The organism is Streptomyces albireticuli (assembly GCF_002192455.1).
GTDB lineage: Bacteria > Actinomycetota > Actinomycetes > Streptomycetales > Streptomycetaceae > Streptomyces > Streptomyces albireticuli_B.
Genome location: NZ_CP021744.1, coordinates 5,320,079 through 5,374,950, shown reverse-complemented (window position 1 = coordinate 5,374,950; position 54,872 = coordinate 5,320,079). Strand labels below are relative to the sequence as shown.

The 54,872-nt window shown below is 73.4% G+C and carries 55 protein-coding genes, 3 tRNA genes and 1 pseudogene (2 of these 59 running past the window's edge); 27 read left to right on the top strand and 32 right to left on the bottom strand.

Features of this window, described 5'->3' with window-relative positions; genetic code table 11:
• On the top strand, positions 1-361 hold the 3' portion of the coding sequence (locus SMD11_RS23230; protein ID WP_087928271.1) for a response regulator. Its footprint begins 317 nt before the window's first position; the window shows 361 of its 678 coding nt (coding positions 318-678); its start codon lies off the left edge, out of view; its stop codon occupies positions 359-361.
• 100 nt (positions 362-461) lie between these two features.
• Here SMD11_RS23230 and SMD11_RS23225 read toward each other — a convergent pair whose 3' ends face one another.
• Positions 462-1,478 (bottom strand): aldo/keto reductase, encoded by a 1,017-nt coding sequence (locus SMD11_RS23225; RefSeq protein WP_087930689.1) that lies wholly within the window; start codon positions 1,476-1,478, stop codon positions 462-464.
• 4 nt (positions 1,479-1,482) lie between these two features.
• Positions 1,483-1,911, bottom strand: coding sequence for a MerR family transcriptional regulator (locus SMD11_RS23220; RefSeq protein WP_234366447.1), 429 nt, complete (start codon positions 1,909-1,911; stop codon positions 1,483-1,485).
• A 131-nt stretch (positions 1,912-2,042) separates the two neighbouring features.
• Between SMD11_RS23220 and SMD11_RS23215 the strand changes: the two genes are divergently transcribed.
• Positions 2,043-2,861, top strand: coding sequence for a serine hydrolase domain-containing protein (locus SMD11_RS23215; RefSeq protein WP_087928269.1), 819 nt, complete (start codon positions 2,043-2,045; stop codon positions 2,859-2,861).
• A 109-nt stretch (positions 2,862-2,970) separates the two neighbouring features.
• Here the strand turns inward: SMD11_RS23215 and SMD11_RS23210 are convergent, their stop codons facing one another.
• Positions 2,971-3,666 carry a pirin family protein gene (locus SMD11_RS23210; RefSeq protein WP_087928268.1) on the bottom strand — a complete coding sequence of 232 codons (696 nt, stop codon included), beginning with the start codon at positions 3,664-3,666 and terminating at the stop codon, positions 2,971-2,973.
• Between the two features lie 56 nt (positions 3,667-3,722).
• On the opposite strand from SMD11_RS23210, the gene SMD11_RS23205 reads away from it, so the two are divergent.
• The 7 genes from SMD11_RS23205 to SMD11_RS23175 all read left to right on the top strand — a co-directional run bounded on the left by SMD11_RS23205 (position 3,723) and on the right by SMD11_RS23175 (position 10,596).
• A complete protein-coding gene (locus tag SMD11_RS23205; RefSeq protein WP_087928267.1) occupies positions 3,723-4,907 on the top strand; it encodes a PucR family transcriptional regulator in 1,185 nt (394 codons plus the stop codon).
• An 89-nt stretch (positions 4,908-4,996) separates the two neighbouring features.
• Positions 4,997-5,962, top strand: coding sequence for an ACP S-malonyltransferase (locus tag SMD11_RS23200; RefSeq protein WP_087928266.1), 966 nt, complete (start codon positions 4,997-4,999; stop codon positions 5,960-5,962).
• Positions 5,963-5,976: 14 nt separating this feature from the next.
• A complete protein-coding gene (locus SMD11_RS23195) occupies positions 5,977-7,023 on the top strand; it encodes a ketoacyl-ACP synthase III (RefSeq protein ID WP_087928265.1) in 1,047 nt (348 codons plus the stop codon).
• Positions 7,024-7,116: 93 nt separating this feature from the next.
• A complete protein-coding gene (locus SMD11_RS23190; protein ID WP_087928264.1) occupies positions 7,117-7,362 on the top strand; it encodes an acyl carrier protein in 246 nt (81 codons plus the stop codon).
• A 67-nt stretch (positions 7,363-7,429) separates the two neighbouring features.
• Positions 7,430-8,692 (top strand): beta-ketoacyl-ACP synthase II, encoded by a 1,263-nt coding sequence (gene fabF / locus SMD11_RS23185; protein WP_087928263.1) that lies wholly within the window; start codon positions 7,430-7,432, stop codon positions 8,690-8,692.
• Positions 8,693-8,827: 135 nt separating this feature from the next.
• A complete protein-coding gene (locus SMD11_RS23180) occupies positions 8,828-9,511 on the top strand; it encodes an RNA polymerase sigma factor (RefSeq protein WP_087928262.1) in 684 nt (227 codons plus the stop codon).
• Positions 9,508-10,596: a CU044_5270 family protein gene (locus SMD11_RS23175; RefSeq protein WP_087928261.1), complete on the top strand. Its 1,089-nt coding sequence runs from the start codon at positions 9,508-9,510 to the stop codon at positions 10,594-10,596. The genes SMD11_RS23180 and SMD11_RS23175 overlap by 4 nt, the downstream gene beginning before the upstream one ends.
• 43 nt (positions 10,597-10,639) lie before the next feature.
• Here SMD11_RS23175 and SMD11_RS23170 read toward each other — a convergent pair whose 3' ends face one another.
• Positions 10,640-11,134, bottom strand: coding sequence for a DUF3145 domain-containing protein (locus tag SMD11_RS23170; RefSeq protein WP_087928260.1), 495 nt, complete (start codon positions 11,132-11,134; stop codon positions 10,640-10,642).
• 325 nt (positions 11,135-11,459) lie between these two features.
• Here SMD11_RS23170 and SMD11_RS23165 point away from each other — a divergent pair, with 325 nt between their 5' ends.
• Positions 11,460-12,368, top strand: coding sequence for an SGNH/GDSL hydrolase family protein (locus SMD11_RS23165; RefSeq protein ID WP_087928259.1), 909 nt, complete (start codon positions 11,460-11,462; stop codon positions 12,366-12,368).
• Positions 12,369-13,011: 643 nt separating this feature from the next.
• Here the strand turns inward: SMD11_RS23165 and SMD11_RS23160 are convergent.
• On the bottom strand, positions 13,012-13,203 hold the full coding sequence (locus SMD11_RS23160; RefSeq protein ID WP_087928258.1) for a hypothetical protein: 192 nt from the start codon (positions 13,201-13,203) through the stop codon (positions 13,012-13,014).
• 11 nt (positions 13,204-13,214) lie between these two features.
• Positions 13,215-13,859, bottom strand: coding sequence for a DUF5753 domain-containing protein (locus SMD11_RS23155; protein WP_324614766.1), 645 nt, complete (start codon positions 13,857-13,859; stop codon positions 13,215-13,217).
• Positions 13,860-13,864: 5 nt separating this feature from the next.
• Here SMD11_RS23155 and SMD11_RS23150 point away from each other — a divergent pair, with 5 nt between their 5' ends.
• A complete protein-coding gene (locus SMD11_RS23150; RefSeq protein WP_087928256.1) occupies positions 13,865-14,173 on the top strand; it encodes a hypothetical protein in 309 nt (102 codons plus the stop codon).
• A gap of 55 nt (positions 14,174-14,228) precedes the next feature.
• On the opposite strand, the gene SMD11_RS23145 is transcribed toward SMD11_RS23150, so the two are convergent.
• The 3 genes from SMD11_RS23145 to SMD11_RS23135 form a co-directional block, all read right to left on the bottom strand.
• Positions 14,229-15,926: a choice-of-anchor A family protein gene (locus SMD11_RS23145; protein ID WP_234366141.1), complete on the bottom strand. Its 1,698-nt coding sequence runs from the start codon at positions 15,924-15,926 to the stop codon at positions 14,229-14,231.
• Positions 15,927-16,156: 230 nt separating this feature from the next.
• Positions 16,157-16,807: a L,D-transpeptidase gene (locus SMD11_RS23140; RefSeq protein ID WP_087930687.1), complete on the bottom strand. Its 651-nt coding sequence runs from the start codon at positions 16,805-16,807 to the stop codon at positions 16,157-16,159.
• A 478-nt stretch (positions 16,808-17,285) separates the two neighbouring features.
• Positions 17,286-18,077: an MgtC/SapB family protein gene (locus SMD11_RS23135; protein ID WP_087928255.1), complete on the bottom strand. Its 792-nt coding sequence runs from the start codon at positions 18,075-18,077 to the stop codon at positions 17,286-17,288.
• Between the two features lie 89 nt (positions 18,078-18,166).
• Here SMD11_RS23135 and SMD11_RS23130 point away from each other — a divergent pair, with 89 nt between their 5' ends.
• Together SMD11_RS23130 and SMD11_RS23125 are read left to right on the top strand one after the other, a co-directional pair.
• Positions 18,167-19,453, top strand: a complete 1,287-nt coding sequence (locus SMD11_RS23130) for a pyroglutamyl peptidase (RefSeq protein WP_087928254.1) — start codon at positions 18,167-18,169, stop codon at positions 19,451-19,453.
• A gap of 7 nt (positions 19,454-19,460) precedes the next feature.
• Positions 19,461-20,186 (top strand): carbon-nitrogen hydrolase family protein, encoded by a 726-nt coding sequence (locus SMD11_RS23125; protein WP_087928253.1) that lies wholly within the window; start codon positions 19,461-19,463, stop codon positions 20,184-20,186.
• A 29-nt stretch (positions 20,187-20,215) separates the two neighbouring features.
• On the opposite strand, the gene SMD11_RS23120 is transcribed toward SMD11_RS23125, so the two are convergent.
• The 3 genes from SMD11_RS23120 to SMD11_RS23110 all read right to left on the bottom strand — a co-directional run bounded on the left by SMD11_RS23120 (position 20,216) and on the right by SMD11_RS23110 (position 22,623).
• Positions 20,216-21,016, bottom strand: coding sequence for an EI24 domain-containing protein (locus tag SMD11_RS23120; RefSeq protein WP_087928252.1), 801 nt, complete (start codon positions 21,014-21,016; stop codon positions 20,216-20,218).
• Positions 21,017-21,123: 107 nt separating this feature from the next.
• Positions 21,124-21,552 (bottom strand): organic hydroperoxide resistance protein, encoded by a 429-nt coding sequence (locus SMD11_RS23115; protein ID WP_087928251.1) that lies wholly within the window; start codon positions 21,550-21,552, stop codon positions 21,124-21,126.
• Positions 21,553-21,603: 51 nt separating this feature from the next.
• The gene (locus SMD11_RS23110) at positions 21,604-22,623 is read right to left on the bottom strand and encodes an NADP-dependent oxidoreductase (RefSeq protein ID WP_087928250.1); all 1,020 of its coding nucleotides are present in this window, start codon (positions 22,621-22,623) and stop codon (positions 21,604-21,606) included.
• Positions 22,624-22,711: 88 nt separating this feature from the next.
• Between SMD11_RS23110 and SMD11_RS23105 the strand changes: the two genes are divergently transcribed.
• The gene (locus tag SMD11_RS23105) at positions 22,712-23,140 is read left to right on the top strand and encodes a MarR family winged helix-turn-helix transcriptional regulator (protein ID WP_087928249.1); all 429 of its coding nucleotides are present in this window, start codon (positions 22,712-22,714) and stop codon (positions 23,138-23,140) included.
• Positions 23,141-23,402: 262 nt separating this feature from the next.
• Here SMD11_RS23105 and SMD11_RS23100 read toward each other — a convergent pair.
• From SMD11_RS23100 to SMD11_RS23090, 3 genes and pseudogenes are all read right to left on the bottom strand, one after another.
• Positions 23,403-23,914, bottom strand: a pseudogene (locus tag SMD11_RS23100) (isochorismatase family protein).
• Between the two features lie 134 nt (positions 23,915-24,048).
• On the bottom strand, positions 24,049-25,986 hold the full coding sequence (locus SMD11_RS23095) for a DUF6297 family protein (RefSeq protein WP_159395348.1): 1,938 nt from the start codon (positions 25,984-25,986) through the stop codon (positions 24,049-24,051).
• A complete protein-coding gene (locus SMD11_RS23090) occupies positions 25,983-26,705 on the bottom strand; it encodes an ABC transporter ATP-binding protein (protein ID WP_087928247.1) in 723 nt (240 codons plus the stop codon). The genes SMD11_RS23095 and SMD11_RS23090 overlap by 4 nt, the downstream gene beginning before the upstream one ends.
• A 165-nt stretch (positions 26,706-26,870) precedes the next feature.
• On the opposite strand from SMD11_RS23090, the gene SMD11_RS23085 reads away from it, so the two are divergent.
• Both SMD11_RS23085 and SMD11_RS23080 read left to right on the top strand, forming a co-directional pair.
• Entirely contained in the window at positions 26,871-27,470 is a 600-nt protein-coding gene (locus tag SMD11_RS23085; RefSeq protein WP_087928246.1) for a hypothetical protein, read from the top strand.
• Between the two features lie 405 nt (positions 27,471-27,875).
• Complete coding sequence (locus tag SMD11_RS23080) at positions 27,876-28,445, top strand: class F sortase (protein WP_087928245.1); 570 nt, start codon at positions 27,876-27,878, stop codon at positions 28,443-28,445.
• Positions 28,446-28,536: 91 nt separating this feature from the next.
• Here SMD11_RS23080 and SMD11_RS23075 read toward each other — a convergent pair whose 3' ends face one another.
• The 6 genes from SMD11_RS23075 to SMD11_RS23050 form a co-directional block, all read right to left on the bottom strand.
• Positions 28,537-28,962 carry an OsmC family protein gene (locus tag SMD11_RS23075; protein ID WP_087928244.1) on the bottom strand — a complete coding sequence of 142 codons (426 nt, stop codon included), beginning with the start codon at positions 28,960-28,962 and terminating at the stop codon, positions 28,537-28,539.
• A gap of 155 nt (positions 28,963-29,117) precedes the next feature.
• Complete coding sequence (locus SMD11_RS23070) at positions 29,118-29,714, bottom strand: histidine phosphatase family protein (RefSeq protein ID WP_087928243.1); 597 nt, start codon at positions 29,712-29,714, stop codon at positions 29,118-29,120.
• A complete protein-coding gene (trxA, locus tag SMD11_RS23065) occupies positions 29,707-30,096 on the bottom strand; it encodes a thioredoxin (RefSeq protein ID WP_087928242.1) in 390 nt (129 codons plus the stop codon). Before trxA ends, SMD11_RS23070 begins: the two co-directional genes overlap by 8 nt.
• Positions 30,097-30,374: 278 nt before the next feature.
• Positions 30,375-30,448 (bottom strand) — tRNA-Ile (locus SMD11_RS23060).
• Positions 30,449-30,628: 180 nt separating this feature from the next.
• Positions 30,629-30,701: transfer RNA gene (locus SMD11_RS23055), tRNA-Asn, on the bottom strand.
• A gap of 5 nt (positions 30,702-30,706) precedes the next feature.
• Positions 30,707-30,779 (bottom strand) — tRNA-Asn (locus SMD11_RS23050).
• Between the two features lie 210 nt (positions 30,780-30,989).
• Between SMD11_RS23050 and SMD11_RS23045 the strand changes: the two genes are divergently transcribed.
• The gene (locus tag SMD11_RS23045) at positions 30,990-31,277 is read left to right on the top strand and encodes a hypothetical protein (RefSeq protein ID WP_087928241.1); all 288 of its coding nucleotides are present in this window, start codon (positions 30,990-30,992) and stop codon (positions 31,275-31,277) included.
• A gap of 41 nt (positions 31,278-31,318) precedes the next feature.
• A complete protein-coding gene (locus tag SMD11_RS23040) occupies positions 31,319-32,743 on the top strand; it encodes an FGGY family carbohydrate kinase (RefSeq protein WP_087928240.1) in 1,425 nt (474 codons plus the stop codon).
• Between the two features lie 46 nt (positions 32,744-32,789).
• Here SMD11_RS23040 and SMD11_RS23035 read toward each other — a convergent pair whose 3' ends face one another.
• The 5 genes from SMD11_RS23035 to SMD11_RS23015 all read right to left on the bottom strand — a co-directional run bounded on the left by SMD11_RS23035 (position 32,790) and on the right by SMD11_RS23015 (position 39,594).
• A complete protein-coding gene (locus SMD11_RS23035) occupies positions 32,790-33,968 on the bottom strand; it encodes an RNA polymerase sigma factor (protein WP_418952532.1) in 1,179 nt (392 codons plus the stop codon).
• Positions 33,969-34,397: 429 nt separating this feature from the next.
• Entirely contained in the window at positions 34,398-36,326 is a 1,929-nt protein-coding gene (gene dnaG / locus SMD11_RS23030) for a DNA primase (protein ID WP_087928238.1), read from the bottom strand.
• A gap of 30 nt (positions 36,327-36,356) precedes the next feature.
• Entirely contained in the window at positions 36,357-36,842 is a 486-nt protein-coding gene (locus tag SMD11_RS23025) for a GNAT family N-acetyltransferase (RefSeq protein ID WP_087928237.1), read from the bottom strand.
• On the bottom strand, positions 36,839-38,104 hold the full coding sequence (locus tag SMD11_RS23020; protein ID WP_087928236.1) for an NAD(P)/FAD-dependent oxidoreductase: 1,266 nt from the start codon (positions 38,102-38,104) through the stop codon (positions 36,839-36,841). The genes SMD11_RS23025 and SMD11_RS23020 overlap by 4 nt, the downstream gene beginning before the upstream one ends.
• A gap of 164 nt (positions 38,105-38,268) precedes the next feature.
• Positions 38,269-39,594, bottom strand: a complete 1,326-nt coding sequence (locus tag SMD11_RS23015; RefSeq protein ID WP_087928235.1) for a deoxyguanosinetriphosphate triphosphohydrolase — start codon at positions 39,592-39,594, stop codon at positions 38,269-38,271.
• Positions 39,595-39,735: 141 nt separating this feature from the next.
• On the opposite strand from SMD11_RS23015, the gene SMD11_RS23010 reads away from it, so the two are divergent.
• The gene (locus SMD11_RS23010) at positions 39,736-40,449 is read left to right on the top strand and encodes a SanA/YdcF family protein (RefSeq protein WP_087928234.1); all 714 of its coding nucleotides are present in this window, start codon (positions 39,736-39,738) and stop codon (positions 40,447-40,449) included.
• A 255-nt stretch (positions 40,450-40,704) separates the two neighbouring features.
• On the opposite strand, the gene SMD11_RS23005 is transcribed toward SMD11_RS23010, so the two are convergent.
• Positions 40,705-41,454, bottom strand: coding sequence for a transposase family protein (locus SMD11_RS23005; protein WP_087928233.1), 750 nt, complete (start codon positions 41,452-41,454; stop codon positions 40,705-40,707).
• 266 nt (positions 41,455-41,720) lie between these two features.
• On the opposite strand from SMD11_RS23005, the gene SMD11_RS23000 reads away from it, so the two are divergent.
• From SMD11_RS23000 to SMD11_RS22990, 3 genes are read left to right on the top strand one after another with little or no spacing between them, the layout of a single operon-like run.
• Positions 41,721-42,584: an isocitrate lyase/PEP mutase family protein gene (locus tag SMD11_RS23000; RefSeq protein WP_087928232.1), complete on the top strand. Its 864-nt coding sequence runs from the start codon at positions 41,721-41,723 to the stop codon at positions 42,582-42,584.
• Positions 42,581-42,946, top strand: a complete 366-nt coding sequence (locus tag SMD11_RS22995) for a hypothetical protein (RefSeq protein ID WP_087928231.1) — start codon at positions 42,581-42,583, stop codon at positions 42,944-42,946. The genes SMD11_RS23000 and SMD11_RS22995 overlap by 4 nt, the downstream gene beginning before the upstream one ends.
• 53 nt (positions 42,947-42,999) lie before the next feature.
• Positions 43,000-44,037 carry a bile acid:sodium symporter family protein gene (locus SMD11_RS22990; protein ID WP_234366446.1) on the top strand — a complete coding sequence of 346 codons (1,038 nt, stop codon included), beginning with the start codon at positions 43,000-43,002 and terminating at the stop codon, positions 44,035-44,037.
• Here the strand turns inward: SMD11_RS22990 and SMD11_RS22985 are convergent.
• Complete coding sequence (locus SMD11_RS22985) at positions 43,948-44,892, bottom strand: trypsin-like serine peptidase (protein ID WP_234366140.1); 945 nt, start codon at positions 44,890-44,892, stop codon at positions 43,948-43,950. The two genes, SMD11_RS22990 and SMD11_RS22985, sit on opposite strands and share 90 nt — an antisense overlap.
• Before the next feature lie 88 nt (positions 44,893-44,980).
• On the bottom strand, positions 44,981-45,766 hold the full coding sequence (locus SMD11_RS22980; protein ID WP_087928230.1) for a sulfite exporter TauE/SafE family protein: 786 nt from the start codon (positions 45,764-45,766) through the stop codon (positions 44,981-44,983).
• Between the two features lie 231 nt (positions 45,767-45,997).
• Between SMD11_RS22980 and SMD11_RS22975 the strand changes: the two genes are divergently transcribed.
• The gene (locus SMD11_RS22975; RefSeq protein ID WP_087928229.1) at positions 45,998-46,915 is read left to right on the top strand and encodes an oxidoreductase; all 918 of its coding nucleotides are present in this window, start codon (positions 45,998-46,000) and stop codon (positions 46,913-46,915) included.
• A 69-nt stretch (positions 46,916-46,984) separates the two neighbouring features.
• Here SMD11_RS22975 and SMD11_RS22970 read toward each other — a convergent pair whose 3' ends face one another.
• Positions 46,985-47,566 carry a hypothetical protein gene (locus SMD11_RS22970; protein WP_234366139.1) on the bottom strand — a complete coding sequence of 194 codons (582 nt, stop codon included), beginning with the start codon at positions 47,564-47,566 and terminating at the stop codon, positions 46,985-46,987.
• A gap of 245 nt (positions 47,567-47,811) precedes the next feature.
• Here SMD11_RS22970 and SMD11_RS22965 point away from each other — a divergent pair, with 245 nt between their 5' ends.
• From SMD11_RS22965 to SMD11_RS22950, 4 genes are all read left to right on the top strand, one after another.
• On the top strand, positions 47,812-49,683 hold the full coding sequence (locus SMD11_RS22965; RefSeq protein ID WP_107421973.1) for an APC family permease: 1,872 nt from the start codon (positions 47,812-47,814) through the stop codon (positions 49,681-49,683).
• Between the two features lie 125 nt (positions 49,684-49,808).
• Entirely contained in the window at positions 49,809-51,074 is a 1,266-nt protein-coding gene (locus SMD11_RS22960) for an ABC transporter substrate-binding protein (RefSeq protein ID WP_087928228.1), read from the top strand.
• The gene (locus SMD11_RS22955) at positions 51,071-52,006 is read left to right on the top strand and encodes a carbohydrate ABC transporter permease (protein WP_087928227.1); all 936 of its coding nucleotides are present in this window, start codon (positions 51,071-51,073) and stop codon (positions 52,004-52,006) included. Before SMD11_RS22960 ends, SMD11_RS22955 begins: the two co-directional genes overlap by 4 nt.
• Positions 52,007-52,008: 2 nt before the next feature.
• A complete protein-coding gene (locus SMD11_RS22950; protein WP_087928226.1) occupies positions 52,009-52,884 on the top strand; it encodes a carbohydrate ABC transporter permease in 876 nt (291 codons plus the stop codon).
• Here the strand turns inward: SMD11_RS22950 and SMD11_RS22945 are convergent.
• Positions 52,842-53,885 carry an ArsR/SmtB family transcription factor gene (locus tag SMD11_RS22945; RefSeq protein WP_087930683.1) on the bottom strand — a complete coding sequence of 348 codons (1,044 nt, stop codon included), beginning with the start codon at positions 53,883-53,885 and terminating at the stop codon, positions 52,842-52,844. The genes SMD11_RS22950 and SMD11_RS22945 overlap by 43 nt on opposite strands.
• A 927-nt stretch (positions 53,886-54,812) precedes the next feature.
• Positions 54,813-54,872, bottom strand: partial view of a pyruvate, phosphate dikinase gene (gene ppdK, locus SMD11_RS22940; protein ID WP_087928225.1) — the end only. Its footprint extends 2,655 nt past the window's final position; the window shows 60 of its 2,715 coding nt (coding positions 2,656-2,715); the start codon falls outside the window, past its right edge — the gene reads right to left on this strand; it ends in the stop codon at positions 54,813-54,815.

Sequence of the window (54,872 nt, the reverse complement as noted above, 5' to 3'; positions counted from 1 at the left end):
CCTCCTCAAGGACGCGCCCCCGGCCGATCTGATCTCGGCCGTCCGGGTCGTCGCCGCAGGCGAGGCGCTGCTCGCGCCGTCCGTCACGCGCCGCCTCATCGCCGACTTCGCCCGGCAGCGCCCCGCCACCCGCCGGGACCCGTCCCTCCGCCTCAACGGCCTGACGCCGAGGGAGACGGAGGTCCTCGAACTCATCGCGCGGGGGCTCTCGAACCAGGAGATCGCGGGGTCGCTGGTGCTGGCGGAGCAGACGGTGAAGACGCACATCGGGCGGGTGCTGGCGAAGCTGGATCTCCGTGACCGGGCCCAGGCGGTGATCTTCGCGTACGAGTCGGGGCTGGTGTCCCCGGGAGGGCGGTGAGGGGGCGCCGGTCTCCCGGCGCGCGGCGCCTGACGGTGAGAAGGCCGACGGCCCTCTCACCGCGGGGCCCCAAGGTCCCTCCCAGGGCCCGCCGCCCCCGCTACTCCCGGCCCACCGCCGTGAACGACATGTCCGCGTAGCGCCCGCCGGCGACCTTGTCCGCGATCGGCTCCAGCTCCGCCAGTTCCGCCGCCGTCAGCTCCATGCTGATCGCCGCCAGGTTCTCCTCGATGCGCGAGCGGCGCCGCGTCCCCGGGATCGGGATCACGGCCAGGCCGTGCACCCGGGCCCGCTGCTGGACCCACGCCAGCGCGATCTGAGCGGGCGTCGCCCCGCGCTCCCCGGCGATCCGCCGCACCGGCTCCAGCAGGGCCGCGTTGGCCGCCGCGTTCTCACCGATGAAGCGCGGCTGCCGGCGGCGCCAGTCGTCGCTCGTCAGCTCGGTGTCCGCCTGGACGAAACTGCCCGTCAGGAAGCCGCGGCCGAGCGGCGAGTAGGGCACGAAGGCGATGCCCAGCTCCGCGGCCGTGCCGACGACGCCCTGCTCCACGTCACGGCTGAAAAGCGACCACTCCGACTGCACGGCGGCGATGGGATGCACCGCGTGCGCCGTACGCAGCTCGCCCGGCGAGACCTCGCTGAGCCCGAGGTGGCCGACCTTGCCCTCCGCGACCAGCTCCGCCATGGCGCCGACGGTGTCCTCCATCGGCACCTCCACGTCGCGGCGGTGCATGTAGTAGAGGTCGATGTGGTCGACGCCGAGGCGGCGCAGGCTGCCCTCGACGGAGGCGCGGATGTACGCGCGGTCGTTGCGGATCCGCTGGAACGAGGGGTCCTCCTCGCGCCGTTCGATGGCGAACTTCGTGGCCAGCGTGATCTCGTCCCGGTGCGCCCGGACGAACGGCGAGATGAACTCCTCGTTGCGGCCGTGGCCGTAGACGTCGGCGGTGTCGAAGAGGGTGACGCCGCGCTCCAGGGCCCGGTCCAGCGTGGCCCGCGCCTCGGTCTCGTCGGTGGGTCCGTAGGCGTAGGTCATGCCCATGCAGCCGAGGCCCTGCACGCCGACCTGCGGGCCGCCGTTCCCCAGGGCGACGGTGGATATCTTGTCGTTGCTCATGTGCTCAGACCCCTTCGGACGCCCGGCGGCGGGCGGCATAGATGTCGATCTTGTAGTCGAGGACGTCGAGCGTGCTGTGCAGCTCGGCGATGCGCCGTCGTACGTCCTCGCGGTGCGCGCTCAGCAGGCGCTCCCGCTCGGCGAAGGTGTGGTCGCCCTCCCGGACGAGCTGGGCGTAGCGGACCATGTCGGCGACCGGCATCCCGGTCAGCCGCAGCTTGCCCACCAGGTCCAGCCAGTCCAGGTCCTTGTCGGTGTAGCGGCGCTGGCCGGTGTGCGAGCGGTCCACGTGCGGCATCAGTCCGATGCGCTCGTACCAGCGCAGGGTGTGGGCGCTGAGCCCGGTGTAGTCGACGACCTCGCTGATCGTGTAGCGGTCGCGCCCTTGCGGGCGCCGCTGCCGGTCGAGCTGGCTGCAAGCGCGCACCGACATCGGTACACGGTCCGTCACGGTCATGCGATTTCCCCCTCGTGCCTTCGCGATGCCCCCACGCTAGAGACTTGGAGTGCACTCCAGGCAAGCGAGATCCGGAGGTGATTCCCGGCCGGGTTAGGCTCCTTGCCATGGAGAGCCTGCGCATGATCGAAAACTGGCCGGTCCCCACCGCCGCCGCGGCGGTCGTCCGGTCCGACGGCAGTACGGCGGGGTCCTACGGGCCGACCGGCCACCGATTCCCGCTCGCCTCCGTCACCAAACCGCTCGCCGCGTACGCCGCGCTGCTGGCGGTCGAGGAGGGCGCGGTCGAGCTGGACGAGCCGGCCGGTCCCGAGGGTTCCACGGTCCGGCACCTGCTCGCGCACACCTCGGGCCTGGCGTTCGACGAGCACCGGCCGATGGCCGAGCCGGGGACCCGGCGGCTGTACTCCAACGCCGGCTTCGAGGTGCTCGGCGACCATATCGCCAAGGCGACGGACATCCCGTTCCCGGAGTACCTGCGGGAGGCCGTGCTGGAGCCGCTCGGCATGGCGGCGACGGACCTTCCGGGCTCTCCGGCCAAGGACGGCGTCTCGACCGTCGACGATCTGGCCCGCTTCGCGGCCGAGCTCCAGGCGCCGCGGCTGCTGTCGCGCACGACGCTGGACGAGGCGACGTCGGTGGCCTTCCCGGGCCTGACCGGCGTCCTGCCGGGGTACGGGCACCAGCGCCCCAACGACTGGGGCCTCGGCTTCGAGATCCGCGACGGCAAGTCGCCGCACTGGACGGGCGCGTCGTCGTCGCCCCGGACGTTCGGGCACTTCGGCCAGTCGGGCACGTTCCTGTGGGTGGACCCGGAGGCGGGCGCGGCGTGCGTCGCCCTGGCGGACCGCCCGTTCGGCCCGTGGGCGGTGGAGGCATGGCCGCCCCTGACGGACGCGGTCCTGGCGGAGCTCGGCGCGGCTTGATCCGGAGCGTCTCGACCGCCGGGCGGCTGATTTTCAGCCCGTCCGGCGTTTGAGGACGTTCGGGAAGGGGCGGGTAGGGGAAAGCCCCTCTCCCCCGCCCGAAGCCCGCTCACCCGAACCGCGGCTCCGCGTGCATCTCCCACACCAGCAGCTCCGCCGCCACCTCGACCCCCACCACCACACCCTCGGCATCGAGCACCCGCACCGCGTCCCCCGCGGACAGCGCCTCCGAAGACCCGCCGGCCTCCACCCGCACCACCCCCCGCACCACATGCACGTACACCCACGGCGCGTCCGGCAGCGCGATCGTCCCCCCGTCGCCCGCCCGCCGTACGTGCAGCACCGCGTCCGCCCGCGCCAGGGCGTACGGCGTGCTCTCGGAGACGCCCCGCACCACCTCGTACGACGGTTCGCCGCCGTAATCCGAAGGGGTGAGCCACATCTGTACGAAGCGGAGCGGGCCCGCCGACTCGTTGCGTTCCGAGTGCCGCACGCCCGATCCCGCGCTGAGGCGCTGGAGGTCCCCCGGCCGTACGACCGTGGCGTGGCCCGCCGAGTCCTCGTGGGTGAGCTCGCCCTCGACGACCCAGGTGACGATCTCGACGTCGCGGTGCGGGTGCATCGCGAAGCCCGCACCGGCCGCGAGGTGCTCCTCGTTGCAGGCGGCGAGGGGCCCGAACCGGACGTTGTCGGGGTCGTAGAAGCCCGAGAAGGAGAAGGCGTGCCAGGTCTCGATGCCGGCCTCGGGGTCCCCGCCGGGGAAGCGCTCCCCGGCGCGCTGTACGGCGCGTCGCACGTGCGTCATCGGGCTACGGTAGCCCGGCGACCCCGCTCGGGACGCGAATAAGGCAGGCTTGTCCCGTGCCTGAACCCGCCGCTAACACCCCGCATCCGCACAGCGCCACCCTGCGCCGCCTGGAGAAGTCCGCCGGAACGCTGGCCGCCGCCGCCATCGCCCGGATGGACGCCCAGCTGCCGTGGTACCGGGCGATGCCCCCGGAGAACCGCTCCTGGATCGGCCTGGTCGCCCAGGCGGGCATCGCGGCCTTCACCGAGTGGTTCCGGCATCCGGAGACCCCCCAGGCGATCAGCACGGATGTCTTCGGCACGGCCCCGCGCGAGCTGACGCGGGCGATCACTTTGCGCCAGACGGTGGAGATGGTGCGCACCACCATCGAGGTCATGGAGTCGGCGATCGACGAGGTCGCCGCCCCGGGCGACGAGTCGGTGCTGCGCGAGGCGCTGCTCGTCTACGCCCGGGAGATCGCCTTCGCCACCGCGCAGGTGTACGCCCAGGCGGCGGAGGCGCGCGGCGCCTGGGACGCCCGCCTGGAGTCGCTGGTGGTCAACGCGGTGCTGTCGGGCGAGGCCGACGAGGGGGCGCTGTCCCGGGCGGCCGCCCTCGGCTGGAACTCGCCGGCGCATGTCGCGGTGGTGCTGGGCACCGCCCCGAACGGGGACAGCGAGCTGACGGTCGAGGCGATCCGGCGGGCGTCGCGGCACGCCAAGCTCCAGGTCCTGACGGGGGTGCTCGGGGACCGTCTGGTGGTGATCGCGGGTGGCTCCGACAATCCGCTCCAGGCGGCGAAGGCCCTGATCGGGCCGTTCGCGGCCGGTCCCGTGGTGGCCGGTCCGGTGGTCTCCGACCTGCTGGCGGCGACCCGCTCCGCGCAGGCGGCGGCGGCCGGTCTGAAGGCCTGCGCGGCCTGGCCGGACGCGCCCCGCCCGGTGCTGGCGGACGATCTTCTTCCGGAGCGCGCGATGGCCGGCGACGCCACGGCCCGCGAGCAGTTGGTGGAGGAGATCTACAGACCGCTGGAGGAAGCGGGCTCGGCGCTGCTGGAGACCCTGAGCGTCTATCTGGAACAGGCGAGTAGCCTTGAGGGTGCGGCGAGGATGCTCTTCGTGCACCCGAACACCGTGAGATACCGCCTCCGACGTGTGACGGACGTCACCGGATGGTCACCGTCCGATGTGCGCTCCGCTTTCACATTGCGGATCGCGCTCATCCTGGGCCGTCTGGCAGACGCCGACACGTCCGCCTAGCCTTTTGTCGAACATCAACAATTCCCCTGACGGTTCTTGGTCCCTGTCCTCACGGGTGGGCGAGGCCGTCCACGAGAGAGAGTGTGAGGGTGCTCGTACTCGTCGCTCCCGGCCAGGGCGCTCAGACGCCCGGCTTCCTGACTCCCTGGCTCGACCTCCCCGGTGTCGCTGACCGACTCCGTGAGTGGTCGGCCGCCATCGACCTGGACCTGGTCCACTACGGCACGAACGCCGACGCGGACGAGATTCGCGACACCGCCGTGGCCCAGCCGCTGCTGGTGGCCTCCGCGCTGCTCTCCGCGCGGCAGCTCTTCGCGACGGCCGAGGACGTGACCCGCCTGGTCGGCGCCGCCGCCGGGCACAGCGTCGGCGAGCTCGCCGCGGCCGCCCTGACCGGTGTGCTGCCGGACGAGGCCGCCCTGGAGCTCGTGCGCAAGCGCGGTCTGGCCATGGCCGAGGCCGCCGCCGTCACCGAGACCGGCATGTCGGCGCTGCTGGGCGGTGAGCCCGAGGTCGTGCTGCCGCACCTGGAGAAGCTCGGCCTGACCCCGGCGAACGTCAACGGCGCGGGCCAGATCGTGGCCGCGGGCACCGCCGAGCAGCTGGCGGCGCTGGCCGAGGACAAGCCCGAGGGCACCCGCCGCGTCGTCGCGCTGAAGGTCGCCGGCGCCTTCCACACCCACCACATGGCCCCGGCCGTGGTGGCCCTGGAGGAGGCCGCGCGCGAGCTGACGGTCGCGGACCCGCACACCCGCTACGTCTCCAACAAGGACGGCGCGGTCGTCACCACCGGCGAGGACGTCGTCCGCCGGCTGGTCGGCCAGGTGGCCAACCCGGTCCGCTGGGACCTGTGCATGGAGACCTTCAAGGAGCTCGGCGTCACCGCGATCATCGAGCTCGCCCCCGGCGGCACCCTGGTGGGCATCGCCAAGCGCGCCCTGCCCGGCGTCAAGACGCTCGCGCTCAAGACCCCGGCCGACCTCGATGCGGCCCGCGCTCTGATCGCCGAGTACGCCACCGACGCCGCTACGCCGGCCGCCTCCCCGGCCGAATAAGGAGCCCCGAGAGCATGACCGCGAAGATCAGGCCCAGCAAGGGCGCCCCCTACGCGCGCATCCTCGGCGTGGGCGGCTACCGCCCCACGCGGGTGGTTCCCAACGAGGAGATCCTCAAGCACATCGACTCGTCCGACGAGTGGATCCGCTCCCGCTCCGGCATCGCCACCCGGCACTGGGCGGGCCCCGAGGAGACGGTCGCCGCGATGTCCGTCGAGGCGGCCGGCAAGGCCATCGCCGACGCGGGCCTGCGGCCCGAGCAGATCGGCGGCGTGATCGTCTCCACGGTCTCGCACTTCCACCAGACCCCGGCGGTCGCGACCGAGATCGCGCACCGGATCGGCGCCGGCAAGCCGGCGGCCTTCGACATCTCGGCCGGCTGCGCGGGCTTCGGCTACGGCCTGACGCTCGCCAAGGGCATGGTCGTCGAGGGCTCCGCCGAGTACGTCGTGGTCATCGGCGTCGAGCGGCTGTCCGACCTGACCGACCTGGAGGACCGCGCGACGGCCTTCCTGTTCGGCGACGGCGCGGGCGCCGTGGTCGTCGGCCCGTCGAAGGAGCCGGCGATCGGCCCGACGGTCTGGGGTTCGGAGGGCGACAAGTCCGGGACCATCAAGCAGACGGTGGGCTGGGACGAGTACCGCACGACGCCGGTCCCCGGCGGCAGCGGCCCCGAGACCCGGCAGGCGCTGGAGGAGATCCGCTTCCCGGCCATCACCCAGGAGGGCCAGGCGGTCTTCCGCTGGGCCGTCTTCGAGATGGCCAAGGTCGCCCAGCAGGCGCTGGACGAGGCCGGCATCGGCGCCGACGAGCTGGACGTCTTCATCCCGCACCAGGCCAACATGCGCATCATCGACTCGATGGTGAAGACCCTCAAGCTGCCGGACACCGTCACGGTCGCCCGTGACGTGGAGACCACCGGCAACACCTCCGCGGCCTCCATCCCGCTGGCCATGGAGCGCCTCCTGGCCACCGGGGCGGCGAAGAGCGGGGACACGGCGCTCGTCATCGGGTTCGGGGCGGGTCTCGTCTACGCCGCCACGGTCGTTACCCTCCCCTAGGCGAGATCCACGCAGCCGGCCCGGCCGCACTGCGCGTCATCGCACAGCAGTTTCCTATAACGCAGTTCCACCGCACATAGAAGGAGCGCCGATATGGCCACCCAGGAAGAGATCGTCAAGGGTTTCGCCGAGATCGTCAACGAGATCGCCGGCATCCCGGTCGAGGACGTCCAGCTGGACAAGTCCTTCACCGACGACCTGGACGTCGACTCGCTGTCCATGGTCGAGGTCGTCGTCGCCGCTGAGGAGCGCTTCGACGTCAAGATCCCCGACGAGGACGTCAAGAACCTGAAGACGGTCGGCGACGCCGCCGAGTACATCCTCAAGAACCAGGGCTGACCTGAGCGTTCGTCGCCACCCCAGCGGTGGCGGTTCCAGCACCTCTAAACGTGGAGACAGAATTCCTGTGAACCCGACCAATCGCACCGTGGTCGTCACCGGTATCGGCGCAACCACACCGCTGGGTGGCGACAGCGCATCGACCTGGGAAGGCATGCTCGCCGGCCGGTCCGGCGCGCGCCCCCTCGAAGGCGAGCGCTTCGCCGACCTCCCGGTCCGCATCGCCGCCCGCGCGGCGGTGGACCCCGAGGACGTCCTGCCCCGCCCGCTCACCCGCAAGCTGGACCGGTCGGCCCAGTTCGCGCTGATCGCCGCCCGTGAGGCCTGGGCCGACGCGGGCTACACCGCCAAGGCCGGCGAGGACCCCTCCGTCGCGCCCGAGCGCCTCGGCACCGTCATCGCCTCCGGCATCGGCGGTGTGACGACCCTGCTCGACCAGTACGACGTGCTCAAGGAGAAGGGCGTCCGCCGCGTCTCCCCGCACACCGTGCCCATGCTGATGCCCAACAGCCCGTCCGCCAACGTCGGCCTGGAGGTGGGCGCCCAGGCGGGTGTGCACACCCCGGTCAGCGCCTGCGCGTCCGGCGCCGAGGCGATCGGCTACGCCGTCGAGATGATCCGCACCGGCCGTGCCGACGTGGTCGTCGCCGGCGGCACCGAGGCGGCCATCCACCCCCTCCCCATCGTGGCCTTCGCCAACATGATGGCGATGTCGAAGAACAACGACGAGCCCGAGAAGGCCTCCCGCCCGTACGACAAGGCCCGTGACGGCTTCGTCCTCGGCGAGGGCGCCGGCGTCGTCATCCTGGAGTCGGCCGAGCACGCCGCCCGGCGCGGCGCCCGCGTCTACTGCGAGGTGCTGGGCCAGGGCCTGTCCGCCGACAGCCACCACATCGCCCAGCCGGAGCCGACGGGCCGCGGCATCGCCGCCGCCCTCCAGAACCTGCTGGACGCAACGGACCTCAAGCCGTCCGAGGTCGTCCACCTCAACGCGCACGCCACGTCCACCCCGCAGGGTGACGCGGCCGAGGTCAAGGCGCTCCGCAAGATCCTCGGTGACGACCTCGACCACGTCGCGATCTCCGCGACCAAGTCGATGACCGGTCACCTGCTGGGCGGCGCCGGCGGCATCGAGACGGTCGCGACCGTCCTCGCCCTGTACCACCGGGTGGCCCCGCCGACCATCAACATCGACGAGATGGACGAGGACATCGACGCGGACGTCGTCCGCGGCGAGCCCCGCCCGCTCCCCGAGGGCTCCATCGCGGCGATCAACAACTCCTTCGGGTTCGGCGGCCACAACGTGGTCCTCGCGCTCCGTTCGGTCTGATCCCGCGCCCACGCGCACAGCAACGGCCCGCCCCGGTTCGTCCGGGGCGGGCCGCTGTCGTTTCCCGCGCCCGGTGTGACCTGGATCACCGGAACCCCTGATCGTGAGCGGACAAGTCCTGGTGTGAAACATTCGATGCACGACCGCATACGCCGCGGGGAGCCCGGAGCGTTCCGGGAGCTCTTCGACGCCCATGCCGGCCTGGTCTACCGGCACGCCGCCCGGGTCACGGGCGACCGGTCGCTGGCCGAGGACGTCGTCTCGCTGACCTTCCTGGAGGCCTGGCGGCTACGGGAGAGGCTGCGCGACGAAGGGGACAGCCCGCGCCCGTGGCTGATGGGCATCGCCGTGAACGTGCTCCGCAACACCGCCCGGGCCGCCCGCCGCCACGAGCGGGCGCTGGCCCGCGTGCCGGTACGGGACACCCTGCCGGACTTCGCCACCGAGCTCGTGAGCCGGATGGCCGACGCCGAGCAGCTGGCCGCCGCCAAGGCGGCGCTGGGCAAGCTGCGCCGCTCCGAGCGCGAGGTGGTGACCCTGTGCGTCTGGTCCGGCCTGAGCTACCCCGAGGCCGCCGAGGCCCTGGGCGTACCCGTCGGCACCGTACGGTCCCGGCTGTCCAGGGCGCGTGACCGGCTGCGCAAGCTGGCCGAGCGCGAGCTCCGCGAGAACGCCGACGGAGCGGCGCGGCGGGGGCCGCCGCCTGGGCCCGCACGCCCCGCGCAGACCCCGCAGACACCCCAGAGCCCGCAGACACCCCGGACGTCACAGCTGCCGCAGATGCCGCGGTCGCCGCAGAAGGAGGACCGGAACCGATGAAGCGCACCCCCGGGCGACGGCACGAGCCGATCGGCCACACCGAGTTCGACCTGCTGCTGCCGGCCCCCGCCGACCCCGCCCTCTCCCCCGGCCGGCACGCCCAGCTCAAGGAGCACCTGATGGACGAGATCCTGACCAGCCGCGCCGAAGCCGCCTCCGGCACCGCCGGGGCGCCCCGCCCCCCGCGGCGGCTGCGGCGCGCGGCCTGGATCGCCCTGCCGGTGGCCGCGACCCTGGCCGTCGGCGCCCTCGCCGTCGGACCGTGGGACCTGGGAGGTTCCAAGGACGACGGCGTACAGGCGCTCACAGGGCCGCACCCCGAGCCGCCCACCGTCACGCTGGAGCCCGGCAGCACCAAGAACCTCGCGGCCGCCGTCGACCACATCTCGCTCGCGGCCGCGCGGCAGCCGGTGCTGGAGCCCCGGAAGGACCAGTACGTCTACATCGAGAGCCAGGTGTCGTTCAGGCGGAGCCTGAAGGCCGGTGGCAAGGAGGAGAGCTGGGTCGACCCCCTGCACAAGCGCCAGATCTGGATGTCGCCGGACGGCACCAAGGGCTGGCTGTACGAGCCGGGTGACAGCTTCGGGGAGAAGAAGGGGCAGGACCTGGACGACGGGCCGCACCGCGACAGCTCCCACCGTCACTCCTACGACGCCATGAAGGCGCTGCCCACCGACCCCGACGCGCTCCTTGCGAAGCTCTACCCCGAAGGCGGAAAAATGGGCGACCCGGAAGCCGACTGGGACGCGTTCAAGGAGAGCGGCTCGATGCTGCACGAGCAGCTCGCGCCGCCGGAGACGAGCGCCGCCCTCTACAAGGCGGCGGCGAGGATCCCGGGCGTCACGCTCGTCGAGAACACCACGGACGCGAAGGGCCGGCCGGGCATCGCCGTCGCCTTCGTCCGGGGCGACAGCCGCTTCGAGTGGATCTTCGACAAGTCCACCTACGCGTACCTCGGCCAGCGCGAGGTGCTGCTGAAGGAGACCGACGGAATGAAGCCCGGCACCGTGGTCGGTCAGACCTCGGTGGTCACCCGGGCCGTGGTGGACGCCGAGAAGGAGCTGCCGGGAGGCGAAAAGCTCTGAGGGCCGAGAGGGGTGTCGCGGCCCCGGCCGCGACACCCCTCTCTCACACCACCTGGTGCAGCCACCGCACGGGCGCGCCCTCGCCCGCGTACCGGAACGGCTCCAGCTCGTCGTCCCAGGGCTTGCCGAGCAGCTTCGCCACCTCGGCCTCCAGCTTGGTCTCGCCCCGGCCGGCGCGGGCGAGCGCCGCGCGCAGCCGGTCCTCGGGAATGAGGATGTCGCCGTGCATGCCGGTGACCGCGTGGAAGATGCCGAGCTCGGGCGTGGAGCTGTAGCGCTCGCCCTCCGCCGTGGGACAGGGCTCGGCGGTCACCTCGAAGCGCAGGAGATGCCAGCCGCGCAGCGCGGAGGCGAGTTTGGACGCGGTGCCGACCTGACCCTGCCAGGAGAATTCGGCACGCCAGGTGCCGGGCGCGGCGGGTTGTCGGATCCAGTCGAGTGTGACGCGCACGCCGAGCACGCCCGCGACGGCCCATTCGACGTGCGGGCACAGCGCGCGCGGCGCGGAGTGCACGTAGAGAACTCCACGTGTCGTCACCGGGACCTCCAGTGCGGTTCGAGGTTCGCCTTCCCCAGCGGCCTCGCACCCGTACCGGTCCCGCCTGGGACAGCAGCAGACATTCTGCCCCAATGGCCACTCCCGCACCAGCTCACGAGGTTACCAACAGTAAACACCATCGGAAGCAATTCTCCCGAAAAGGGACAGGATGTGACGTGTTGTCTTTTCTTCCGCGATGCCGGAGGGCGAAGGGTATCGGGGCTCGGCGCATCCGCCCCGGGGAAAAGCTACCGTGCGGCGGCACCCCTCCGGTGACGTACCGTCGGACCCGAACAGATATCACCCGGCCGGATGGGGGAACGCGATGCGCGGCAACGCGATACGCAAGGTGCGCGGGGCCCTGCGGGGCACCGTCGCGGTGGTCGCGGCGGTTTCGGCGGCCCTTCTCGTCACGTCCTGTGACGACGGTGGCGATGCCAAGAGCGGCGCCGGCCAGGGCGCCGCGGCCGTGCGGCCGAGCCCCTCCCCCACCTCCGGCTGGAACCCGAGACCGCAGTCGATCGCCTCCCTCGGCGACTCCATCACGCGCGGCTTCGACGCCTGCTCGGTCCTCAAGGACTGCCCCGAGGCCTCCTGGGCCACCGGCACCAAGGTCGACAGCCTCGCCCGCCGGCTGCTTCCCTCCCCCGCCACCAGCAGCTGGAACTTCGCGAAGACCGGCGCCCGCATGGCCGACCTCCCGGACCAGATGCGGACGGCCGTCCAGCGGAAGCCGCAGCTGGTGACCGTACTCGTCGGCGCCAACGACGCGTGCCGCAACCAGGTCTCCTACATGACCCCCGTCGACGACTTCCGCGCCGACTTCGAGACCTCGGTCACGGAGCTGCGCAAGGCGCTGCCCAAGTCCCAGCTGTACGTCGCCGGCGTGCCGGACCTGAAGCGCCTCTGGACGTCCGGGCGGAACAACAGCATCGCGAAGGCGGTCTGGAAGCTGGGCATCTGCCCGACGATGCTCCGCGACCCGGACTCCCAGGACCCCGCCGCGGAGGAGCGCCGCGCACAGGTGGACAAGCGGGTCGGCGAGTACAACGCCGTCCTGAAGGACGTGTGCCGGCGGGACAAGCTGTGCCGCTACGACGACTCGGTCCACAGCTACGACTTCGACGGCGACCAGCTCAGCAAGTGGGACTGGTTCCACCCGAGCAAGAACGGCCAGGGCCGCCTCGCCGACATGGCGTACCGCGAGATCACGGCGGTGCGGCCGACGGCGTGACGGCCGAGGAGGGGCGGGGCCCGTCAGGGAACCCCGCCCCGGTCTCGGCGGGCCGTGCGGCGAAGACGCGGGGGTCCGAGGCCATGACCCGGACCGCCCTCCGGCCGCACCGCGCCCCGGTGTTCGCGGACGCGGATCGCGGACCGGACATCCGTACCCTCGCTCCGGATGCCCGGCCCTCGGTGACCGGTCGATACAGCCCAAGCCATGGCCAAAGGCGTAAGCCGGGACCGCCCGCGCCTTCGTGTGAGCACGGTATCCGATGAACGTACCTTCCTCATAAGCAAGTTCACCCTCACGTGGGTCAACGTTGTGCGGGGGCGGGGGCCGGGGGGTTTTCCCGTACCCACCCCTTCCCGGAACCGGGGGCGAGCCCCCGGACCCCCGGGCGCGGGGCCGCTGCGGCGGCCCCAGGCGCCGGCCCGGCCGGGGTCCGGGACGGAGCCCGCGGGTGGGAGTTGGGAGGTTGTTCCCCAGCCCCGCCCCTACCCGAAACCGGGGGGAAACCCCCGGGGCCCCCGGGCCACGCGGCCACTGCGGCGACCCCAGGCACCGGCCCGGCCGGGGTCCGGGACGGAGCCCCGGTTTCGGGAAGGGGCGGGGCTGGGGAATACCTCCCGACCACCCCAGCAACGGCAACGGCTCAGAGCAAGTGATCGGCCTTTCCGGCCTTTATCTCGTGAATCAGGGCGCGGAGCGCATCATGGGTGTCCCGCACGTAATGACCCTCGGCACCACTGACCGTGATGTAGGCATATCCAGCGTTGTCGACGCCTATACGAAAGCAGTTGTTGCCCTCTCCGCAGAAGGCGTCTTCCCAGGTGATGTGATTCATTCGGGCCTTCCTCAAAGGTCATGTGAGACACGGCGGATGAAGTCGCGCGACTGCTCGGGGCTCAGCGACTCCGCGTCCATCCAGTCCAGGTGCTCGCGATACTTGGACAGCAGGGACTCCGCATGTACGAATCCCGGACCGTCGGTCGAGTCGAGCTGGACGGTGTCGAGCTGGGGGACCGCCCCCTCCGCATAGAGCACCGCTGAGCCGGATCCCGGAAACGCCCCTCTCTCCACAGGGAGAACGCGGAGCACGAGATCAGGTCGATCCGATACGGCAAGAAGGTAATTCAGCTGATCACGGGTGACCTTCCGCCCGCCGAACTGCATGCGCAACGCGGCCTCGTGGATGAAGCCCACGTAGGGAAGCGGCTTGCTTCGCTCGAAGACTTGCTGCCGCTGCATCCGATGTGCGACACGGAGCTCCACCTCCAGCCGGGGCATCGCGGGAAGCACCGCCCCGAAGATCGCTCTGGCATAGTCCTCCGTGTGGAGGAGCCCTGGCAGGTGCACGACCTGCATGGTGAGTACCCGATCGGCATGCCATTCCAACTCGGCGATGTCCAGAAGGCCTGCGGGCAGAACACCGCGGAATCCCTCCCACCAGCCGGTCCGCGCTGTACGGCCACGACCTGGCCGTATTCGTCGACCCCGCACTCCAGGTGATCACCGAACTCGTCACCTGCGGCGCCCTGTTCGCCCCCGGACAGGACCTCTACTACTCCCTCCGCTGGCGCGAAGGCATCCTCCGCCTCGTCAACTGGGACCCCCACAGCAGCCACAGCGACCCCGTCCACGCCGCCCACTGCACCAGCAGCAGGAAGCGCCTCCTGCTCCTCCTCGCCTGCGTCGTGCGCGAATGCGGCGGAACCTGGGGCATCACCGACCCCACCCCCACCACCGAAGGCACCAAAGTCTGGGCCGACCTCCCCGAAACCGGAGCCAAGACCTACGGCAAGCGCCACTGCTGAGAGCGCGAAGGCGGGCGGGGCCCGGTGACCGGACCCCGCCCGCTGTGTGCCCTGCCTACTTCTTGGGTCCCTTCCCCGGTTCTCCCGGTGTGTTCTTCAGGGTCACCTTCACGCCCGCCGCCGCGTTCGCCGCCGTCAGGGCGTACGGCCCCGACACCGGGGTCTTCGGCATCACGTAGCCCTCGGGGACCGCCGTCTCACGGAGGTAGTACGTGCCGAGGGGCTGGTTCGGGAAGGTGCAGCGGCCCTGGCGGTCCGTGGCGCAGCCGGCGCCGACGCGGCGGTCGGGCTGGGTGCCGGTGGCCTGGAGGCCGGTGCGGCCGTTGGTCTCTCGCCAGAGTTCGAAGACGGCGCCCTGGAGCGGGCGCTTGGTCTTGGCGTTCTGCTTGACCAGGTGGATCGTCCCGGTCGGATCCGCGGCCTTGGTGTTCGTGACCGTCGCGGAGACGCCCTGCGCGGCGTTGGCCGTGGTCAGGGTCAGCGGGCCGAAGACCGTGGTCGTCGGGGCCGGGTAGCCGGCCGGGGGCCGGGTCTCCTGCCAGTAGTACGTCCCGGGCTCGACCGCACTGCGGCATTCGCCCCTCGCGTCGGTGGTGCACACGGCGCCCACCGGTGTGTCACGGCCGTCCCCGGCGGTCTGGAGTCCGGCGGCGTCGTTGGTCTCGCGCCACAGCTGGAAGCGGGCACCCGCCAGGAGGTTGCCGCTCGGGGCGTCCTTCTTGACCACCGTGACGTTTCCGCGCGGCGGCGCGCAGTCGGGCAGGTCGCCCTTGAACGGGTAGGCGTGGATCTCCTGCCCGCCCCCGCCCGTCGCGGCGGACGTGTGGGTCAGGGATCCGGTGGTGAGGAACCGGCCGTTGATGCCGGGCAGGGTGACGGTCGTCTCGCCCGCCCGGTTGCCGGCGAGGACGCTGCCCTGGAACTGACCGGTGCCCTTCAGCTCCACCGTGGTCGCGTCGGGGAAGTTCCACAGCAGCCGCTCCCGCAGCCTGTTCAGCGGGGTGTCGTCGGCGATGGTGCCGCTGAAGGTGTTGATGACGCGGGCGCCGCCGGTCAGGTTGACCAGGACCGTCGCCTCGGGCGGGATGTTGACGAAGCGGACGCCCTGCTGCCCGCCGTCGCGCCCGACGAGGTCGAAGTCGACGTTGAAGACCTGGAGCCGCGAGGTGCCGTCGCCGGTGAACAGGGTCTCCGCCACCGTGTTCCGGGCGGTCCCGGTGGCCGCGCGGCCCTGTCCGTCGGCGCCGTGGGCGTAGCAGCGGCTGGCCACGGCCAGTTCGTCGCGCAGCCGCTCGTAGGGCCGGGCGGCGTTCGCGTCGAGGACGTTGCGGCCGATGATCGTGCCGGTGGCCGGGCCCGCGTGCCGGACGACGCCGGCCTCGGCGTCCAGGCGCTGGCCGGAGGCGATCCGGACCGCGCCGCCCGTGGTCAGCCAGTCCGTGCCCGGCGAGGGCGGCACCCGGGAGCCGACGCCGGCCACGCCCACGTTGTACAGGCTGCTGACGCCGGGCGCCTTCTCCATGTCGAAGTCGCCGAGGGCGACGACCTTGCCCTCGGCCTCCGCCGCGCTGCCGCGCACCCTGAAGTCGTTGCCGACGAACACGTTGATGTTGTCGTCGCGTCCGGCGATCGGGCCGTTGCCCACCGGCGGGTAGACGGCGGGGCAGTCGCCGGGCAGGCAGGGTCCCAGGCCGCCGGGGAGGGGCGCCGCCGCGGCGGGCACGGCGACGGCTCCCATGACGGCGAGCGCCATGACGCAGGCCACCGTGCGCAGTGGTGGCCCGGGGCGCCACCAGGACCGGTGAACGTCAGGAGGTGGATTCGGACCCTTGTTCATACCGCCCTCGCTTGGTCGACAATGTCACCCTGCGAATCATGACGATATGTCGCTATTTTGGTATGACGGCACGCCGGGGTGTTGCCTCGAACGGCCCCGACGCGCCGTGAGCCGGGCACCCCTCACGACGCCGTGAGCCGGGCACCTCACGTCCCCGGCTTGCGTCCCCACACGTAGACGCTGTCGCCCACCGCGAGCACCCCCCAGAGCCGCTCCGCGTCCTTCACCGCGAGGTTGACGCAGCCGGCCGAGCCCCCGCCGTCGAAGAGGTCCCCGGGGTGGCCGTGGAACGCCTGCCCGCCCGAGAAGAACTGGGCGTACGGCATGGGCGCGTTGGCGTACAGCGTCGAGAAGTGGTCCTTGTGCTTCCAGTAGACCTTGTGCCACCCGGCACGGGTCTCCTGCCCCAGCCGTCCCGTCCGTACCGCCGCGGGCCCGAAGAGGATCTTCCCGCCGTTCTGCACCCACATCAGCTGCCGGCCGAGGTCCACGCACGCCACCTTGCGCGCGGGTGTGGTGGCCGGGCATCCGCCCGCCGCGTTGGGGTTCTTCCGCGCCTGCGCCACCAGCATCGTCCGGTACGTGACCAGGCCCGCGTACCCGTCGGCCAGCTTGATGCCCTCCTTGCGCTGGAACGCGGCGATCGCCGCGCAGTCGGCGGCGGACTGCCACCCGTCCTGGGGCCTGCCCAGGTGCGCCTCCAGCTGCCACTGGTACGGGCCCGTGCCCGCCGAGCACGCGGCGGCGCGCGCGGTCCCGGCCGTCCCGGCCACGGTGGCCGCCGCGGTCAGCAGCATGCAGGCGGATATCAGCAGGAGGAGGGCGGGGGCGGGGCGTATGCCCGCGGTGGGTGGGCCCGCGCCGCGTATGCCCGTGTCCGTGGCGGAGCGCCGGCGGCGGGCCGCCGGCCTGCGTCTTCCTCGCAGCCTCATGAGGGGGTCCTTTCGGAGGTCCTCGCGGGGTCAGCCTCGCACCGTCGGGCTGCGCGCGCCTCCGGGGTCCGGCCATCCGGAGTCGGGCGGGGGGGGCGCTGCGCGGGGCTTCTTCCCCAGCCCCGCCCCTTCCCGTAACTGGGGGCTTCGCCCCCAGACCCCCTTTTCCGCGCTGACGCGCGGTGTCCTCAAGCGCCGGACGGGCTGATTTTCAGCCCGTCCGGCGCTTGAGGACCGGGGTCCGGGGCGGAGCCCCGGTTCCGGGAAGGGGCGGGGCGGGGAAAGGCCCGCCGCAGGCGCACCCCCCGCACCCCAACCGCACCCGCACCCACCCCCGCCCCCTTCACTCCGTACTGTCGCGCACCGACCGCAACCCCACCCCCAGAATCCCCTCCCAGTCCGTCAACTCCTCCACCAGCGGATACGCCGACCCCTTCCCCTCCAGACTGAGGACGACCCCCGCCTCCTTCGCCTTGCCCCGCTCCCGCCCATCCGCCTTGTCCGCCTTCTCCGTGCCCTTCTCACCGGCCTCCGCGTCCACATGGACGTCCGTCACCCGGAACCCCCGCTTCGTGCACAGCTCGAGGACCCGGCCCAGCAGGCCTCGCCGGGTGCGGTAGGAGAGGTGCAGCTCGACGCGGTCGCCGGGGACCATCGCCATGCGGCGGGTGACGACGGGGAAGCCCCGGACGACCAGGAAGTGCACCAGCGTCGCCGCCACGCCGAGCAGGGGCAGGCCGCCGCCGCAGGCCATGCCGAGGGCGCAGGTCAGCCATATCGTGGCGGCCGTCGTCAGGCCGCGGACCGCGTCGCGGCGGACGAAGATGAGGCCGCCGCCGATGAAGCCGATGCCCGAGACGATCTGCGCGGCCACCCGCGAGGGGTCCTGCCGGACGTCCACGCCGACCAGCCCCGACACCGCGCCGAAGCCGTGGATCGAGACCTCCATGAACAGCGCGCTGCCCACCCCGACCAGGGCGTGCGTACGGAGCCCCGCGCTCTTCTGCTGCAACTCGCGCTCCAGGCCGATGAGCGAGGACAGCAGCAGCGCGATGCCCAACTCCGCGAACTGCCGCGCCCCTTGGCCTCTGGTGGATTCGAAGAGCGGGGCCGCGAAGAGCTGCGCTATGTCCATTGCCTCATTGTGGCCTGAAATCACCTGTCCGCAAGGGTAGTTGGCCACCCACTATCGCCCGAGCAGCACCATTGGCTACCTTCCGCCTCATGAAGCCCTTGAGACTTGGCGCAATGGCCCTCGGTGTCGCCGTCCTGGCGGCCACGCCCGTACATGCCGCCCCCGCCTCCCCGTCACCGTCCGCACCGCTTCCACCCACCGTCGAGGAGCGGCGCCTGCCCGGCCCGGTGCCCCAGGAGATCCTCCGGAGCAGCGGCTTCGACGATGTCGCGCCCGGCTTCTCCCGCGCCCTGGGCCGGGCGCACGGCCTGTCCGAGGCGGAGCGGCTGGCGGCCGACGACGGGCGGCGGCTGTGGCGGCGGGCCGTGGACCGGGCGCAGGGCCGGGGGCCGCGGGGCGCGGGGGCCGGGGAGCTGAGCCGGGACGACGACCGGCCGCTGTACTGGGCGCGGCTGGGCATGACCCGCGCCCTCCGGGAGTGGAAGCCGTCCTTCCCGGTGTCCGCGGGGCAGCGCGCCGGCCTGATCGAGAGGGTGGAGCGGGCCTCGCGCGGCCAGGACTCCGTCGACCTGCCCGCGGGCGGCGCCGTGAAGCGCGTCCTGCTCACCGGCTTCGACCCCTTCCAGCTCGACTCGGACGCCCGCCGCTCCAACCCCTCGGGCGCGGCCGCCCTCGCACTGGACGGCACGACGGTCGACACGCCCTCGGGCCCGGCCCGGATCGAGGCCGTCGTGTTCCCGGTGCGCTGGGACGACTTCGCGGCCGGCACCGTGGAGCGGACGCTCCTGCCGCACTTCCGGCCCGGCCCGCGCCGCGTCGACCTGTTCACCACGATCAGCCAGGGCCGGCCGGGCCGCTTCGACGTCGAGCGCACCAACGGCGCCTGGCGCGGCGGCTATCCGGACAACGCGGACCTGTCCCGCACGGGCGTCGTGCCGGTGCCGCCCGGCGTCCCGACCGTCCGGCCGCAGCCGCAGTGGACGACGACCACCCTCCCGTACGCGGCGATCACGGCCGCGCGGACCGGCCCGTACCCCGTATACGACAACACGGCCGTCACCGAGGTCCCGGCGGGCGCGACGGAGCCCGTGGAACGGCCGGACGGGCCGACGCCGGGCTCGGCCGCCCGGGAGGGCGGCGGGGGCGACTACCTCTCCAACGAGATCGCGTACCGCGCGACCCTGCTGCGGGACGCCACGCGCCTGCGCGTCCCGGGCGGCCATCTGCACACGCCCGTACTGAACTTCGGCGAGGGCGACACCGACCCGTCGACGGGCCGGATCAGCGACCCCGCGTTCGTGGCGAACCGGCTCGCGATCGTCGCCCAGGTGCGGTCGATCACAGCGACGGCCGTGGCGTCCTCCGGGACGCCATGATGGGTGCATGATCATCGCAGCAGCGCAGTTCTCCGCCCGGCCGTACGACATCGGGGCCAACGCGGCCCGGATGGCCTCCTACGTCACGGAGGCGGGCGCGCGCGGCGCCTCGCTCGTCGTCTTCGCGGAGCTCGCCGCCACGGGGTACGAGCTCGACGCGATCGTCGCCGGGCAGGACCGGATGACGATGGAGCCGGAGGACCCCCGGCTCGCCCCGGTGCGGGAGGCGTGCCGGGCGACGGGGGTCGCGGCCGTGGTCAACTGCGCGGGCCGGTCGGCCGCCGGGCCGACGATCAGCTCGTTCGTGTACGGGCCGGACGGCGCCCCGCTCACCCGCTACGACAAGGCGTGCGTGACGGACCAGGAGCGGGCGGCCGGCTTCGTGCCGGGGTCCGGGGCCGGCCGGTTCACCCTGGGCGGTGTCGCCTTCGGGCTCCTCGTCTGCTTCGACGCGCACTTCCCGGAGCTCACGGCGCGCGCCGCCGCCGACGGCTGCCACGTACAGCTGGCCAGTTCGCTGTACGGGCGGGGCAACGGCGAGGAGGAGGTGCGGACGGTCTTCCCGGCGCTGGCGAAGGACCACGGGATGTACGTCCTGCTGGCCAACCACGCGGGGCAGGCGGGCCCGTACGAGAGCTGCGGGCGCAGCGGGGTGTGGGGTCCGGACGGCCGCCCGGTCGCGGCGGCGTGGGAGGGCGAGGAGCTGGTGCTGGCGGAGCTGCCGCTCGGCTGAGTCCGTCTCCGGGGTGCCCGCCCCGGCGCTCAGCCGAGGCGGGGTGCGTCCGCGCCTTCCCCCGAGTCCTCCGGCGCGCCCTCGGCCGCCGGCGTCTCGCCCGTCAGGTCCCGGACGAGCAGCGTGGCGCCGGCCACAGCGCCCGGCATGACGAACACGGCGACGAGCGGCACCAGGAAGAGCAGGGTCAGCGGCACGCCGAAGCCCAGCGCGAGGAGCTTGCGGGAGCGCAGCAGCCGGAGCCGTTCGCGCAGCGGGACGCCGCGGCGCTGGAGGGCGACGGCGGTGAGCTCCTCGGTGAGGAAGAAGCCGGAGACGCAGAAGCCGATCGCGGGGACGACGGTCTGCCCGGCGATCGGCACGAAGCCGAGGGCGAAGAGCAGGACGCCCCAGAGGGCGACGCGGAAGAGGACCGCGAGGCTCTCGCGGGCGGAGATCCACAGTTCCCGCCAGAGCGGCAGCCCGGACTCCGGGGCCGTGCCGCCCTCGGCCAGGTCGACCCGCTCGGACAGCTCCTCGTAGAAGGGCTGGCCGACCAGCAGGGTCACGGCGGTGAAGGAGATCAGCGCGAGCAGCATGCTGCCGCCGAAGAACAGCGTGGTGAGGGCGCCGCGGAAGATCCCGGGCCAGGGCGAGGCCCAGTCGTCGGCGAAGGGGGTGGCCCAGGCGACGACGTCGTCCGCCCAGAAGATGAGGGCGACGAGAGCGGCCGCGTAGCCGACGAGCGTGACCAGGCCCGGGAGCAGCCCGAACCCCCACTGCCGCCGGTTGCGCCCCACCCACCGCTGGCCTTTCGCCAGGTAGGTCATGCCCGTCATGAGATCTCGCATGGCCGGAAGGGTATCCGCCGGCCGCGGGGGCCGGTCGCCGGGTACGCGGACGGGCCGCCGCCCCGCACGCCGGGCGGCGTGGGGGCGGCGGCCCGCTCGGGGTGCCGTCAGGCGACGGTCAGCGCGACCTCGATGTTGCCGCGGGTGGCGTTCGAGTACGGGCAGACCTGGTGGGCCTTCTCGACGAGCGCGAGGGCGGTCTCGCGGTCGACGTTCGGGATGCTGGCCGAGAGGGCGACCTTGATGCCGAAGCCGCCGTTCGGGAGCTTGCCGAGGCCGACCTCGGCGGTGACGGTCGAGCCGGAGATGTCGGCCTTCTCCTGGCGGGCGACGACGCCGAGGGCGCCCTGGAAGCAGGCGCTGTAACCGGCGGCGAAGAGCTGCTCGGGGTTGGTGCCGGCGCCGCTGCCGCCGAGCTCCTTCGGCGGGTTGACGACGACGTCGAGCTTGCCGTCGTCGCTGGCGACGCGGCCGTCACGGCCGTTCTCGGCGGTGGCGACGGCGGTGTAGAGGACCTCGATGGGCTGGACGCTCATGGGAGGGGGCTCCTTGGCTGGTGGGGGGGGAGGGATGCGGTGGCGGGAGCGTCACGCGGGAAGGGAGACGATCATCTTTCCGGTGTTCTCGCCGCGCAGCAGTCCCAGGAAGGCGTCGAGTGTGTTCTCGATGCCCTCGACGGTGGTCTCGCGGTACTTGATCTCGCCCGAGCGCACCCAGGCCCCGACCTCCTCCACGAACTGCTGCTGGAGGTGGCGGTGGTCGGCGACGAGCAGGCCCTCGATGCGCAGCCGCTTGGCGATGACGGCGATGAGGTTGCGCGGCGCCGGGTTGGGCTCGGTCGCGTTGTACTGCGCGATCATGCCGCAGACCGCGATGCGGCCGTGGACGTTCAGGGAGCTGATGGCGGCTTCGAGGTGCTCGCCGCCGACGTTGTCGAAGTAGACGTCGATGCCGTCGGGGGCCGCCTCCTTCAGCTGCTCGGCGACCGGGCCGTCCTTGTAGTTGAAGGCGGCGTCGAAGCCGTACTCCTCCACCAGGAGCTTCACCTTCTCGGCGGAGCCGGCGCTGCCGATGACGCGCGAGGCGCCCTTGAGCTTGGCGATCTGGCCGACGAGGCCACCGACCGCGCCCGCGGCGCCGGACACGAAGACGACGTCGCCCTCCTTCAGGGAGGCGACCTCCAGCAGGCCGGCGTAAGCGGTCAGGCCCGGCATGCCCAGCACGCCGAGGTAGGCGGGCAGGGGGGCGACGGCCTCGTCGACCTTGACGGCCGCCTTGGCGTCGACCACGGCGTACTCGCGCCAGCCGAGGCCGTGCAGGGCGTGGTCGCCGACCTGGAAGGCGTCGGAGCGGGAGGCGACGACCTCGCCGACCGCGCCGCCCAGCATCGGCTCGCCGAGCTCGTACGGCGGGACGTACGACTTCACGTCGTTCATCCGGCCGCGCATGTACGGGTCGACCGACAGGTGGACGTTGCGCACGAGGATCTGGCCCTCGCCGGGCTCAGGGATCTCCGTCTCGCGCAGTGCGAAGTCCTCGGGCTTCGGCCAGCCGTGCGGGCGGGCGACAAGGTGCCATTCACGGCCGGTGGTGGGCGTTGCGGGCATGGAACGCTGCCTCCTCGATATTTCAGGAACTGAAACAACCATGCGCCTCGATATTTCATGTTGTCAAGCAAAGAGGTAGCCTGAAGTCATGACCCCTCGAACCGACGCCCTGAGCCGTGAAGTGGTCGAACTCATCGCGACCGTCGTGGCGCGCTACCACGAGGAGTACGAGGAGGCCGCCGCCAAGCACTCGCTGACCGGCGCCCAGGCGAAGGTGCTGGCCCTGCTCACGCTGGAGCCGATGCCGATGCGCCGCATCGCCCAGAAGCTGAAGTGCGAGCCGTCCAACGTCACCGGCATCGTCGACCGCCTGGAGTCCCGTGGCCTGGTCGAGCGCCGCCCGGACCCCGACGACCGCCGCGTGAAGCTCGCGGCGGCGACCCCGGAGGGCCGCGTCACGGCCGCCCGCCTCCGCGAGTCCCTGGACTTCGCCCGCGAGCCGCTGGGCGGCCTCTCGACGGAGGAGCGGACGGCGCTGCGGGACCTGCTGAAGCGGATGCTGGGCGGCAGCGCGTAGGCGCGTCCGCGCCTGAACGGGGGGGGATCCCCCCCCGCCCGGGGCCTGGAGCGCCGGGAGCGGAGGCGCTCGCCCGGCCCGGGCGGAAACCGCCGCCCAGCGGGGACGGCCGGCCTCGGCGGAGTCCGGCCCGGCCGGGCCGCCGGCACACGACGCCTCCCGGCGGCGGCCGGAAGGCGCCTCCAGCCACTGCCGAGCGCACCAAGGGGGCCGGGGGCCTCCCCGGTCCGGGAAGGGGCGGGCAGGGGAAGAAAACCCCAGGTCACCCCACCCGCAGCTGCCCCGCCCGCACCACCGTCCCCAGCCGCGGCATGTCCAGCGTCACCGACGCCCGGTGCTCCTCCGCCGTCAGCGCGCTCATCGCGTCCTCCACGAACACCAGCTCGTACCCGTGGTCCGCCGCCGCCCGCGCCGTCGACTCCACGCCCAGGTTCGTCGAGACCCCGCCGAGGACGAGCGTCCGCACCCCCGCTCGCGCAGCCGCGCGTCCAGGTCCGTGCCGTGGAACGCCCCCACGGTCCCCTTGACGACCTCGATGTCGCCCGGCTCGGACACCCCGGCCGGCAGCCCGCTGCCGGGCGGCTGCTCCGCCACCCCGGGCCGCTCGACCCGCACGACCACGACGGGCGCCCCGGCCTTCCGGAAGGACCGCGCCAAGTCACCGGCGGTACGGACCACTTCGTCCCCGCCGTACGGCGCGAGGGGCAGCGCGACGACGCGCTCCATCAGGTCGATCAGTACCAGGGCGGTGCGGCGCGGGTCGATTTCCGTCATGGCCAGACGGTACCGGCCGGGCCGGGACCGCGGGGGGCCGGTGGATCACCGGACGGCTGACGGCGGGTAAAGCTTGCGCGACGCGGCGGTGAGGACACGGGGGCGGCATGTCCCGTGCCCGGCCCGGGAGTTCGTCAGCGGCGCACCAGCCGGTCCGCCGAACGCGCCGCGAAGAACAGCAGACCCGCCGTCAGCAGCGCCGCCACGGCGGCGACACCGCCCGTGCCCGCCGCGTCGGGCCGGTGCGGCACGGCGCCCAGGGCGAGCGCGAGACCGCCGACGGTCACCAGCGGCCCGGCGGCGTACCAGGCGAGGAAGATCAGCACCCCCGGGTCACCGACGGGCGTGCTCACGCCCGTGAACATCAGGCTCGTACGGGCCGGGCCCCGGCACGCCGCGAAGACCGCCGCCGCGGCGGACGGCACCGCGCACACGGGCCACAGCAGGAGCGCCCAGGGCGCGCCCGCCACCGCGAACGGCACGGCGGCCACCAGGGCCAGCAGGGCGCCCGTCAGGGCCGGTACGACCGCGTGCTGGAGCATCAGCGTCCGCAGCCGGAACGGCGACCAGGCGGCGCGCCGCACGTCGTCCGTCTCCAGCCGGGCGGGCTCGGCGAGGGCGCCCACGGCCACGTAGCCGAGGAGCAGGGCGACGACCGTGCACAGGTCCCGCCGGCCGCCGGCCGGTTCCGCGCCGAGGGCGGCCGCGGCCGTGGCGCAGACCGTCCACATCAGGGCCTTCGCGAGTCGGCCGGGCGCGCGCAGCAGCGCCAGCGCGTCCCGCCAGACCACCACGAGGTACGTGGAGCGCGGCGCGGGCAGCCGGACCCGGTGGACGCGGCCGGAGCCGGTCGCGTCGAGCAGCGCGAGCCTGGCGGCCCTCAGCTCCACGGTCCACATCACGGACGACACGGTCTGCGCGGTCGCCGCCCGCCTGCGCAGCTGCGCGGTCGGCACCCGGCCCGCGTCCCGGTGCCCCAGGACGAGGCCGCCGGCGGTGAGCAGGACGAGCGCGGCGAGGGCGGGCCACCGGCCGGGCGCGGCACCCCCGGCCGCGGCGACCACCGGCTGGGCCGCCCATCCCCACGGCCCCGACCACAGTTCGACCCGCTCCAGGAGGACGGACCGGTGCCCGCGCACGGCGAGGGCGGTCTGCGCGGCGAGCAGCATCAGGACAAGGACGGCGAGGGGCGTGCAGCGGCGTACGCGCGCGGCGAGGGCGGCCCGGCGCTCGACGGCCGTGCCCACGGCGACGGCGAGCAGCGGCAGGCAGAGCGCCGCGGGGAGGAGGGCGAGCAGCGCGGACCCCAGCGGTGCCAGGCCCGTCACCCGCAGCGCGACGGCTCCGCCGGCCGCCACGAGCAGCCCGGGGACGACGGCGAGCCCGGCCGACAGCCGGAACCACGGCCGCAGCACCCGCTCCCGGCGCACGGGCTGGGCGAGCAGCCACCCCACGGACGGCGCGGGCACGACGACGGGCCCGCGCCACAGCGCGTCGCGGGCGGCGAGCACCGCGAGAGCGGCCGTGATCAGGGTGAAGAGGGCGGGCAGCGCGCGCTGGAGGTCCGCACCGACCCCGCTGTAGTCGGCGCCGAGCTCGACGCGGCGCAGGAAGTGGAAGGCGTAGCCGCTGCCGTAGCCGACGACGGCGAGGAGGAGGGTGTAGACGACGACGGCGAGGTCGCGGCCCTTCTGCCGGCGGTGGGCGCGGCGCTTGCCGCGCAGCCAGCGGAGGGTCTCGGGGGTGCGGTCGTCGTCCTCGACGGTCCAGGTGGGGTCGTGGAGAGCGGGGTCGTGGAGAGCGGGGTCGTGGTCGGTGGGGTCGTGGTCGGTGGGGTCGTCGCCGGTGGGGTCGTCGCCGGTCCCGGGTGCGGCGGGGGCGGCGCGGTGTGCGCGCCCGGAACCGGACGCCGGCCCGTCCGCCGGCTCGGCCCGCGCCCCGGCCACGGAGCCGTCCGCCGCCCCGGCTTCCGGCCCGACCACGGACCCGCCGGCAGTCCCGGCTTCCGACCCGACCACGGACCCGTCCGCCGCCCCGGCCACCGCCTCCGTCCCCTCCCCCTTCCCCCTCATCCGCGCGGCTCCAGCCGCTCCAGGACCTCCGCCGGCGGCCCCTCGGCCACCACCCGGCCGTCCTCCAGCGCGATCATCCGGTCCGCGACCGCCTCGGCGAGGTCCGCCTGGTGGGTGGCGAGCAGGACCGCCACACCGTCCTCCTTCTCGCCGGTCAGCAGTTCGGCGAGGCGGACCCGGGCATCGGGGTCGAGGCGCTGTTCGGGCTCGTCCAGGACGAGGAGGTCACGGGGGCGTACGAGCGCGGCGGCCAGCAGCAGCGACTGGAGCTGGCCGGAGGAGAGCGAACCGGGCAGCGCGCGGGCGTGGTCGGACAGGCGGCGGTCGGCGAGGACGTGGTCGATCCACTCCTGCGCGTCGTCCACCGCGTGGGCGACGGTGACCAGTTCGAGGTGCTCGCGCACGGTCAGGTCGGGGTACATGGCCACGGTGTCGCCGACGACGGCCACCCTGGCCCGTACCTCCGGGTCGTCCTCGGAGACCGGGCGGCCGGCGAAGAGGGCGCTGCCGGTGGTCGGGGTGTCACGGCCGCTCGCGATGCGCAGCAGCGTGGACTTGCCGGAGCCGTTGTGGCCGAAGAGGGCCGTGCAGGTGCCGGGTTCGAGGTCGAGGTCGAGGGGGTGCAGCGCGTGCCGCTCCCCGTAGACGCGGCCGACCCCGCGCAGGCGGAGGAGCGGCGGGGTGGTCGGGGTCGCGGCGGGGTCGCCCTGCGCGGCCATCGGGCCTCCGTATGTGGTGATCTTGACGTGCCCGACCCTAACGAACCGGGGCGAACATACGTTCAGGGGCAAGGTGGGTGCGGGGCTGTCCGGTTCTCGCCCCTGCCCTCGCCCGGCCCGCCCGACGGCGGGTCCGGGGCGTGCCGATGCGCGACGATGGCACGCATGAGCGCAGCGCCCGACCCCTTGTCCGGGTCCACCCCTGTCTCCGGACCCCTGTGGTTCCAGCTCGTCCTGCTGCGGCGGATGGCCGACCACCACCCGGAGCTGGTCGAGGACGCCCTGCGCGAGCTGGGCGTCGACCGCACGACGATGCGGGAGGCGAACCGGCGCTGGCAGGCCATGGTGCGCTCGCCGAAGAGCCGTGGTGCCAGTACGCGCTACCGCTCGGTGCTCGGCCCGCCGGAGACCACGGGCGAGCGGCGCGTGGGCGACCTGACCTTCGACGCGGCGACGTGGCGCGTGCCGCTCTGGCCCGACCTGCGCTTCGAGGTCCTCTCGGCACCCGGCGGCGCCGTCTGGAACGAATGGCTGATCCGCGCCCCGGACGCCCCCGCGCCCACCCTCCGCACGGTCGAGGACCTGCGCCCGTGGTCGTGCACGGTCGACGAGGTGGCCCGGGCGTTCGCACCGGCCCGGCCGATGGAGGGGACGGCGCCGACGCGGTGGGGGCTGGGGTTCTCGGGACCGTCCGCGGGTGGGGGGCGGGGGGATTATGTGGCGGAGTTCACGTGGGGGTTGTTGCAGCGGGTGCGGGGGGTGTAGCGGGGGTCGGGTACGGCGGGGGTGCGGGTGGGGTGCCGCTGCGCGGGGCTTTTTCCCCACCCCGCCCCTTCCCGGAACTGGGGCTCCGCCCCGGACCCCGGTCCTCAAACTCCCCCAGCTACCGCTGGGAGGTGCCCCCGGACGGGCTGATTTCAGCCCGTCCGGCGTTTGAGGACACCGCGCGGAGCGCGGAACGGGGGCCCGGGGGCTTGCCCCCGGTTCCGGGAAGGGGCGGGGTGGGGAAAGGCCCCGCGCAGCGGCACCCCACCCGCACCCTGCCCCCGCCCCCGCCCACCCCCCTCCTCCTTTAGGCCGAGGACAAACTGGCCGTTTACCCGAAGCGCACCCCCACCCCCCTCCCTAGCGTGGAACCCGCCCACCCCGCCCCCACCCCGGACGGCCCCCATGCGCACCAAACCCCTCGCCATCCCCTTCCTCCTCGCCCTCGCAACCCTCACAGCCCTCACCGCCTGCTCCCTCACCGGCCGAACCACCGGCACCGGCGAAGCCAGCGGCACCCCCGCCTCCGCCGAGGAGCCGTCCCGGGTGTCGATCCCGTCCATCGGGGTGGACAGCGCCCTGCTGCGCCTCGGGCTGAACAGTGACGACACCGTGCAGGTGCCGCCGCCGGAGAAGGGCATGACGGCGGGCTGGTACACCGGCGGCGCCACGCCGGGGACGCCCGGGGCGGCCGTGATCATCGGGCACAACGACACCCGCGAGGGAAAAGCCGTCTTCCACGACCTGGGGAAGGTCGGCAAGGGGGCGGCCGTGAACGTGAAGCGGGGTGACGGGGAGGTGCTGCACTTCACCGTGACGGGCACCGAGAAGGTCGGGAAGGACGCCTTCCCGACGCGGAAGGTCTACGGGGAGACCTCCGAACGGGCGCTGCGCCTGGTCACCTGCGCGGGCGAGCTGGACGCGGACGGCCACCCGGTGGAGAACCTGATCGTCTACGCGACCCTGAAGCCGTGAGGCGCGGCCGCGGAGGCCGTACACACGGCCGAGGCCGGTGGGACACCCGAAGGTGTCCCACCGGCCTCGGTGCGAACGGACGCGGACCGGCTCAGACGAGCTCGGCCGTCAGCGTGATCGTCGTGCCCGTCAGCGCCTGGCTGACCGGGCAGTTCTTCTTGGCGTCCTCGGCCGCGGCGGCGAAGCCCTCGGCGTCCAGGCCCGGGACCTCGGCGCGGACGGTGAGGTGGATGCCGGTGATGCCCTCGCCGGGCTGGAAGGTGACGTCGGCCTTGGTCTCCAGGCGGGTGGGCGGCGTGCCGGCGCCGGCCAGGCCGTGCGAGAGCGCCATGGAGTAGCAGCTGGAGTGGGCGCCCGCGATCAGCTCCTCGGGGCTGGTCTTGCCGTTGGCCTGCTCGGCGCGGGAGGGCCAGGAGACCGGCTGGGAGCCGATGCCGGACGAGTCGAAGGTGACGGTGCCGCTGCCCTTGAGCAGGTCACCTTCCCAGACGGTGTGCGCGGTGCGGGTCGTGGCCACGAGGACATCCCTCCATCGGAAAGAAATTGATCATATGAAGACCGCGGGCGGTCGGGCTACCGCCCCCGATCATCGGTCCGGCACCGCCCGGGGCCCGGTTCCGACACGCTCGGCGCGGGCCCATGACACAGCGGGCCGGACCAAGGGCGGCGGCGTCAGGCCGAGGGCAGGTTCCAGGCGACGAGCGCCGGGCGTCCGTGCTCGGTGCCGATCCGGCTCACCGTAGCGGTGTCGAGCCGGAAAAGGGCCCCGGCGGTGGGCGGCAACCCGAGTCTGCGGGCCGTCAGGACCCGCAGGAAGTGGGCGTGGGCCACCAGGACGACATCCGGGCCGTCCGGCTCCGCCAGCCAGGGGGCGATCCGGGCCAGCACCCGGTCGGCGCGGGCACCGACCTGGGCGGCCGTCTCCCCCGGGTGCCCGGCGTCCCCGGGGACGACGCCGTCGTCCCACAGGTACCAGCCGGGGCGGGTGCGGTGGATCTCGTCGGTGCTGACGCCCTCGTAGCCGCCGTAGTCCCACTCCCGCAGGTCGGGGTCGGGCCGCGGGTCGAGGCCCGCCAGTTCGGCGGTGCGCAGGGCGCGCTTCAGCGGGCTCGCGAGCACCGGCCCGACCGTGCGCCCGGCGAGCAGCGGCCGGAGCGCCTCGGCCTGCTTCTCGCCGTGTTCGGTCAGCGGGATGTCGGTGAGCCCGGTGTGCCGTCCGGAACGGCTCCACTCGGTCTCCCCGTGCCGGATCAGGAGCAGCTCACTCACCGGCGGACTGCGCCTTCTCCTGCTCCTGGGCCACGGAGGCGCGCACCTCGTCCATGTCGAGGTCGCGGGCCTGCCGGATGACGTCCTCCAGCGCGGCCTCGGGGAGGGCGCCGGGCTGGGCGAAGACCGCGATGTTGTCCCGCACGATCATCAGCGTCGGGATCGACTGGATCTGGAACGCGGACGCCAGCTCGGGCTGGGCCTCGGTGTCGACCTTGGCGAAGACCAGGTCGTCGTGGCGCTCGGCGGCACCCTCGTAGACCGGCGCGAACTGCCGGCACGGGCCGCACCACGCGGCCCAGAAGTCGATGAGCACGAACCCGTTGCCGGAGACGATCTCGTCGAAGTTGTCCTTGGTGAGCTCCACCGTGCTGCTGCTCATGTGCGGCTACCTGCTTCCGGTCTCGTGGCATCGAGTGGCCCAGCAGCGGCAACAGGCCGCCACCGGGACGTATTCCTCCAAGCCCGGCACCTGCCCACGACCGCCGGTTTCAGTACAGACTCCCGTACGACTCTCCGTACGACTTCGGGGGCGGCCGCGGGCCACCGTGCGCCGCGCCCGGGCTCCCGTGCCCCGAAAGCACGAAACCCCGGCCGGTCGAAACCGGGCGGGGCACCGAAGACGCAGGTTGCATCGTTTCTGCACTGACGTCGCGTGAGTGGGGCGGGTGGGACTCGAACCCACGGCCGACGGATTATGAGTCCGCTGCTCTAACCGGCTGAGCTACCGCCCCGTTCACGGCGCGTCGCGCACATCTGTGCGCGCCGTCTGCCGCAGCATAGCCGCTCATACGATCTGCTGCCCCTGAGGGTCCGCATTGCGTGACCGACCTGACCATGAGGACTTCGATCACGACCGGATGGTTCCCTCCGGGTACGAAAAAAGGACCCCTTCCGGGGTCCTTCTTCGTTTGCTCCTCCGACTGGACTCGAACCAGTAACCTGCCGGTTAACAGCCGGCTGCTCTGCCAATTGAGCTACAGAGGATCGCGCTCCCCCGACTGGACTCGAACCAGTAACCTGCCGATTAACAGTCGGCTGCTCTGCCAATTGAGCTACAGGGGATTGCTGCGGTTGCCTCGAATGCACTGTCGACCGGGGTTCCGGGCGGCGTGCGCTCGCTGCGACACATACATTAGCGCAAGCAGGGGGGTGCTCCGCCAATCGGTGCCCCGGGAGTGACCTTCGCACCCGGCGGGTAGGCGCGGAGCACAGCCCGCCGGCCCCCGCGATGACGTGTGGGGCACGAGGGATCCGAGGGAAGGGTGGAGCGCGATGCGCTACCGGCTGACGTTCATCATCGGAGCAGCCGTCGGGTACGTACTCGGCGCGCGGGCCGGCCGTGAGCGGTACGAGCAGTTGCGCAAGGGGGCGCAGCGGGTCGCCCAGAACCCGGCGGTGCGCAATACGGCGGAGTCCGCCGCGCAGAACGGCCGGGCCCTCGCCTCCCGGGCCCTCGACCGGGTCGGCGACCGGCTGCCGGGCCCGGTGAGCGAGCGGGTCCGCTCGCTGCGCGAACAGCGCGCGGCCACCGAGGACGACTGGGGGACGAGCAACACCTGACCGGTGACGGCCGGCCGGGCGGAGTTTGGCATCATCACCGCATGGGCATAGTCGCCGGACTGGACAGTTCCACCGAGAGCACACGGATCGTCGTCTGCGACGCGGACACGGGGGCCGTGCTCCGGCAGGGGTACGCCCCGCACCCCACGACCTCCGAGGGTGATCCGCAGGCGTGGCTGATGTCACTGGGCGAGGCCGCCGCCGGAGGGCTGCTGGAGGGCGTCCAGGCCATCGGCGTCTCGGCGCAGCAGCAGGGCATGCTGACGCTGGACGCGGGCGGGGTGCTCGTCCGGCCGGCCCTGCTGGGCAACGACAAGCGGATGCAGCCCGCCGCCGCCGACCTCACCGACGCGCTGGGCGGCCGGGCCGCGTGGGCGCAGGCCGTGGGGTCGGTGCCGCAGGCCGGGCAGACGGTGGCCAAGCTGCGCTGGCTGGCGCGGAACGAGCCGGAGGCGGCGCGCCGCACGGCGGCCGTGCTCCAGCCGCACGACTGGCTGGTGTGGCAGCTGCTGGGCCGGCCCGCGCGGCGCACGACGGACCGCGGCGACGCCTCCGCGACGGGCTACTGGTCGGCGGCGACCGGCTCCTGGCGGCCGGACCTGGTGGAGCTGGCGCTGGGCCGCCAGGTGACGCTGCCGGACGTGCTGGCGCCCGCCGAGCCCGCCGGGCACACCCCGGAGGGCCTGCTGATCTCCGCCGGCACGGGCGAGACGATGGCGGCGGCCTTCGGGCTCGGCGTCGGCCTCGGCGACGCGGTGGTCTCGCTCGGGGCCTCCGGTTCGGTCTTCGCCGTGCACCACGAGGCGCTCGTGGACCCCACCGGCACCATCACCTCCTTCGCCGACGCGACCGGCATGCACCTGCCCGTGGTGCACACGCTGAACGCCGTGCGGGTGCTGCGCGGCACGGCGGAGCTGCTGGGCACGGACCTGGCGGGCCTGTCGGAGCTGGCGCTGCGGTCCTCGCCCGGGGCGTACGGGCTGGTGCTGCTGCCGTATCTGGAAGGCGAGCGGACCCCGAACCTGCCGCACACGGCGGGCACCCTGGCCGGGCTGCGGCGCGAGAGCATGAAGCCGGAGCATCTGGCGCGGGCGGCCTTCGAGGGCATGCTGTGCGGCCTCACGGACGCGCTGGACGTGCTGCGCTCGCGCGGCGTCCAGGTGCGCCGGGTGTTCCTGCTGGGCGCCGCCGCGGAGCTGCCGGCCGTGCAGGCGGTGGCTCCGCAGCTGTTCGGCGCGCAGGTCGTCGTCCCGCAGCCCGCGGACTACGCGGCGCTGGGCGCGGCCCGGCAGGCGGCCTGGGCGCTCGGGGTGCAGCACGGGACGCTGTCCCCGCAGCAGCCCCCGCTGTGGCCCGCGGGCGCCGGCCAGGTCTTCGAGCCGGGCGAGGACCTGCCGGTGGGCCAGGCGGTCCGGCAGCAGTACACGACGGTGCGCGAGCAGACCCACCCCGGGGCGTTCCAGTAACCTCCCGCGGCCGTCCTCGCGGGGCCGGCGCCCGGGGGCCGGGGTGTCAGTCGAGGTAGCCGCGGAGCTGGTCCGCGAAGGCGTGGTCGCGGAGCTTGTTGAGGGTCTTGGACTCGATCTGGCGGATGCGCTCCCGGGTGACGCCGAAGATCCGGCCGATCTCCTCCAGGGTGCGCGGCCGGCCGTCGACCAACCCGTACCGCAGCTGCACGACCTTGCGCTCGCGCTCGCCGAGCGTCGACAGGACGGCCTCCAGGTGCTCGCGGAGCAGCAGGAAGGCGGCCGATTCGACGGGTGAGGCGGCGTCGCCGTCCTCGATGAGGTCGCCGAGGGCGACGTCGTCCTCCTCGCCGACGGGCGCGTGCAGCGAGACGGGCTCCTGGGCGAGCCGCAGGACCTCGCTGACCCGCTCCTGGGTGAGGTCGAGCTGGGCGGCGACCTCCTCGGCGGTGGGTTCGTAGCCGTGCTCCTGGAGCATCCGGCGCTGCACCCGGACGACGCGGTTGATGAGCTCGACGACGTGCACGGGGACGCGGATGGTGCGGGCCTGGTCGGCGAGGGCCCGGGACATGGCCTGGCGGATCCACCACGTGGCGTACGTCGAGAACTTGTAGCCGCGGGCGTAGTCGAACTTCTCGACGGCCCTGATGAGCCCGAGGTTGCCCTCCTGGACGAGGTCGAGCATGGTCAGGCCGCGGCCGATGTAGCGCTTGGCGACGGAGACGACCAGCCGCAGGTTCGCCTCGATGAGGCGGCGCTTGGCCATCCGGCCGAGGACGACCAGGCGGTCGAGGTCGACGGCGAGCTGGGAGTCGAGGTCGGGGGTGCTGCCGAGCTTCTCCTCGGCGAAGAGGCCGGCCTCGACGCAGCGGGCCAGCTCGACCTCCTCGGCGGCCGAGAGCAGCGGGATCCGGCCGATCTCGCGGAGGTACTGGCGGAAGAGGTCGGAGGAGGGGCCGCTGGTGTCCGCGCGGGCGGCGTCGGCGGCGCGCTCGGCGGGGTCCGGGTCGGCGTCGGGGTCCGGTGCCGGTGTTCCGCCCCGGCGGGCGGCCGGACGTGGCTCCGGTGGCGGGTCGGCCCCGGGCGGGGCGTCGGCGGGCAGGCGCTCGGCCGCGGGGGGCTCGGCCTGCTGGGGCACGGCCGGCACCGGCTGGGCGGTCGGCAGGGGCGGTGTCTGGGGCCGGGTGGGCGTCCGGGTCTGCACGGGGGCGACCTCCAAGGTGATCGCTGCTGTGATGGCAGAACGAGAGGGCACGGCGGTGGCCGGGCCACCGCCGTCCCATGGATCACGTGCGGCTTCGCGGAGGGTTCCGGGTCCCTGCGGCCGGACCTGCCGCGCTCCGAGGACTCAGGCACCGCCCACCAGTGTGGGGTACGACGCGGGCCCGCCACGAGGGGCGTGCGGGTACTTTCTGAGTCCGTTCCGTGACCGGCGGTCACGGAACGGAACCGCGGATCCCACCGGGCGCCGGCCGGAGGGGCGCCACCGGCGGCTTCGGCGGCCGCGCGGCGGGGTCCCTCTCCCCCGGGGCGGGCGGGAGGTGACGGATCGTGTCGGGTGCGGCCGGGGGCGGCCGCGCGGAGGCGGGACGCACGGCACCGCCGCCGGGCCGGGCGGCCGGAGCACGGCGCTCCCGCCGGCGGGCCGGGGCGGTCAGAGCGCGGCGGCGCCGCGGTCCTTGAGGGCGCGGCCGTACTGCTCCAGTACCCAGAGTTCGTTCTGCACGGCGGCCAGGTGGTCGGGGGCGGCGTGACTGCCCAGGCGGATCAGGCTGCCCTGCACTTCCTGGATGCGGCGCTCGACGGCGCGCAGCCGGACCTGGACGAGCTGCATGCCCGCGTAGACCTCGTCCACGTTCTTGTTGCGGATGGCCTCGACGGCGAGCTCGGTGATGAGCGAGCGGACGGTGTCGTCGGGCGCCGCGTCGCGGACGCGTGCGAGGTAGTCGTCGGTGGCGGCGGTGACGCCGCCCGCCTCCTCGATGGCACGGCGCACGGTGACGTACGGCGCGGCGGTGAATTCGTCCTCGCCGTAGGCGTCGAAGGCCGGGGCGACCAGCTCGGGGCGCTGGAGGGCGAGCTTGAGCAGCTCACGCTCGGTGAGCGCGACGGGGCTGCGGAGGTTGAGCGCGGGGCCCCGGAGGGTCTGCGTGGCGCCTGCCGGGCCCTGGGCGGTCCCCGCCGCGCGCGCGGCGGGCTGCGCACCGCCCCGGCCGCCGGAGCGCTGCTGGGAGCCGCGGTCCCCCCGCTCCCTCGCCCAGCGGGCCAGCTGGCCCACGCGCAGGACGACGAACTGGGTGTCGAGGATGCCCAGCAGGCCGGCGAGCCGCACGGCGTACTGGTGCCGGATGGAGGGGTCCTTGATGTTCGCCACGATGGGCGCGGCCTCTTCCAGGGCCGCGGCCTGGCCCTCGGGCTCGTCGACGACGTGCCGGCCGACCACGGAGCGGATGGCGAACTCGAAGAGGGGTGTGCTCTCCTCGACCAGCTTCCGCACCGCGTCGTCGCCTTCGGCCAGGCGCAGCTCGCAGGGGTCCATCCCGCCGGGGCTCACGGCGATCTTCGTGCTGGCGGCGAACTTCTGGTCGTCCTCGAAGGCCCGCAGGGCCGCGCGCTGCCCGGCGGCGTCACCGTCGAAGGTGAAGATCACCTTCGCGCCGGAATTGTCCATCAGCAGCCGGCGGAGGATCTTGATGTGGTCGCCCGCGAAAGCGGTGCCGCAGGTCGCGATGGCGGTGGTGACGCCGGCCAGGTGGCAGGCCATGACGTCGGTGTAGCCCTCGACGACGACGGCGCGGCTGGTCTTGGCGATGTCCTTCTTGGCGAGGTCGATGCCGTAGAGGACCTGGGACTTGCGGTAGAGCGGCGTCTCGGGGGTGTTGAGGTACTTCGGGCCGTTGTCGTCGTCGCGGAGCTTGCGGGCGCCGAAGCCGATGACCTCGCCGGTGATGTCGCGGATGGGCCACATCAGGCGGCCGCGGAAGCGGTCGATGGGCCGGCCGTTGCGGCTGTCCTGGGCGAGGCCGGAGAGGATCAGCTCCTTGTCGCTGAAGCCCTTGCCGCGCAGGAAGCGGGTGAGGTGGTCCCAGCCGGCCGGGCTGTAGCCGACGCCGAAGTGCTGGGCGGCGGCCTGGTCGAAGCCGCGGCTCGCGAGGAACTTCCGGCCGATCTCGGCCTCGGGGCTGTCGAGCTGCTCCACGAAGAACTTCGCGGCGTGCTTGTGCGCCTCGACCAGGCGGATGCGCTCGCCCTGCTGGCGGCCGGGGGTGTAGCCGCCCTCCTCGTAGCGCAGGGTGATGCCGGCCTGGGAGGCGAGCCGCTCGATGGTCTCGGCGAAGGAGAGGTGGTCGATCTTCATGACGAAGTCGACGGTGTCCCCGCCCTCCTGGCAGCCGAAGCAGTAGAAGAGTCCCTTGGCCGGGCTGACCTGGAAGGACGGGGATTTCTCGTCGTGGAAGGGGCAGAGTCCCTTGAGGTTGCCGCCGCCGGCGTTGCGCAACTGGAGGTACTCGGACACGACGGCGTCGATCGGGACCGCGTCCCGGACCGCCTTCACATCGTCATCGTTGATCCGTCCTGCCACGGGTGAAGTCTACGGCCGGGTACCGACACCTCAGGCCGCCGTGTCCCCGGAACCCCCTCCGGAGAGCTTGATCGTGAAGACGAGGTGCGGGCCGATGCCCTCCACGGTGAACTCCTCCCCACGGGCGGTGAAGCCGTGCCGCTCGTAGAAGCCCCGGGCGGAGGTGCGGCCGTTGCACCACACCAGGCCCGCGCCGCGGGCCGCGGCCTCGGCGAGGCCCGCCCGCAGGACGGCCGTGCCGTGGCCGAGGCCGCGCACGGCGGGGTCGCTGGCCATGCCGCGGAAGCGGTACGCGTCCTCCCCGGTGCCGGGCAGCGGCTCCGGGAGGAAGGTGACACAGGCCCGTACCGCCTCCCCCTCGGTGTCGTCCGCGTCGTAGGAGGCGACGTGGAAGGTGCCGGGCGCCGCGTCCTCGGCGAAGGCGGCCGAGGCGGCGGGCAGCCCGGGGCGCAGCACCGCGTGACGCAGGGCGAAGACCTCCGCGACGGGCACCAGGGCGGTGCGCGGGGGCCTCACGGGGCGATCAGGGAGTCGAGCGGGACGCCGGGGTCGGCGAGGGCGTCGGGGTCCAGCCGGGCGCCGGAGCGGATGAGCTTCTGGATGGGGTCGGTGACATCCCACACATTCACGTTCATGCCGGCGAGGAGGCGGCCCTCGGAGAGCCAGAAGGCGACGAATTCGCGCTTGCCGACGTCACCGCGGCAGACGACCTGGTCGTACGAGCCGGGGGGCGCGTAGCCGGAGTATTCGAGGCCGACGTCGTACTGGTCGGAGAAGAAGTAGGGGACCCGGTCGTAGGAGACCTCCTGGCCGAGCATGGCGCGGGCGGCGGCGGGTCCGCTGTTGAGGGCGTTGGCCCAGTGCTCGACGCGCAGCCGGGTGCCGAGCCAGGGGTGCTCGGCGGCGGCGACGTCGCCCGCGGCGTAGATGTCGGGGTCGGAGGTGCGCAGGGAGGCGTCGACGGCGATGCCGCCGCCGTCGGCGCGGTCGACGAGGGCGAGGCCGGCGGCCTCGGCCAGGGCGGTGCGGGGCGCGGCGCCGATGGCGGCGAGGACGTCGTGGGCGGGGTGCTCCTCGCCGTCGTCGGTGCGGGCGGCGAGGACCATGCCGTCGTGGCCGGTGATCTCGGTGAGGCGGGCGCCGAAGTGGAAGCGGACGCCGTGCTCGGCGTGCAGGTCGGTGAAGAGCTGGCCGAGCTCGGGGCCGAGGACGGTGTGCAGCGGGGTGGGCTCGGCCTCCACGACGGTCACCTCGGCGCCGTAGCCCCGGGCGGCGGCGGCGACCTCCAGGCCGATCCAGCCGGCGCCGGCGATGACGAGGTGGCCGTTGTCCCGGCCGAGGGAGGCGAGGACGCCGCGCAGCCGCTCGGCGTGGGCGAGGCGGCGCAGGTGGTGGACGCCGGCCAGATCGGTGCCGGGGATGTCGAGGCGGCGCGGTTCGGAGCCGGTGGCCAGCAGCAGCCGGTCGTAGTGGACGCGGGTGCCGTCGCCGAGCCGGACGGATTTGGCCTCGCGGTCGAGGTGGACGGCGGGCTGGCCGAGGTGGAGCTCGATGTCGGCGCGCGCATACCAGGCCGGCTCGTGGACGAAGACGCTCTCGCGGTCGTCCTTGCCGATGAGGTACCCCTTGGAGAGCGGCGGCCGCTCGTAGGGGTGGTCACGCTCGTCGCAGATGAGGATCACCCGGCCGGTGAAGCCCTCCGAGCGGAGGGTCTCCGCGGCCTTCGCCCCGGCCAGGCCCCCTCCGACGATGACGAACGTCTGGTGTGCGTCGACCACTTGCTGCCTCCTCGCTGCCACGCAGTGCGTCTGCGCTACCGCCCCCGGTCGGAACCGCCCGTGCAGAGGGTCCCGCACGGAGCCGACGGCCGGAAGAGGGACTGTCCCGGACGGTCAGTACCCGCATGGTGCGGGGGAACCACCCGGATTCTGTGGACATTCGGTCACCCTTTTGCCACAGTCCGCCGCCGGGTGAGCCGGGCGCGCAGGGAGCGGGCGGAGACATCGGTGAGCGCGGCGATCTGGTCGACGACGGCGCGCAGCCGGCCGGCGTCGTCGCCGGCCGCGGCGAAGAGGGAGCGGAACTGCGGGTCGAGGCCGTCGGGGGCGCCGGCGACGAGGGCCTCGGCGAGCTCGGCGATGACGACGCGCTGGTCGGCGCGGAGCTTCTCCTGGTCCTCGCGCTGGATGACGTAGCGGTCGGCGACGGCCTTGAGGACGGCGCACTCCAGCCGGGTGGCGCGGGGGACGACGAGCTCGGCGCGGTACCGGGTGAGCCGGCCGGGGCCGTAGGCGGCGCGGGTGGCGCTCTCGGCGGCGAGGCAGAAGCGGCCGATGAGCTGGCTGGTGGCGTCCTTGAGGCGGGCCTGGGCGACGGCCGAGCCGTCGTAGCCGTGCGGCCACCACTCCTGTTCGAGGAGGCGGTCGAGGGCCTCGGCGAGCTCCTCGGGACCGGCGCCGGGGGCGTAGCGGCGGGCGGCGACGGCGAACACCTCGCGCCGCTCGGGCTCGGCGAGGAGGCAGTTCGGGTCGAGGTGGCCGGCGTGCAGGCCGTCCTCGACGTCGTGCACGGAGTAGGCGACGTCGTCGGCCCAGTCCATCACCTGGGCCTCGAAGCTGCGCCGGCCCTCCGGGGCGCCCTGCCGGAACCAGTCGAAGACGGGGAGGTCGTCCTCGTAGACGCCGAACTTCGGGGAGGCCGGGTCGGTGGGGTGGCCGCCGCGCGGCCAGGGGTACTTGGTGGCGGCGTCGAGAGCGGCCCGGGTGAGGTTGAGGCCGACGCTGACGAGCTCGGTGCCGCCGGGGCGGGTCACGAAGCGCTTGGGTTCGAGCCGGGCGAGGAGGCGGAGGGACTGGGCGTTGCCCTCGAACCCGCCGCAGGCCTCGGCGACTTCGTTGAGCGCGTGCTCGCCGTTGTGGCCGAACGGCGGGTGGCCGAGGTCGTGGGCGAGGCAGGCGACCTCGACGAGGTCGGGGTCGCAGCCGAGCGCGGCGCCGAGCTCCCGGCCGACCTGGGCGCACTCCAGGGAGTGGGTGAGCCGGGTGCGGGGGCTGGCGTCCCAGGCCTGGTCGCTGACGCCGGGGGTGACGACCTGGGTCTTGCCGGCGAGGCGGCGCAGCGCGGCGGAGTGCAGGACGCGCGCCCGGTCGCGCTGGAAGGCGGTGCGCCCGGGGCGTTTGTCGGGCTCGGGCGCCCAGCGCTCCAGGTCCGAGGCGTCGTATCCGGCGAGGCCGGGCTGTTCCGGTGCGGTCCGTGCTGAGCCGTTCATACCCCGACGGTAACCGCAGGCTGTGACAGCAGCGACGGCGTGGGGAACGGTGGACGGACTTTCCGGCCGTCGCCGGGCGGGACCGGGAACCGGGCGGTGACCTGCGGCGTTTGATCCAGGGTAACGGGGAGGACGATCGATATGGGTGGCATGGCCGGCACGGCCGGGAGATCCGGGTCGCGGCTGCGGCTGCCGCGGACGCGGCGGGGCCGGCGGCGTGCGGTGTGGGCGGTGGTGGCGGGCTGTGTGCTGGCGCTGCTGCCCGTCACCTGGGTGTACGCGGCGGCGGAGCCGCGGGTGCGGGACGTGCGCAGCGTCCCGGCGGCGCCGGTGGCGATGGTGTTCGGCGCCGGGCTGTGGGAGGGCAGGCCGTCCCCGTATCTGGCGCACCGGCTGGACGCGGCGGCGGAGCTGTACAAGGCGGGCAAGGTCCGGGTGGTGCTGGTCACGGGTGACAACAGCCGTGCGGAGTACGACGAGCCGGACGCGATGCGCGCGTATCTGACGGAGCGGGGGGTGCCGGACCACCGCATCGTCAGCGACTTCGCGGGCTTCGACACCTGGGACTCCTGCACCCGGGCGGTGCGGATCTTCGGGGTGCGGAAGGCGGTGCTGGTCAGCCAGGGGTTCCACATACGGCGGGCGCTGGCGCTGTGCGGGGCGGCGGGCATCGACGCGCACGGTGTCGGGGTGGACGCGGTGCACGACGTCACCTGGTACGCGGGCGGCGCGCGGGAGGTCTTCGCCTCGGGCAAGGCGGCGCTGGACGCGCTGGTCCGGCCGGGGCCGCGGTTCCTGGGTCCGCACGAGCCGGGGGTGCAGCAGGCGCTCCAGGACGCGGCGCGGACGCGCTGACGGGTGCGGCGGGCGGTGCCCGGTGGAGGCTGTGCGGGTGCCGAGCGGCGCGTACGGCTTCCGGGTGAGCGGGGCTACGTCATCCTCCGCCCGGACCGCGCCCGGGGTGAGTACTTCCGGGCCCGGTACTCCGGTCGTGCGCGGGCACACGATGCGTGGCGCCCCACCCACGCCGGACCCCGGTCCCGCCCCTGACCTCGGGGGCCCAAACGCCCGTACGGGCCGATAAATATACCGTCGAATAATTGAGCCCTTTCAGCGTTGCCGCTCCAGGGTGAGGACGGCTGCGGCGATTGCCGACATTCGATTCGGGCTGTACCGGGCCTTGCGGAAGATCCGCCAGGACTTCAGGCGGGCCACGCCCCGCTCGACTGGTGCCCGTGCTGCGGAGAGCGTGCGGTTGACGGTCTGCTGGGTCGGTGACAGGTCGCCGCCCGGCGGTCGCCGGACGGGTGTTGTCACCCATGGGCCGGCGCCCAGGTAGGCGCGGTCGGCGAGTACTGGGATGCCCTGGCGTTCGCAGATCCGGATGATCCGGTGGGTGCGGGCGGCGGTCAGGTCGTGGGCGCGGCCAGGCAGTGCGGGCGAGATCCACAGCAGCCTCCCCGCCGGGTCGGTCACGACCTGCACGTTGACTCCGTGCCGTCGGTGCTTGTGGGAGTAGTCGGCTCGGCTGTCGCCGACCCGGTCGCACTCCGCGAGAGTGCCGTCGAGCAGGACGTAGTCGGGGTCGGCTTCGCGCAGGGCGCGCAGCAGCCCGGGCGCGCGGTCGGCGAGTAGCCCGACGACTGCTGCGGTGTAGGCGTGGGCAGTGCCGACTGCGATGCCGAAACCGGCGGCGAGCTGGGTGAGGGTGTCGTGCCGGCGCAGGTACGCCAGCCCCACCAGGGCACGCTGGTGCGGTGGAAGTTTGCAGCGGCGGTCACCCTCGCGGGTGACGATGAGCATGGTTACCCACTCGACCAAGGCATGAGGCAGGTCGAGTGCGGCAGGATAGGGAACCAACGAGGCTCCTGTGCCGGTGGGTTGAGACTTCGAACACCTCCCTCAACGGCACGGGAGCCTCGTGTGTTGCGGACGCCACCGCCCTCACCCGATCAGTGGCCACGCTGAAAGGGCTCATTCTTTGCCGGGTGCCTCTCTTGGTGCGCCATTTACAGACTTCTGACGATTCTGAAAACGTGTCCGCCGACACAGCGGGCCGGTTTGTCCACCGCCGTGTATCGAACGACGGTCGAGAAACATACGGGTTCCGGACGTCAGGAGAACGGATGCGCCACGGAAACGCCCTGCGGGAAGAAGTAGCCTCCCCCAGGACCACGCCCCTCATCGGCATCTACGACATGTACTCGGCTTCCATCGCGGCCCGGCACTACGACGGATTCTTCGTGTCCGGGTTCGGGTTCGCGGCCTCGCACTACGGTCTGCCCGACATCGGTTTCATCGCCTGGCCGGACATGGTGGCGTTCGTGGAGCGCCTGCGCCCGGCCTTCCCCGGCCACCATCTGCTGGTCGACATCGACGACGGCTACGTCGATCCCGAGGTCGCCTGCCATGTGGTGCGGCGGCTGGAGCGGGCCGGGGCGTCCGGTGTCGTGCTGGAGGACCAGAAGCGGCCGCGGCGGTGCGGGCACGCGGACGGCAAGCTGATCCTGCCGCTGGACGAGTACCTGCGGAAGCTCGAACTGGTGCTGGCGAGCCGGCAGGACATGCTCGTGGTGGCGCGTACGGACGCCACCGAGGAGGACGAGATCCTGCGCCGCGCGGCGGCGCTGGCGGAGAGCGGCGCGGATGTCGTGCTGGTCGACGGGGTGCGCAGCGTGGAATGGATCCGCAAGGTCCGTTCGGTCATCGGCGGCACCCCGCTGCTGTTCAACCAGATCGCGGGCGGGAAATCGCCGAGCCTTTCCCTGTCGGAGCTCACCGAACTGGGCGTCGATATCGCCATCTACAGCACGCCGTGCCTTTTCGCGGCGCACCACGCGATCGACACGGCATTGACCGATCTCAAAGAAGCGGACGGCCGCCTTCCGGACATGTCGAAGTCCGGTGGCATCGGGGTGGCGCGCTCCACGAAACTACTGGAGCAGAACATCCGCCGGCACCACCCGGAGCGAACGGCGGTGTCGGCGTGATCCGTGGCCCCCTCTTCGCGGCGGGCCTCACCGGCGCGGTCCTCGCGAGCGTGCTGCTCGGCGGCGAGGCGGCCGCGGCCGGCGCGGGCCTGCACGGGGGCGCGCACCCGGACGCGCCGGAGGGCCGGGCCCCGCACTGCTCCGACGAGCGCCGCATCGGATTCCTCCTCGTCGACAACTCGGGCGCCGATTCCTGGCTGGAGGTCGACCGCACGGCCAACGCGGTCGTCGCCGGGAAGGGCACCGCCGGCAGCGACCACGACGGGGGCGGCGGCGCCATCGACGTCCACAACAGGGACGTCACCGGTACGGGCAACTCCCCCGCCCAGAGCCGTGAGTCCGACGACGGCGGGCAGGAGTGAGGAGACGCGCGGTGGCGGGGCACGGGATAGCGGGCCCCGGCCCGGTCCGTCCGGTGCCCCTGCCGAGGCGGCTGGGGAAGGCGGTCGACCCCTATGTGGCCGCCCTCCTCGGCACGGTGACGCTGGCGGCGCTGCTGCCCGCGACCGGCCGGGGCGCCACCGTCGCCGGCGGGGCGGCCGACGTCGCCATCACCCTGCTCTTCCTCCTCTACGGCGCCCGGCTCTCCACCGGCGAGGCGGTGGCGGGCCTGCGGCAGTGGCGGCTGCACCTGGCGGTGGGGGCGAGCACCTTCGTGCTCTTCCCCCTGCTGGGGCTGGCCGCCCGCGCCGTCGTCCCGTTCCTGCTCACCGACCGGCTCTGGACCGGACTGCTCTTCCTGTGCGTCGTCCCCTCGACCGTCCAGTCCTCGATCGCCCTCACGTCCACGGCCCGGGGGAACGTACCCGCCGCGATCTGCGCCGGCACCTACTCCAGCCTGGTCGGCATGGCCGCCACCCCGCTGCTGGCCGCCTGGCTGATCGGCTCCACCGTCAGCTTCTCGGCCGACGGGCTGCTGACCATCAGCACCCAGCTGCTCGCCCCGTTCCTCGCCGGGCAGGTGCTGCGCCGCTGGATCGGGGGGTTCGTCGGCAGGCACCGCAAGGTGCTCGGCCGGCTGGACCGGCTGTCCATCCTGCTCGTCGTCTACACCGCCTTCAGCCGGGGTGTGGCCGAGGGCGTCTGGCGGCAGCTCACCCCGCTCCGGCTGCTGGCCCTGCTGTGCCTGGCGGGGGCGCTGCTGGCGCTGGCCCTGGGCACGACGGCGCTGGCCGGGCGGCGGCTGGGGTTCTGCCGCGAGGACCGCGTCACCCTGGTCTTCTGCGGCTCGAACAAGAGCCTCGCGACGGGGCTGCCGATGGCCGCGGTGCTCTTCGGCGCCTCGGCGGGCCCGGTGATCCTGCCGCTGATGCTCTTCCACCAGGTGCAGCTGATGGTCTGCGCGGTGATCGCGGGCAGGTGGTCAGCCGCGGCGCGGCTCACGGCCGTTGACGGCGTCGAGGTAGAGCCGGAAGATCGCGTCGTCGTTGACCGGGCTGTACGAGATCCGTGAGCCCTCCTCGCCGTCGGGGCCGCCGCCGTTGACCCCGCCCAGGACGCCGACCAGGTCGCCCGTTCTCGTCTTCTCGTCGAAGTGCGTGAGCCAGGGGCTGCCGGACGTGCCGGAGAGGAAGCCCTCGCAGGTCATCCGCTCCTGCTTCCGGTCCTCCAGCCGCTCGGTCAGGGCGGTGCAGCGGATGGCCTGGTCGGCGGGGTCGTCGTCGGCGTCCGGATAGCCGATGACCGTGACCCGGTTGACGTAGCCGGGCGTACGGACCAGCCGGTTGGCGCCCGTGACGCGCTCGATCTGGCGGCCCCGGCCGTCGGGCTTGACGGTGGCGAAGGCGAAGTCCAGGTCGGACCCCTCGCCGGTGTCGGAGCGCCGCGGGTCGGTGAAGGCGCGCTCCACCCGCCACACCCCGTACGGCTGCCGGTCGGCGCCCGCGCGGTAGCCCGGCACGAAGGCGGCGTCCTCGCCCACGGAGCAGTGGCCCGCGGTCGCGATGAGATTGCCCTTGGGGCTGTGCACCACGCTGGCCGTGCAGTGGTGGTCCCGCATGTCCTCACCGGCGTAGAAGAGGACGCCGACGGAGGGCACGCCCTCGAAGTGGCGTGCGCTGCCGGTGATCCGCTGGGCCTCGGGGACGGCCGCCCCGCCGCCCGCGCCGTCGGATCCCGCGGCGGCCTGGATCCGTTCCGGCCCCCAGAAGCGCCGGGCCTCCGCGCTGGACCAGTCACCGTCCCTGGCGTGCCCGCCGGCGCCCTTCGGCACCGCGGCGGCCAGGGTGACCACATACAGCCCCGCGAGCACGGCCCGGACCCACCGGACCCGCCACCACCGGGAAAAACCCACGTCAGACCCCACCACGTCGGAACGGTAAAGGTAATCGACAGGCTAACCACAACCACCACGAGCCAACCCTCGCCGGTCCGATCAACCGACGAGCGTCACCCGATCACCCGCCCCACTGGTCGTAACCCAGCTTGCAGACCAGCGACACCACGACCACCACCAGCACCCCTCGCACGAACCCGCTCCCCCGCTTCAGCGCCATCCGCGCGCCGAACGCGCCACCGGTGAGGTTGCACAGGGCCATGGGCGCGGCCAGCTGCCAGAGGACGGAGCCGTGCAGCGAGAACGTCACCAGCGCGCCCACGTTGGTGCAGACATTGACGATCTTGGCCGTCCCGGAGGCCGCGACCAGGTCCATGTGGAGGATCCCGGCGAGGGCGATGACCAGGAACGTGCCGGTGCCGGGGCCTATGAGGCCGTCGTAGAAGCCGATGCCCAGCCCCGCGACGAGGATCGCCGCCAGCACCCGGCGGCGGGTCACCGGCGCGGCGGGCTCCCCGGCCGTGCCGAAGGCCGGCCGCAGCAGGAGGAACGCGAGGACGGCGAGGAGCACCCCCATGATCAGCGGGCGCAGCACGGCGCTGTCGATGCCGGCCGCGAAGAAGGCGCCCGCCAGCGAGCCGCCGAGGGCGGCGAGGCCGATCCGGACGGCGGTGCGCAGGTCCAGCCGGGCGCCGCGGACGTAGGACACGGCCGCCGCGGACGTGCCGCAGATGGCCACGGCCTTGTTGGTGCCGAGGACATGGGCGGCGGGCACATGGGGCAGTGCCACCAGGAGTGCGGGCAGTTGGAGGAGGCCGCCGCCGCCGACCACGGCGTCGATCCATCCGGCGGCGGCCGCGGCGAGGCAGAGCAGGAGCAGCGTCGTCAGCGATATGTCGTGGACCACTGTGAGGATCGTACGGGGTCCGCCAACTGGGGTGTGACGGCCGGACGGTGGGGTGTGCGAGGGGCGGACGGGGTTTCGCCGGCCCCCGCGCGAGGGAAGGCCCGTCCGGACCGCGGCGGTCGAGCACCGGACCCCGGCGGAACAGCGCGTGCGCGGCGCGGTTCGCCTAGGCTGGGGCCGCAGGCTACTGACGCGTACGACCCGTACCGACGGCAGAGGAGCGCGGCGGACGTGAACGGCTGGACCGCGAACGACATCCCCGACCAGAGCGGCCGCACGGCCGTGGTGACCGGCGCCAACAGCGGCATCGGCTACGTCACGGCCCTGGAGCTCGCCCGGCACGGCGCGAAGGTGGTGCTGGCCTGCCGGGACGCCGCCCGGGGCAAGGCCGCCGAGGAGCGGGTGCGGGCGGCCGCGCCGGGCGCGGAGGTGGTGTTCGCCCCGCTGGACCTGGCGGACCTGTCCTCCGTACGGGACTTCGCCGCGGGCCTCCCCGGCGACCGGGTGGACCTGCTGGTCAACAACGCCGGCGTGATGGCGCTGCCGGAGCGCAAGACGGTCGACGGCTTCGAGATGCAGTTCGGCACCAACCACCTCGGGCACTTCGCGCTGACCGGGCTGCTGCTGCCGCGCCTGGACGAGGCCGGCCGCGGGGCCAGGATCGTCAACCTCTCCAGCGGGCTGCACGTCCTCGGCACGGTCGACCCGCGCGACCTCCACATGGAGCACCGCTACCGCCGGTGGATCGCCTACGGCCGCTCCAAGAGCGCGAACCTGCTCTTCACCCACGAGCTGGCGCGCCGGCTCGCCGCGGCGGGCTCGCCGGTCGTGGCCGCCGCCGCGCACCCCGGCTACGCGTCGACGAACCTCCAGACCGCGGGCGTCCGCATGGAGGAACGGGCCCTGGCGGAGCGGGCGGTGGAGCTCCTCAACCGCACGGTCGCGCAGAGCGCGGAGGAGGGGGCGCTGCCGGTCCTCCACGCGGCCACGGCCCCGGACGTCCGGCCGGACGACTTCTTCGGCCCCCGCCTGCTGATGTGGCGCGGGGCGCCGGCGCGGTCGTGGCGGGCGGCGTGGACGCGGGACGACCGCGCGAGCGCGGGCCTGTGGGCGGTGTCGGAGCGGATGACGGGCGTCGGCTACCTCTGACCGGGGCGACCGCGTTCCGGCCCGTCCGGGGCGGTAGCGGGGGGGGAAAAGCACGGGAAAGCCCCCTCCTTACTCCAGGCCCGCCCTCCCCAGCAGCTCCCGCGCGATGTCCCCGTCCACCTGCGACCCCACGGACGCCAGCACCGGCGCCCCCTCCCGCAGCAGCCCGCTCCGCCGGGCGCACCGCGCCCCCGCGTCCAACTGGTGCCACAGCAGCGGGTTCGCGATCAGCACCTGCGGGTCCAGCTCCACCCGGCCGCCGCCCACGTCGCACAGCACCAGCCGCGGGGTGATGCCCTCCGACCGCCGCACCCGGGTGAGCAGGTCGGTGCGGACGCGCCGCTCCCGCAGCAGGCCGCGGGTGGCCAGCCAGCCGTCGCCGGCGGTGACCCGCTGCGGCAGCAGGACGGCGAGGAAGAGCGCGCCGAGGCCGGTCCAGAAGCCGCCGCGCCAGCCGTCGAGGGTGCCCCGGGCCAGGTCGATGGAGACGAGCACGCCGGTGAGGCCCAGCCCGCACAGCCAGGCGGCCCGCGCCTCCGCACGCCACTCCCGGTTCCGGGCGAGCACCCGGCCGGCCGTGGGCGGCGCGCCGGGCCGTCCGTCCGCCGCGCGCCCATGTGTCCGTACCCGCAGGTGCTGTCGCCGTCCCATGGCCCGGACGCTAGGACCGCGACGGCGGCCACGCGCCGGATGTTGATGCCGATCTGACGCCACAGCGCCCAACTCTGACGCGGCTCTGACGCGGAGCACATCCTTCGGCGTCAAGAACGCGTGAAGATCCCGCCAAATCGCGCCAAGGCGCCGCAAAGGCCGGTCGTCCCGCCGCGCGGGCGGGCGCAACCTGAGCACCACGGGGCCGCTCGGGGCGCGCCCACCACCACGGAGGTACCACCTACATGTCCACGCTGGCCAAGACGGACGACCGGCCCGCCGGGACCGGCGAGGAGCCGCCCGATACCGGGGCCGGGCACACCGCCGACGACAGGCACCGGCTGACCGCCACCCAGGGCCTGGCCGCCCTGTCCCTGGACGCGATGGCGTCCGTGGCCTACGGGCCCGAGGCGGTCGTGCTGGTGCTGGCGGCGGCGGGCGCGCACGGCCTCGGTTTCACCCTTCCGGTCACGCTCGCCATCGCCGCGCTGCTGGCCGTGCTCGTCGCCTCGTACCGGCAGGTCATCGCGGCCTTCCCGGACGGCGGCGGCAGCTACGCGGTCGCCAAGCGGCACCTGGGCCGCCGCACCAGCCTGTTCACGGCCGCGTCGCTGGTGCTGGACTACGTGCTGAACGTGGCGGTGTCGGTGACGGCGGGCGTCGCCGCCCTCACCTCCGCGGTGCCGTCCCTCTACGACGACCGGCTGTGGCTCTGCCTGGGCGTGCTGGCCCTGGTCACGGCGGTGAACCTGCGCGGCATCGTGGACTCGGCCAAGGCGTTCATCGTGCCGACCGCCGTCTTCGTGGGCTCGATCCTGACCATGATCGTGGTGGGGCTGTTCCGGGACGCCCCGGTGAGCACCGAGGCCGCCGCGGGGCACGCGTCGGCGCTGTCCGGCGACGCCACGGCCGTCGGCGCGCTGCTCCTGCTGAAGGCGTTCGCGGCCGGCTGCTCCGCGCTGACCGGCGTCGAGGCGGTGGCCAACGCGGTGCCGTCCTTCCGCGCCCCGGCCCCCCGGCGGGCCCAGCGCACGGAGGTGGCGCTCGGCGCGCTGCTCGGTGTGATGCTCGTCGGCCTCTCGGTCCTCATCGGCCGCTTCCACCTCCAGCCCGTCGAGGGCGTCACCGTCCTGGCCCAGCTCGCGGACGCCTCGCTCGGCCACAACGCGGCCTTCTACCTCGTGCAGTTCGCGACCGTCGTGCTGCTGGCGCTGGCCGCCAACACCTCCTTCGGCGGGCTGCCCGTCCTGATGGGCCTGCTCGCCCGGGACAACTACCTGCCGCACGTCTTCGGCCTGAAGGCCGAGCGCCAGGTGCACCGGCACGGGGTGCTCGCCCTCGCCGCCGTCTCCGCGCTGCTGCTGGTGCTGTCCGGCGGCGACGTCAACACGCTGGTGCCGCTGTTCGCGATCGGGGTGTTCGTCGGCTTCACCATCTGCCAGGTGGGCATGGTCCGGCACTGGCTGCGGGAACGTTCCCCCGGCTGGCGGGGCAGGACGCTGCTCAACGGCTTCGGCGCGGTCCTCACGGGCGTCTCGGCCGTCGTCGTCACCGCGACGAAGTTCACCGAGGGCGCCTGGCTGATCGTCCTCGCCCTCCCGCTGCTGGTGGCCGCCTTCGAGGCCGTCCACCGCGCGTACGGGCGGATCGGCGAGCGGCTGGGCCTCGGCCGGGTGCCCGAGGCGCCGCGCCGCTGCCGTTCCGTGGTCGTCGTGCCCGTCTCGTCGCTGTCCCGGCTGACCAGCAAGGCGCTGACCTCCGCCGTGTCGCTGGGCGACGAGGTGGTGGCGGTGACCGTCGCACAGCCCGACGCCGAGGGCCGGCGGGCCACCGAGTCGCTGCGCCGGGACTGGGAGCTGTGGGACCCGGGCGTCGCGCTCGTCGAGCTGCCGGCCTCCACCCGGGCGCTCGGCCGGCCGATCGTCGCGTACGTGCGCGAGCTCGCGGACCGGCACCCGGACGACCGGGTCACCGTGCTGATCCCGGAGGTCGAACCCGCCCGTCTGTGGCAGCGGATGCTCCAGAACCAGCGTGGCGCGGTCGTCGCCCACGCGGTGCGCCGGGACACCGACGCGGTGATCTGCCGGCTGCGGTTCCGGATAGACGCCCGCGGCTGACGGCCGGCCGCCGTTCCCCGGACACCGGCCCGGGGAACGGCACACGGCGGTAAGCCCTCTGTCGTAATCCCCTCGCATCGTTGATCGTTGGTCCGTACGGTCCCGACGCGAGGGGAAGTGCCGACATGCCGATCAGCCGCAGACAGCTCATGGCCGGCGGGGCCGGCCTCGCCCTCACCGGCGCCCTCGGCTCCGCGTGCGGTTCCCACACCGGGCGCGGCGGCGGAGGTTCGAGCGGACCCCGCCTGTCGCAGTGGTACCACCAGTACGGGGAGGCGGGCACCCGGCAGGCGGTGATCCGGTACGCCGCCGCCTACAAGGAGGCGGACGTCAGGATCGAGTGGCGGCCGGGCAACTACGACCAGCAGACCGCGGCCGCCCTGCTGACCTCCTCCGGGCCGGACGTCTTCGAGGCAAGCGGTCCGACGCTGGACCAGATCCAGGGCGGCCAGGTCGTCGATCTCACCGACCTGGTCAAGGATGTCAAGGACGACTTCAGCCAGGTCGTCCTCGCCCCCAAGACCCACGACGGCCGCGTCTGGGGCATCCCGCAGCTCGTCGACACCCAGCTGCTCTACTACCGCAAGAGCATGCTCCGGGACGCCGGGGTACGGCCGCCCGGCAGCCTGGACGAGCTGATCGACGCCGCCCGGAAGCTCTCGACGGGCAAGGTCAAGGGCCTCTTCCTCGGCAACGACGGCGGCGCGAGCGCCCTGGACGGCACCCCCTTGTACGCCGCCGGGCTCGGCCTCGTCACCGACGGTGGCGAGGTGGGCTTCGACGACCCGGCCGCCGCCCGCACGCTGGGGAAGCTGCACCGGCTGTACGCCGACAAGTCGCTGCTGCTGGGCGCCCCGACCGACTGGGCCGACCCGGGCGCGTTCCTCCAGGGGCTCACCGCGATGCAGTGGTCCGGGCTGTGGGCGCTGCCCCGGATCCGGAAGGAGCTGGGCGACGACTTCGGGGTGCTGCCGTTCCCGCCGGACGGCCCGTCCGGACGGCCCGCCGTGCCGGTCGGGGCGTGGACCGCCGCCGTCAGCGCCCGCAGCGAGCACCGCGAGGCCGCCAAGGCGTTCGTGAAGTGGCTGTGGATCGACCGCACGGACCACCAGGAGGACTTCGCGCTCTCCTACGGCTTCCACGTCCCCGCCCGGAACTCGCTCGCCGCGAAGGCGGACCGGCTCAAGACGGGCCCGGCGGCGGAGGTGGTGCGGTTCACCAAGGAATACGGCGGTGCCGCGCAGCCCCTGCTGTGGACGCCCCCGAGCCGGACCGTCTACCAGGACGCCCTCAACCGCGTCATCAAGGGCGGCGCCGACCCCGAGGCCGAGCTGCGGGCGGTCGTCCGCAAGGCCGGGGCCGAGCTGCGCCGGGTGCGGAAGCGGGCATGAGCGCGCCCGGGAGCACCCGCCGGAGGCCACGCGGCCGGGAGCGGAACCGTGCCCTCTGGTTCTGGACTTTCGTCGGCCCGTTCGTAGCGGGGCTCGCCCTGTTCACGTACGTACCGCTGGCCTGGAGTGTGTACCTCAGCCTCTTCGACGCCCACAACACCGTCTCCCCCACCGACTTCGTCGGGCTCGACAACTACACCGCGATGCTGGGCGATCCGGCCTTCCGCTCCTCGCTGGTGACCTTCGCGGTCTTCACCGCCTTCATCGTGCCCGCCACCTACGCCCTCTCCCTCGGCCTGGCCCTGGCCGTGAACCGGCTGCGCTTCGCCCAGGCCTTCTTCCGCTCCGTCTTCTTCCTGCCGTCCGCCTGCTCCTACGTCGTCGCCGCGATGGTCTGGAAGCTGTCGGTCTTCAACGGCGTGCGCTTCGGACTGGCCAATACCGTCCTCGGCTGGTTCGGCGCCGAGCCGGTCGCCTGGCTGGCGTCGACGGATCCGCCCTGGTACTGGCTCGTCATCGTGACCGTGCGGCTGTGGCTCCAGGCGGGCTTCTACATGGTGCTGTTCCTGGCCGGGCTCCAGCGCGTGCCGGTGCGGCTGTACGAGGCGGCGGCGCTCGACGGCGCCCGGCCCGGCTGGCAGACGTTCCGGCACATCACCTTCCCCGCGCTGCGGGCCACCTCGGTCGCCGTGGTGCTCCTGCTGGTGGTGGGCGCCTTCCAGGCGTTCGACGAGTTCTACAACCTGCTGTCGGACAGCCGCGGCTACCCGCCCTACGCCCGGCCGCCGCTGGTCTACCTCTACTACACCGCGCTCGGGCAGGGGCAGGACCTGGGCCTGGGCAGCGCGGGCGCCGTGATCCTGGCACTGATCATCGCGGTGGTCACCGTCGTGCAGTCCCGTGTGTCGGGCCTCGGCCGCAAGGAGGAGTGAGGATGCCCGCGAAGACCGAGCGGACCGCCCCGGTGAGGACGGCCGACGACGCCCTCGTACGGGCGGGCCGGGCCCTGCGGCTGGTGCTCCTGATCGCCCTGGCCGCGCTGTTCCTGATCCCCTTCTACCTCCTCGTCCGCAACGGCCTCGCCTCCGAGGAGGAGATCACCTCCGCCGGCTGGACGTTCTTCCCGAGCCGTCCCCACTGGTCGAACGTGCGGGAGCTGTTCGCCGACCCGGACGTGCCCATGGCGCACGCGCTGCTGAACTCCTCGCTGATCGCGGTGGCCACGACCGCCGGCACCCTGCTGCTCGCCTCGCTCGCCGGGTACGGGCTGGCCCGGATCCCCTACCGGCACGCGAACGCCGTCTTCTACGCCGTCCTGGGCACCCTGATGGTCCCGGCGGCCGTCACCTTCGTGCCGTCCTTCGTGCTCGTCTCCTCGCTGGGCTGGGTGTCGACCCTGCGCGGGCTGATCGTGCCGACGCTGTTCAGCGCCTTCGCGTGCTTCGTCTTCCGGCAGTACTTCCTGGGCTTCCCGCGCGAGCTGGAGGACGCCGCCCAGGTCGACGGGCTCGGCTACTGGCGCACGTACTGGCGGGTGGTCGTGCCCAACTCCCGGCCGGTGTTCGCGGCGGTCGGCACCATCGTCTTCATCGGCGCCTGGAACTCCTTCCTGTGGCCGCTGGTCATCGGCCAGGGCCGGAGCTCGTGGACGGCGCAGGTCGCCCTGTCGACCTTCACCACCGCGCAGACGATCAACCTCCACGAGCTGTTCGTGGCGGCGACCGCCTCGATCATCCCGCTGCTCCTGGTGTTCCTGCTGCTCCAGCGCTACATCGTGGCGGGCGTCGAGCGCTCGGGGATCGACGACTGACCCACCGGCTGCACCCTGGGCCGGCCCTGCGGGCCGCGGTGCCCGCCGCGCAGCAGCGCCGCGCCCAGGGGCGTGAGGGTGTGCATCACGGCGCTGCCGTTGCGCAGGGTCAGCACCAGGCCGGCCTCCCGCAGCACCCCGGCGTGCTGGCTGGCGGAGGCGGCGGACACCCCGACCCGGCGGGCGAGCTCGCTGGTGGTGCAGCCGCCGCCGATCGAGCCGAGGACGGCCGAGCGGGTGTGGCCCACCAGCTTGCCCAGCGAGCGGGGCGCGGCGACCTCGGCGGGCGCGCACTCCGCCATGTGCCGGGCGGGGTAGACGAGCACGGGGGCCAGGTCGGGGTTGACGTAGGTGACGGGCGTGCGGCGGCAGAAGAAGGAGGGCACGAGGAGCAGGCCCCGGCCGTTGAGGTGGATGTCGCGGTCGACGGGGTAGTCGGCCTCCAGGACCGGTGCCCGCCAGCGCATCATCGGCGGCAGGGACGACAGCAGGGCGTCGGCGCCGCCGTCGAGGAGGGCCCGGCCGCGCACCGCGCGGTCCGCCTCTATCTGGGCCTGGATGTGGGACCAGTAGGGCGCGATGGCCGCCTCGTGGTACGCCTGGAGCGCGCCGGTCAGCTTGGCGAAGGCCCGCGGGTCGCCCTCCGCCATGGATCGTATCCAAGCCGGGAGCGTGCGGACGGTGGAGAGCCGGCCGAGCTCCTGGTGGACCCGCTCCGGGGGCGTCTCGCGCAGCGCCTGCATGCCCGAGTCGAGTCCGAGTACGCCTTCGGGCGGCGTGAGGAAGTCCGGAAAATAGCCGCGGGAGGGAACCAGCGGCGCGAGAAGCCGCGTTTCACCATTCAACCGAGCCCGGGTTTCCGACCGCCAATCGCCGAAGATCGACTCGCCTTGTTTGTCCCGGAGTCGGTGCAGGCTCAATACGGATTCCCAGAGTGCGTCCGGGTCTCCGGCCAGGCGCAACCGGGCCAGATCGAGTCCCGTGAAATGGACGCGCAGCACCAAACCCCCACATGAGACATCGCAACCACCCCCCGCTCACTGAGTATGCACACCGATACGAGCTGTTACCACGCCCTTTTGGCCACAGTTGAAAGGACTCGCGCGGAACATGTCGGAAGCGAAATGCTATTCACGCACTCAGGGCCGCCTCCGCTCGTTCCCGTGGGGGGTGGCGGGCGAAAAAGCGGCCGCTGAGTATGCGAGTTGCCGCCCGAGCCGATGCGGGCGGCAACAACTCCCGGTGGGGGAGTAAAGAGGGGCGGCGCTCCCGCACGGGCGCCGCCCCTCCGCCGTGTCGCCGTCCGGCGGGGGCCCGGTGTCCCGTGGCCCGCCACGGATTACGCGGCGGTTACCGCCCGACACGCCGCCCTTGCTCGGCCGCGGGCCGGTGGGGACCGATCGCGGTCCCCCGGACTCTTCCCCGGCCGCGGGCCGGCGGGGGCGATGCACGGCTCCCCCGGGGTCCTTCCTGGTCGCGGTCCCCCGGGTCCTTCCTCGACCGCGGGCCGGTGGGGGCTGGTCGCGGTCCCCACGGTCCTTCCTCGACCGCGGGCCGGTGGGAGCTGGTCGCGCAGTTCCCCGCGCCCCTGACGGGGCCGATGCCCGGCCCTCACGTGCGGCCCGCCCTACGGGCCCCTGACCACGCGGGTCCTCGCGAGCCGGACGGGTCGGCTCCGCGCCTCTGACAGAGCGCGGCACGCGGCCCTCATGTGCCGGACGGGTCGGAGACCACCCGCGGGTGGTCTCCGACCCGCAGCACATCCAGCCCGTCCGGCGTTTGAGGACGCGACCGCAGGGAGCTCCCGCCGCAGGCGGCAGACGGCCCGCAGGCAGCAGGCAACCCGCAGTCAGCAGACTGCCCGCGCGGCAGGCAACCCGCAGACAGCCCGCGCGGCAGACGGCCCGCAGGCCGCCCGCCGGCCCGGATCAGCGGCTGTCACTACCTCCACCCAGCGCGGCAGCGCGCCCCGCCTCCAGGCGTGCGAC

What these genes read in the sequence shown, in the direction of transcription:
- SMD11_RS23225 (WP_087930689.1), bottom strand. Translation starts at nt 1,478, where the DNA reads ATGAGCAACGACAAGATATCCACCGTCGCCCTGGGGAACGGCGGCCCG.
- SMD11_RS23220 (WP_234366447.1), bottom strand. Translation starts at nt 1,911, where the DNA reads ATGTCGGTGCGCGCTTGCAGCCAGCTCGACCGGCAGCGGCGCCCGCAA.
- SMD11_RS23215 (WP_087928269.1), top strand. Translation starts at nt 2,043, where the DNA reads ATGGAGAGCCTGCGCATGATCGAAAACTGGCCGGTCCCCACCGCCGCC.
- SMD11_RS23210 (WP_087928268.1), bottom strand. Translation starts at nt 3,666, where the DNA reads ATGACGCACGTGCGACGCGCCGTACAGCGCGCCGGGGAGCGCTTCCCC.
- SMD11_RS23195 (WP_087928265.1), top strand. Translation starts at nt 5,977, where the DNA reads ATGACCGCGAAGATCAGGCCCAGCAAGGGCGCCCCCTACGCGCGCATC.
- SMD11_RS23190 (WP_087928264.1), top strand. Translation starts at nt 7,117, where the DNA reads ATGGCCACCCAGGAAGAGATCGTCAAGGGTTTCGCCGAGATCGTCAAC.
- SMD11_RS23180 (WP_087928262.1), top strand. Translation starts at nt 8,828, where the DNA reads ATGCACGACCGCATACGCCGCGGGGAGCCCGGAGCGTTCCGGGAGCTC.
- SMD11_RS23175 (WP_087928261.1), top strand. Translation starts at nt 9,508, where the DNA reads ATGAAGCGCACCCCCGGGCGACGGCACGAGCCGATCGGCCACACCGAG.
- SMD11_RS23165 (WP_087928259.1), top strand. Translation starts at nt 11,460, where the DNA reads ATGCGCGGCAACGCGATACGCAAGGTGCGCGGGGCCCTGCGGGGCACC.
- SMD11_RS23160 (WP_087928258.1), bottom strand. Translation starts at nt 13,203, where the DNA reads ATGAATCACATCACCTGGGAAGACGCCTTCTGCGGAGAGGGCAACAAC.
- SMD11_RS23145 (WP_234366141.1), bottom strand. Translation starts at nt 15,926, where the DNA reads ATGGCGCTCGCCGTCATGGGAGCCGTCGCCGTGCCCGCCGCGGCGGCG.
- SMD11_RS23140 (WP_087930687.1), bottom strand. Translation starts at nt 16,807, where the DNA reads ATGCTGCTGACCGCGGCGGCCACCGTGGCCGGGACGGCCGGGACCGCG.
- SMD11_RS23135 (WP_087928255.1), bottom strand. Translation starts at nt 18,077, where the DNA reads ATGGACATAGCGCAGCTCTTCGCGGCCCCGCTCTTCGAATCCACCAGA.
- SMD11_RS23130 (WP_087928254.1), top strand. Translation starts at nt 18,167, where the DNA reads ATGAAGCCCTTGAGACTTGGCGCAATGGCCCTCGGTGTCGCCGTCCTG.
- SMD11_RS23125 (WP_087928253.1), top strand. Translation starts at nt 19,461, where the DNA reads ATGATCATCGCAGCAGCGCAGTTCTCCGCCCGGCCGTACGACATCGGG.
- SMD11_RS23120 (WP_087928252.1), bottom strand. Translation starts at nt 21,016, where the DNA reads ATGCGAGATCTCATGACGGGCATGACCTACCTGGCGAAAGGCCAGCGG.
- SMD11_RS23115 (WP_087928251.1), bottom strand. Translation starts at nt 21,552, where the DNA reads ATGAGCGTCCAGCCCATCGAGGTCCTCTACACCGCCGTCGCCACCGCC.
- SMD11_RS23110 (WP_087928250.1), bottom strand. Translation starts at nt 22,623, where the DNA reads ATGCCCGCAACGCCCACCACCGGCCGTGAATGGCACCTTGTCGCCCGC.
- SMD11_RS23105 (WP_087928249.1), top strand. Translation starts at nt 22,712, where the DNA reads ATGACCCCTCGAACCGACGCCCTGAGCCGTGAAGTGGTCGAACTCATC.
- SMD11_RS23095 (WP_159395348.1), bottom strand. Translation starts at nt 25,986, where the DNA reads ATGAGGGGGAAGGGGGAGGGGACGGAGGCGGTGGCCGGGGCGGCGGAC.
- SMD11_RS23090 (WP_087928247.1), bottom strand. Translation starts at nt 26,705, where the DNA reads ATGGCCGCGCAGGGCGACCCCGCCGCGACCCCGACCACCCCGCCGCTC.
- SMD11_RS23085 (WP_087928246.1), top strand. Translation starts at nt 26,871, where the DNA reads ATGAGCGCAGCGCCCGACCCCTTGTCCGGGTCCACCCCTGTCTCCGGA.
- SMD11_RS23080 (WP_087928245.1), top strand. Translation starts at nt 27,876, where the DNA reads ATGCGCACCAAACCCCTCGCCATCCCCTTCCTCCTCGCCCTCGCAACC.
- trxA (WP_087928242.1), bottom strand. Translation starts at nt 30,096, where the DNA reads ATGAGCAGCAGCACGGTGGAGCTCACCAAGGACAACTTCGACGAGATC.
- SMD11_RS23045 (WP_087928241.1), top strand. Translation starts at nt 30,990, where the DNA reads ATGCGCTACCGGCTGACGTTCATCATCGGAGCAGCCGTCGGGTACGTA.
- SMD11_RS23040 (WP_087928240.1), top strand. Translation starts at nt 31,319, where the DNA reads ATGGGCATAGTCGCCGGACTGGACAGTTCCACCGAGAGCACACGGATC.
- SMD11_RS23015 (WP_087928235.1), bottom strand. Translation starts at nt 39,594, where the DNA reads ATGAACGGCTCAGCACGGACCGCACCGGAACAGCCCGGCCTCGCCGGA.
- SMD11_RS23010 (WP_087928234.1), top strand. Translation starts at nt 39,736, where the DNA reads ATGGGTGGCATGGCCGGCACGGCCGGGAGATCCGGGTCGCGGCTGCGG.
- SMD11_RS23000 (WP_087928232.1), top strand. Translation starts at nt 41,721, where the DNA reads ATGCGCCACGGAAACGCCCTGCGGGAAGAAGTAGCCTCCCCCAGGACC.
- SMD11_RS22970 (WP_234366139.1), bottom strand. Translation starts at nt 47,566, where the DNA reads ATGGGACGGCGACAGCACCTGCGGGTACGGACACATGGGCGCGCGGCG.
- SMD11_RS22965 (WP_107421973.1), top strand. Translation starts at nt 47,812, where the DNA reads ATGTCCACGCTGGCCAAGACGGACGACCGGCCCGCCGGGACCGGCGAG.
- SMD11_RS22960 (WP_087928228.1), top strand. Translation starts at nt 49,809, where the DNA reads ATGCCGATCAGCCGCAGACAGCTCATGGCCGGCGGGGCCGGCCTCGCC.
- SMD11_RS22955 (WP_087928227.1), top strand. Translation starts at nt 51,071, where the DNA reads ATGAGCGCGCCCGGGAGCACCCGCCGGAGGCCACGCGGCCGGGAGCGG.
- SMD11_RS22950 (WP_087928226.1), top strand. Translation starts at nt 52,009, where the DNA reads ATGCCCGCGAAGACCGAGCGGACCGCCCCGGTGAGGACGGCCGACGAC.